54 protein-coding genes and 1 pseudogene (1 of these 55 only partly in view) are annotated in these 57,015 nt (G+C 55.2%); 35 read left to right on the top strand and 20 right to left on the bottom strand.

Annotated elements, in window-relative coordinates; genetic code table 11:
• The 3 genes in view from LBQ97_08870 to LBQ97_08860 are tightly spaced (at most 19 nt apart) and all read right to left on the bottom strand, a layout consistent with a single transcriptional unit that may run on beyond the window.
• A protein-coding gene (locus tag LBQ97_08870) for a carbon starvation protein A (protein MDR1832821.1) crosses the window boundary here: on the bottom strand, positions 1-1,699 show its 5' portion. 29 nt of this gene lie to the left of the window's left edge; 1,699 of the gene's 1,728 nt are visible here — the first part of the coding sequence; it begins with the start codon at positions 1,697-1,699; its stop codon lies beyond the left edge, outside the window.
• Between the two features lie 13 nt (positions 1,700-1,712).
• Positions 1,713-2,234, bottom strand: a complete 522-nt coding sequence (locus LBQ97_08865) for a hypothetical protein (GenBank protein ID MDR1832820.1) — start codon at positions 2,232-2,234, stop codon at positions 1,713-1,715.
• Between the two features lie 19 nt (positions 2,235-2,253).
• Positions 2,254-3,318 (bottom strand): branched-chain amino acid aminotransferase, encoded by a 1,065-nt coding sequence (locus tag LBQ97_08860; protein MDR1832819.1) that lies wholly within the window; start codon positions 3,316-3,318, stop codon positions 2,254-2,256.
• A gap of 451 nt (positions 3,319-3,769) precedes the next feature.
• Between LBQ97_08860 and LBQ97_08855 the strand changes: the two genes are divergently transcribed.
• Positions 3,770-4,588: a TSUP family transporter gene (locus LBQ97_08855; protein MDR1832818.1), complete on the top strand. Its 819-nt coding sequence runs from the start codon at positions 3,770-3,772 to the stop codon at positions 4,586-4,588.
• 28 nt (positions 4,589-4,616) lie between these two features.
• On the opposite strand, the gene LBQ97_08850 is transcribed toward LBQ97_08855, so the two are convergent.
• Genes LBQ97_08850 through LBQ97_08835 form a run of 4 tightly spaced genes read right to left on the bottom strand, consistent with a single transcriptional unit; the run spans position 4,617 to position 7,948 of the window.
• Positions 4,617-5,285, bottom strand: a complete 669-nt coding sequence (locus LBQ97_08850) for an alpha/beta hydrolase (GenBank protein ID MDR1832817.1) — start codon at positions 5,283-5,285, stop codon at positions 4,617-4,619.
• A gap of 16 nt (positions 5,286-5,301) precedes the next feature.
• A complete protein-coding gene (locus LBQ97_08845) occupies positions 5,302-6,120 on the bottom strand; it encodes a toxin-antitoxin system YwqK family antitoxin (protein MDR1832816.1) in 819 nt (272 codons plus the stop codon).
• Positions 6,121-6,150: 30 nt separating this feature from the next.
• Positions 6,151-7,074: a toxin-antitoxin system YwqK family antitoxin gene (locus LBQ97_08840; GenBank protein ID MDR1832815.1), complete on the bottom strand. Its 924-nt coding sequence runs from the start codon at positions 7,072-7,074 to the stop codon at positions 6,151-6,153.
• A gap of 37 nt (positions 7,075-7,111) precedes the next feature.
• The gene (locus LBQ97_08835) at positions 7,112-7,948 is read right to left on the bottom strand and encodes a toxin-antitoxin system YwqK family antitoxin (protein MDR1832814.1); all 837 of its coding nucleotides are present in this window, start codon (positions 7,946-7,948) and stop codon (positions 7,112-7,114) included.
• A gap of 465 nt (positions 7,949-8,413) precedes the next feature.
• Between LBQ97_08835 and LBQ97_08830 the strand changes: the two genes are divergently transcribed.
• The 10 genes from LBQ97_08830 to LBQ97_08785 all read left to right on the top strand — a co-directional run bounded on the left by LBQ97_08830 (position 8,414) and on the right by LBQ97_08785 (position 16,001).
• Positions 8,414-9,178 carry an SDR family oxidoreductase gene (locus LBQ97_08830; protein MDR1832813.1) on the top strand — a complete coding sequence of 255 codons (765 nt, stop codon included), beginning with the start codon at positions 8,414-8,416 and terminating at the stop codon, positions 9,176-9,178.
• 325 nt (positions 9,179-9,503) lie between these two features.
• Positions 9,504-9,701, top strand: a complete 198-nt coding sequence (locus tag LBQ97_08825; GenBank protein ID MDR1832812.1) for a cold-shock protein — start codon at positions 9,504-9,506, stop codon at positions 9,699-9,701.
• Between the two features lie 158 nt (positions 9,702-9,859).
• The gene (tyrS, locus tag LBQ97_08820) at positions 9,860-11,086 is read left to right on the top strand and encodes a tyrosine--tRNA ligase (GenBank protein MDR1832811.1); all 1,227 of its coding nucleotides are present in this window, start codon (positions 9,860-9,862) and stop codon (positions 11,084-11,086) included.
• 2 nt (positions 11,087-11,088) lie between these two features.
• Complete coding sequence (gene nth, locus LBQ97_08815; GenBank protein MDR1832810.1) at positions 11,089-11,763, top strand: endonuclease III; 675 nt, start codon at positions 11,089-11,091, stop codon at positions 11,761-11,763.
• Between the two features lie 20 nt (positions 11,764-11,783).
• Entirely contained in the window at positions 11,784-12,947 is a 1,164-nt protein-coding gene (locus LBQ97_08810; protein ID MDR1832809.1) for a M20/M25/M40 family metallo-hydrolase, read from the top strand.
• A gap of 37 nt (positions 12,948-12,984) precedes the next feature.
• Entirely contained in the window at positions 12,985-13,437 is a 453-nt protein-coding gene (gene dtd, locus LBQ97_08805; protein ID MDR1832808.1) for a D-tyrosyl-tRNA(Tyr) deacylase, read from the top strand.
• Between the two features lie 44 nt (positions 13,438-13,481).
• Entirely contained in the window at positions 13,482-14,534 is a 1,053-nt protein-coding gene (locus LBQ97_08800) for a galactose mutarotase (GenBank protein ID MDR1832807.1), read from the top strand.
• A gap of 77 nt (positions 14,535-14,611) precedes the next feature.
• Positions 14,612-14,863 (top strand): hypothetical protein, encoded by a 252-nt coding sequence (locus LBQ97_08795; GenBank protein MDR1832806.1) that lies wholly within the window; start codon positions 14,612-14,614, stop codon positions 14,861-14,863.
• A 12-nt stretch (positions 14,864-14,875) separates the two neighbouring features.
• Positions 14,876-15,424: a DJ-1/PfpI family protein gene (locus LBQ97_08790; protein ID MDR1832805.1), complete on the top strand. Its 549-nt coding sequence runs from the start codon at positions 14,876-14,878 to the stop codon at positions 15,422-15,424.
• 49 nt (positions 15,425-15,473) lie between these two features.
• Positions 15,474-16,001, top strand: a complete 528-nt coding sequence (locus LBQ97_08785; protein MDR1832804.1) for a TlpA family protein disulfide reductase — start codon at positions 15,474-15,476, stop codon at positions 15,999-16,001.
• Here the strand turns inward: LBQ97_08785 and LBQ97_08780 are convergent.
• Complete coding sequence (locus LBQ97_08780; GenBank protein ID MDR1832803.1) at positions 15,994-16,134, bottom strand: hypothetical protein; 141 nt, start codon at positions 16,132-16,134, stop codon at positions 15,994-15,996. The genes LBQ97_08785 and LBQ97_08780 overlap by 8 nt on opposite strands.
• Here LBQ97_08780 and LBQ97_08775 point away from each other — a divergent pair.
• The 19 genes from LBQ97_08775 (at position 16,133) to LBQ97_08685 (ending at position 33,962) form a co-directional block, all read left to right on the top strand.
• Positions 16,133-16,984, top strand: coding sequence for a 4Fe-4S binding protein (locus LBQ97_08775; GenBank protein MDR1832802.1), 852 nt, complete (start codon positions 16,133-16,135; stop codon positions 16,982-16,984). The genes LBQ97_08780 and LBQ97_08775 overlap by 2 nt on opposite strands.
• A 57-nt stretch (positions 16,985-17,041) precedes the next feature.
• Positions 17,042-18,505: a DNA polymerase III subunit gamma/tau gene (gene dnaX / locus LBQ97_08770; protein ID MDR1832801.1), complete on the top strand. Its 1,464-nt coding sequence runs from the start codon at positions 17,042-17,044 to the stop codon at positions 18,503-18,505.
• A 10-nt stretch (positions 18,506-18,515) separates the two neighbouring features.
• A complete protein-coding gene (locus LBQ97_08765; GenBank protein MDR1832800.1) occupies positions 18,516-19,325 on the top strand; it encodes a hypothetical protein in 810 nt (269 codons plus the stop codon).
• Between the two features lie 28 nt (positions 19,326-19,353).
• A complete protein-coding gene (rplI, locus tag LBQ97_08760) occupies positions 19,354-19,809 on the top strand; it encodes a 50S ribosomal protein L9 (GenBank protein ID MDR1832799.1) in 456 nt (151 codons plus the stop codon).
• Between the two features lie 13 nt (positions 19,810-19,822).
• Positions 19,823-21,166 carry a replicative DNA helicase gene (gene dnaB / locus LBQ97_08755; protein ID MDR1832798.1) on the top strand — a complete coding sequence of 448 codons (1,344 nt, stop codon included), beginning with the start codon at positions 19,823-19,825 and terminating at the stop codon, positions 21,164-21,166.
• A gap of 17 nt (positions 21,167-21,183) precedes the next feature.
• On the top strand, positions 21,184-22,404 hold the full coding sequence (locus tag LBQ97_08750) for a U32 family peptidase (GenBank protein ID MDR1832797.1): 1,221 nt from the start codon (positions 21,184-21,186) through the stop codon (positions 22,402-22,404).
• Between the two features lie 137 nt (positions 22,405-22,541).
• Positions 22,542-23,924: a tRNA (N6-isopentenyl adenosine(37)-C2)-methylthiotransferase MiaB gene (miaB, locus tag LBQ97_08745; protein MDR1832796.1), complete on the top strand. Its 1,383-nt coding sequence runs from the start codon at positions 22,542-22,544 to the stop codon at positions 23,922-23,924.
• 19 nt (positions 23,925-23,943) lie between these two features.
• Positions 23,944-25,191, top strand: a complete 1,248-nt coding sequence (gene rho, locus LBQ97_08740; GenBank protein MDR1832795.1) for a transcription termination factor Rho — start codon at positions 23,944-23,946, stop codon at positions 25,189-25,191.
• Positions 25,184-26,464, top strand: coding sequence for a peptidoglycan DD-metalloendopeptidase family protein (locus LBQ97_08735; GenBank protein ID MDR1832794.1), 1,281 nt, complete (start codon positions 25,184-25,186; stop codon positions 26,462-26,464). The genes rho and LBQ97_08735 overlap by 8 nt, the downstream gene beginning before the upstream one ends.
• A 64-nt stretch (positions 26,465-26,528) precedes the next feature.
• The gene (ispG, locus tag LBQ97_08730) at positions 26,529-27,572 is read left to right on the top strand and encodes a flavodoxin-dependent (E)-4-hydroxy-3-methylbut-2-enyl-diphosphate synthase (GenBank protein ID MDR1832793.1); all 1,044 of its coding nucleotides are present in this window, start codon (positions 26,529-26,531) and stop codon (positions 27,570-27,572) included.
• A 54-nt stretch (positions 27,573-27,626) separates the two neighbouring features.
• On the top strand, positions 27,627-28,076 hold the full coding sequence (locus LBQ97_08725; GenBank protein ID MDR1832792.1) for an RNA polymerase sigma factor: 450 nt from the start codon (positions 27,627-27,629) through the stop codon (positions 28,074-28,076).
• 2 nt (positions 28,077-28,078) lie between these two features.
• Entirely contained in the window at positions 28,079-28,495 is a 417-nt protein-coding gene (locus LBQ97_08720; GenBank protein MDR1832791.1) for a hypothetical protein, read from the top strand.
• A 54-nt stretch (positions 28,496-28,549) separates the two neighbouring features.
• Positions 28,550-28,972: a hypothetical protein gene (locus tag LBQ97_08715; GenBank protein MDR1832790.1), complete on the top strand. Its 423-nt coding sequence runs from the start codon at positions 28,550-28,552 to the stop codon at positions 28,970-28,972.
• A gap of 111 nt (positions 28,973-29,083) precedes the next feature.
• Positions 29,084-30,163: a peptide chain release factor 1 gene (gene prfA, locus LBQ97_08710; protein ID MDR1832789.1), complete on the top strand. Its 1,080-nt coding sequence runs from the start codon at positions 29,084-29,086 to the stop codon at positions 30,161-30,163.
• Entirely contained in the window at positions 30,160-31,269 is a 1,110-nt protein-coding gene (prmC, locus tag LBQ97_08705; protein MDR1832788.1) for a peptide chain release factor N(5)-glutamine methyltransferase, read from the top strand. Before prfA ends, prmC begins: the two co-directional genes overlap by 4 nt.
• A complete protein-coding gene (queA, locus tag LBQ97_08700; protein MDR1832787.1) occupies positions 31,254-32,285 on the top strand; it encodes a tRNA preQ1(34) S-adenosylmethionine ribosyltransferase-isomerase QueA in 1,032 nt (343 codons plus the stop codon). Before prmC ends, queA begins: the two co-directional genes overlap by 16 nt.
• A gap of 8 nt (positions 32,286-32,293) precedes the next feature.
• On the top strand, positions 32,294-32,866 hold the full coding sequence (gene rsmD / locus LBQ97_08695) for a 16S rRNA (guanine(966)-N(2))-methyltransferase RsmD (protein ID MDR1832786.1): 573 nt from the start codon (positions 32,294-32,296) through the stop codon (positions 32,864-32,866).
• Positions 32,847-33,062 (top strand): exodeoxyribonuclease VII small subunit, encoded by a 216-nt coding sequence (gene xseB / locus LBQ97_08690; protein MDR1832785.1) that lies wholly within the window; start codon positions 32,847-32,849, stop codon positions 33,060-33,062. Before rsmD ends, xseB begins: the two co-directional genes overlap by 20 nt.
• A gap of 9 nt (positions 33,063-33,071) precedes the next feature.
• Positions 33,072-33,962: a polyprenyl synthetase family protein gene (locus tag LBQ97_08685; protein MDR1832784.1), complete on the top strand. Its 891-nt coding sequence runs from the start codon at positions 33,072-33,074 to the stop codon at positions 33,960-33,962.
• A 65-nt stretch (positions 33,963-34,027) separates the two neighbouring features.
• Here the strand turns inward: LBQ97_08685 and nifJ (LBQ97_08680) are convergent, their stop codons facing one another.
• From nifJ (LBQ97_08680) to LBQ97_08625, 12 genes and pseudogenes are all read right to left on the bottom strand, one after another.
• Positions 34,028-37,618 carry a pyruvate:ferredoxin (flavodoxin) oxidoreductase gene (nifJ, locus tag LBQ97_08680; GenBank protein MDR1832783.1) on the bottom strand — a complete coding sequence of 1,197 codons (3,591 nt, stop codon included), beginning with the start codon at positions 37,616-37,618 and terminating at the stop codon, positions 34,028-34,030.
• 78 nt (positions 37,619-37,696) lie between these two features.
• Entirely contained in the window at positions 37,697-41,236 is a 3,540-nt protein-coding gene (gene nifJ / locus LBQ97_08675) for a pyruvate:ferredoxin (flavodoxin) oxidoreductase (protein ID MDR1832782.1), read from the bottom strand.
• Between the two features lie 30 nt (positions 41,237-41,266).
• Positions 41,267-42,469, bottom strand: coding sequence for an acetate kinase (locus tag LBQ97_08670; protein MDR1832781.1), 1,203 nt, complete (start codon positions 42,467-42,469; stop codon positions 41,267-41,269).
• A gap of 37 nt (positions 42,470-42,506) precedes the next feature.
• Entirely contained in the window at positions 42,507-43,496 is a 990-nt protein-coding gene (gene pta, locus LBQ97_08665; GenBank protein MDR1832780.1) for a phosphate acetyltransferase, read from the bottom strand.
• Between the two features lie 161 nt (positions 43,497-43,657).
• Entirely contained in the window at positions 43,658-44,524 is an 867-nt protein-coding gene (gene ftsY, locus LBQ97_08660; protein MDR1832779.1) for a signal recognition particle-docking protein FtsY, read from the bottom strand.
• A gap of 16 nt (positions 44,525-44,540) precedes the next feature.
• Positions 44,541-45,164, bottom strand: coding sequence for an orotate phosphoribosyltransferase (gene pyrE / locus LBQ97_08655; protein MDR1832778.1), 624 nt, complete (start codon positions 45,162-45,164; stop codon positions 44,541-44,543).
• A gap of 12 nt (positions 45,165-45,176) precedes the next feature.
• Positions 45,177-46,415 (bottom strand): dihydroorotase family protein, encoded by a 1,239-nt coding sequence (locus LBQ97_08650; GenBank protein MDR1832777.1) that lies wholly within the window; start codon positions 46,413-46,415, stop codon positions 45,177-45,179.
• Positions 46,416-46,419: 4 nt separating this feature from the next.
• Positions 46,420-47,136 (bottom strand): orotidine-5'-phosphate decarboxylase, encoded by a 717-nt coding sequence (pyrF, locus tag LBQ97_08645; protein ID MDR1832776.1) that lies wholly within the window; start codon positions 47,134-47,136, stop codon positions 46,420-46,422.
• Positions 47,133-48,065, bottom strand: a complete 933-nt coding sequence (locus tag LBQ97_08640; GenBank protein MDR1832775.1) for a dihydroorotate dehydrogenase — start codon at positions 48,063-48,065, stop codon at positions 47,133-47,135. Before LBQ97_08640 ends, pyrF begins: the two co-directional genes overlap by 4 nt.
• Positions 48,065-48,886, bottom strand: coding sequence for a dihydroorotate dehydrogenase electron transfer subunit (locus LBQ97_08635; GenBank protein ID MDR1832774.1), 822 nt, complete (start codon positions 48,884-48,886; stop codon positions 48,065-48,067). The genes LBQ97_08640 and LBQ97_08635 overlap by 1 nt, the downstream gene beginning before the upstream one ends.
• A 257-nt stretch (positions 48,887-49,143) precedes the next feature.
• Positions 49,144-50,013 (bottom strand): annotated as a pseudogene (gene pyrB, locus LBQ97_08630) (aspartate carbamoyltransferase).
• A 74-nt stretch (positions 50,014-50,087) separates the two neighbouring features.
• On the bottom strand, positions 50,088-52,436 hold the full coding sequence (locus tag LBQ97_08625) for an aminotransferase class I/II-fold pyridoxal phosphate-dependent enzyme (protein ID MDR1832773.1): 2,349 nt from the start codon (positions 52,434-52,436) through the stop codon (positions 50,088-50,090).
• A gap of 197 nt (positions 52,437-52,633) precedes the next feature.
• On the opposite strand from LBQ97_08625, the gene LBQ97_08620 reads away from it, so the two are divergent.
• From LBQ97_08620 to LBQ97_08600, 5 genes are read left to right on the top strand one after another with little or no spacing between them, the layout of a single operon-like run.
• Positions 52,634-53,617 (top strand): TRAP transporter substrate-binding protein, encoded by a 984-nt coding sequence (locus LBQ97_08620; protein MDR1832772.1) that lies wholly within the window; start codon positions 52,634-52,636, stop codon positions 53,615-53,617.
• A gap of 51 nt (positions 53,618-53,668) precedes the next feature.
• A complete protein-coding gene (locus LBQ97_08615) occupies positions 53,669-54,223 on the top strand; it encodes a TRAP transporter small permease (protein ID MDR1832771.1) in 555 nt (184 codons plus the stop codon).
• A complete protein-coding gene (locus LBQ97_08610; protein MDR1832770.1) occupies positions 54,217-55,500 on the top strand; it encodes a TRAP transporter large permease in 1,284 nt (427 codons plus the stop codon). The genes LBQ97_08615 and LBQ97_08610 overlap by 7 nt, the downstream gene beginning before the upstream one ends.
• A gap of 22 nt (positions 55,501-55,522) precedes the next feature.
• Positions 55,523-56,692 carry a Gfo/Idh/MocA family oxidoreductase gene (locus LBQ97_08605; protein ID MDR1832769.1) on the top strand — a complete coding sequence of 390 codons (1,170 nt, stop codon included), beginning with the start codon at positions 55,523-55,525 and terminating at the stop codon, positions 56,690-56,692.
• A 26-nt stretch (positions 56,693-56,718) separates the two neighbouring features.
• On the top strand, positions 56,719-56,856 hold the full coding sequence (locus LBQ97_08600) for a hypothetical protein (GenBank protein MDR1832768.1): 138 nt from the start codon (positions 56,719-56,721) through the stop codon (positions 56,854-56,856).
• Positions 56,857-57,015 lie beyond the last annotated feature (159 nt).

The following is a 57,015-nucleotide window of genomic DNA, read 5'->3' as shown; positions in this document are numbered from 1 at the left end:
TTGCCTTGCGGGGGTTCACGATGGTCTTCCAGCCTTCTACGAAGAGCAGAATGGCCAGTACGAAAATCGGTACGATCACAACGGTCTGCAGCCCCTGAACGAGAAGCTTTCCGTTTCCGGCGGCAAGGATTTTCACGTTGGCGATAAAGCTCATAAACAGGGATACCATACAAGCCGCCATCATGAAGATTGTCGGGAAATAGAACATCTTGTTGTTCCGGCCTCTGTTTCCGAGGTACGTGGCCGCCGCGAGGAACGCGGGAACGGCTACGAGCTGGTTGCAGGCGCCGAACAGCGGCCAGATGTTGAGATAGCCGCCCATACACAGGATTCCGCCGAAGAATACGGTAATGATCGTCGCGACGAACATGTTGTTCAGCGGGTTCTTGCTGTTGGCGTCTTTGGAAGCGAAGAGCTCCTGGAAAATATAGCGGCCCAGTCTTGTGGCTGTGTCAAGGGAAGTCAGCGCAAAGGCGGAAATGGCCAGCAGGATAACCGTAAAGGTGGCGTTTGCGGCCCAGGCGCCGAAGCCCAGGTTCACGAAGAAATTCTTGATGGCGGTCGCGAATACAACAGGCGGCGCCATTCCCTTGGCGCCTTCATAGCCCAGGGAAGCGATCGTCAGAAGGGAAATGACGGCGAGTACGCACTCGATCAACATGCCGCCGTATCCGATCATCTTCGCGTCTTTTTCATTGTCCAGCTGCTTGGAGGTCGTGCCCGATCCTACGATGCTGTGGAAACCGGAAATGGCGCCGCAGGCTACCGTAATAAACAGGAAGGGGAACATGGGCCATTTGGCGGCGTTATTGGCGAACCAGCCCGTGGAAGCGGGAATGCTCACGGCGGGGTTCGTCCCCACGATGCCCACAACGGCCGCGATCATCATGAAGTACAGCAGGAAGCTGTTCAGATAATCCCTGGGCTGCAACAGGATCCACACCGGCGTTACGGAAGCGACAACAATGTAGAGGAAGATCACGATGAGCCAGAAGTTCTTGCTCATGTGAATCGGGAACGCCAGTCCGCCGACTACGCAAAGGGCCAGCAACGCTACGCCCACAACGCTCGATACCAAAAGCGGGGCGTTCTTTCTGTAAACGAGGAAGCCGAAGAGGGCCGCCAGGGGAATGAAGAGCATGGACGCCGTCGCCACGGAGCCGTTGTTGTCATTGGCCACCTGCACGACTTTTTCCACGCCGTCCACAACTTCTTTTTTCAGGGCAAATCCGTTAAACGAAGAAGCCACGATATCCGCGAAGGCAGCTACGACCAGCAGAAGTACCAACCACGCGAATACGCTGAACAGGATCTTGCAGCGGTGGCTGATATTCTCCTCAATAACCTCGCCGAGGGAATGTCCCTTGTGGCGAATGGAAACGAAAATGGCCGAAAAGTCCTGTACCGCGCCGAAGAAAATGCCTCCGATCACGATCCACAAAAATACGGGTACCCATCCAAACACAGCCGCCTGGATCGGTCCGTTAATCGGGCCCGCGCCCGCGATCGAAGCGAAATGATGCCCCAGGAGTACAGGCGCCTTTGCCGGTACATAGTCCACGCCGCCGTCGTCTTCCGTGTGGGCGGGCGTCTCCTTGGTGGGATCAATTCCCCATGTTTTCGCGAGCCAGGAACCGTAAGTCAGATAAGCAATGATGAAAATCACGATGGATCCTAATAAGATTGCCAAGCTACTCATTTTGTTCCTCCTCCTAACTAAAAATTGTTTTAAAAAATTTTTCCATTTTTTTAGCGGCTCTGCTCAGTAGTATATCCTGATTTTCTACGTTTACCATGATTATTCTCCCTTCTGAATAACCACGGACAGTAAACATATAATTCTTAGTAAATTTATATTTGTTGACCTTTTCTCTTATGATACCCCCAAAAGTCAGATTTGTCAATATCACAACCGTTAAAAAACTGTACATATGGTCTTTTTCCGGGTATTTATTGCCGTTTCTGACATAGTTTTCCTCCATGTGGTTTTCGATCAAGTGGCGCGCTTCCGCGAAATCCGCCTCGAGATCCTCCCCGCCGGCCATGAACACCACGTGTTCGAAAGCCTCGGCGGTCCAGAGCGTGGCCCGCTTTACAAGCACATAGCGGGCGGATTTCCCGTAAAAATGCCCGTAGCCGAGATATTTTTTTCCGCCGATCTCCACGGGGGTGATCATGTCAAAATCGTGTCTGTAGACTTCCGTCAGTTTATCGAAATAGGTTTTGATTTCCACTGCCTTCGTCCTTTTTGATTTACTTTACCTCATGGATCCAGCCGTATTTGTCGGGCAGATCCCCGTACTGCATACCGGTCAAAAAATCATAGAGTTTTTTCGCGAGGGGGCCGGTCTTGAAGTCGTTGATGGTGACGATATCGCCCTTGTAGCGCAGAAGTCCGATGGGGGAAATCACGGCCGCCGTCCCGACGCCGAAGGCTTCTTCCAATTTTCCGGATTTGCCCGCGTCCATGAGAAAATCAATGGGAATCAGCTCTTCCCGCACCTTGACGCCCCAGTCCTTGAGAATCGCGATACAGGAGTCCCTGGTCACGCCGGGCAGGATACTCCCGTCCAGCGGCGCGGTCCAGACCTCGCCGTCGATCTTGAACATGACGTTCATGGTGCCCACTTCCTCGACGTATTTACGCTCGGCGCCGTCGAGCCACAGCACCTGGGCGTAGCCTTCCTTCATGACCTTTTCCTGGGCGATGATGCTGGCCGCGTAGTTGCCGCCGCATTTGCAGAAACCCGTGCCGCCCTTGGCCGCCCGGACATATTCCTCCTCCACGTGGATCTTGACGGGGTTGATGCCCTCGGCGTAATAGCTGCCCACGGGAGTCAGGATAATCACGAATTTGTAGGTCTTGCCGGGATGCACCCCGATCACGACGTCATCGGCATACATAAAGGGCCGAATGTAGAGCGTCGTCCCCGGAAGGGCCGGAACCCAGTCTTTCTGGGCCGATACAATGGCCTCGACCGCTTCCACGAACATTTCCTCGGGCAGTTGGGGCATCACAAGCCGGTCGCAGGAACGCATCATGCGCCGCGCGTTCATTTCGGGCCGGAAAATGAGAATTCTCCCGTCTTTGGCCTTATAGGCCTTCATACCTTCAAAAACTTCCTGGGCGTAATGGAGCACCATGGCGCCCGGATCGAGGGATACGGGTCCGTAGGGAACGATTTTGGCGTCGTGCCAGCCCGTTCCTTCCGTGTATTCCATCGTAAACATGTAGTCCGTAAAATACTTGCCGAATCCGAGATCGCTCCAATCCGGTTTCGCTTTCAGCGTTGCCGCCTTTACCTTTGTAATGTTCATTTGAACCCCCCTTTAATCAAAAAGACAACCTGATCTGGTTGTCAAATGAAATTCATTTTGCTGAATGTGAACATTTTCCATGTTTGGAAAATTCCTGCCCCTGTTCCGCAATACTTGACATCGGAATATTTATCCTTTGAAACCGATCTTTGATACGCTATATGAGATTGTAATAACTCCACGAAAGCAGTAGAATATAGACGATCAATCTCATGCTTGTTTCAAACATAGGGTCACCTTGATTTTTGTAATTTTTGTAAAATTGATGAAAATCCAAAAACTTTTTCCCTATTATAGCCTAATTCATCCATTTTTGCAAGCTTTTTTTGAAAAATGTTGTCACAAAGCGACAAAGCGAAGCGCGTAAGCGGAATTTTCAAATACCCGTTGCCATTTTTCGCGATTTGTGGTATTCTATACGGGTAATCCGGGAAACAAAGGAGATGTTACCTTGCCGACCTTATTCGGACTCAGACCCGCTTCGCTGATTTTCCTCGCCCTCGCCTGCTTTTGCGCGGCCTTTATCGACGCCATATCGGGCGGCGGCGGGCTCATCACGCTCCCGGCCTGGCTGGCCTCGGGCCTTCCGCCCCACATCGCCCTGGGAACGAACAAAATCGGGGCTTTCTTTTCCGCGACTTCGAGCTTCGCCAAATTCGCCCAGTCGGGCCTGGTCAACTGGCGGCTCGCCGGGAAAACAGTCCTCTGCTCTTTTATCGGGGCCGCCCTCGGCGTCTTCACGGTCGTCCGCTTTGTCCAGGCGGACTGGCTGTACCCCATTGCCATTGTGATGCTCCTGGGCGTACTTTGCTATACTTTGTACAATAAAAATATGGGAACGAAAAACGAGTTCCGCGGTCTCACGCGAAAAAACACGCTGCATTGGGGGCTCATGGCCTTCGTCATGGGCTTTTACGACGGGTTTTTCGGACCGGGCACAGGCTCCTTCCTGATCTTCGGGCTCGTCAAGATCCTGGGCTATGATTTTCCCAACGCCAGCGGCAACGCCAAGGTCTACAACCTCGCGAGCAACGTCGCCAGCGTGATCATGTTCTCGATTTTCGGCAAGGCCCACTATTTGCTGGCCGTCTCCATCGGCCTCGTCATGATGGTCGGGGGCTTCCTCGGCGCGCGCTTTGCCGTCAAGGGCGGCAGCCGCCTGATCAAGCCGGTGTTTCTTACGGTGACCGGGATCGTGCTCACGAAGATGATCCTTGAGTCCGTCTTCCACCTCAACGTGACGGAGCTTTTGGCCGGGCTTTTCCGATAAAAAAAGGGCGAAACCCTTTCGCCCCGCGTCATTCGCTCCGATGGAAGGTTTCCGTATAGACCCGGAACTTCCCCTTGGTGATGAATTCGCTGATGTATTTGGCCGTGCCCGGCTTTTTATGAATTTCCTTGTGTACAAGAGGCAGGACCAGCGTGTCCTTGGCCGTATCCAGCTCGCATTCCTTGCGGCTCAGGACGCCGTCGCTGTACTCGCCGAGCCATTTTTTGAAAAAGCCGCAGGGTTCGGTCCCGATGATGACCCCGATCTCCACCCGGGGATTGTCGATCGCGAACTTCCTGCCTTTTTTGAGGGCTTTGAGGGGCTTGAAGATCTTGTCCAGCAGGGGAAATATGCGCTTGATCCGCCGCCTGATCACCGAATCCCGCACGGGGGACGCGATCAGGAGGATCTTGTCGACGATATCCCGGACTTCCGGATCCGCCAGGGTCTTTTCGATCAGGACGCCGCCCAGGCCGTAGCCGATCAGAACGATTTCGTCCTCGTCGGAGAGCCCTCTTTCTTTGAGATCCAATAAAAATCCCCGGAGAATGCCCGCGGATTTTTCGATGGCCGGAAAGGTCAGCGGAAAATTCAAATTGTCCACCTCGTAGCCCAAGGCGGTCAGGTTTTTTTCGAGGGGCTCCATGTCCCGGTAGGATTTCCCGAAGCCGTGGGCCAGTATTACGCGATAACGCATCCCTTTTCACCTGTTTTCATTTTTTCGCGGCGGCCGCTTTCTTCGCCTTTGCCGCTTGGGCAGGCTTGGCCGGCGCTTTCTTCGCCTTTGCGGGCTTTTTCGCGGGCGGCTTTACCGCCTTTTTCTTTTGCTCGAAATCCTCTTCGGTAAAGGTCACGGTGTCTTCGAGTTTTCCCTTCTCGTCATAGACCTGGACGAGCTTGCCCAGCTTGTTCCGCTCCCAGGTCACCCTTGCCCTCACGTTCCCATTTTTGTGATAATAGGTGCCGGGTCCGTTCTTGACGTTATTTTCATAGCTGATCTCGCTTTTGGGTTTTCCGTTTTCGTCAAATTTCTTCGCGACGCCGTGAATCTTGTCGTCCCGGTAGGGGATCACGTCGCTGAGGGTCCCGTTCTTGCCGTAAATTCTGGCTTCGCCGTTTTTTTTGTCCGCGACGTAGGCGATTTCCGATTTTTTCGCGCCGCTCTCGTAATAATCGGTCACGACCCCTTCGAGCCGGTCATCTTTGTAAAGGGCCTCTTTTTTGAGTTTTCCGTTCCGGTAAAAGAGCCGCGAGGGACCTTCCTTTTTCCCCGCCGCGTAGGCGATTTCCTTTTCGGGCATGCCGTTGTCATAAAAACTCCGGAAGGGGCCGTCGGCGATCCCCTTGGCGAATGTCCCCTCAAATTCCGGGGATCCGTTTTCCCAGGTCCCTTTGACCACGCCGGTAAACGGCTTGTTGCGTTTGATCTCATACAGAAGGCCGTCTTTCTGGACGACTTTGCTTTTGTCGAGTGTGGCCGCGATCGTCAGCAGAGAAAATGTAAACGCGTATAAAATCAGTATTCGTTTCATCTGCAAATCACCTGCTTTCCTGCCGAATCCCTATTTGACCAGGGGTTCATTGTCCCTGAATTCGACTGTTGTAATCACATTACCCTTTTCGTCATATTCCTTGACGAATCCGTTCAGAAGGTCCTTGGAGAAGGCCGCTTCCGTCTTGACCTGTCCCGTGGGGAAATATTCCTTCATGAGGCCCTCTTTGAGATCGTCTTTGTAAGGCACTTCGAGGATCAGCTTCCCCGCCGCGTCGTACTGCTTCAAGAGGCCCTCCCTTTTGTCGCCGGCGAAATTTACCTCGCCCAGAAGGCCGCCGCCCTCGAAAAACTCCCGGTAAAGCCCGTCCTTCTTGTCATCCTTGTACTGCGCCTCGATCCTGAGCGCTCCGCCCGGGTAATATTCCGCCCCGCGGCCGGTAATGACGCCCTTGACCCAGGCGTATTCGGATTTTTTCGTGACGCCGTCTTCGTAATATTTTGTTTCGACGCCGTCCTGGAGGTCGTCGGTAAAATTGCATTCCCCCTGGGGCTTCCCGGTCTCATAGTACCATTTGAGGGGGCCGTTGAGCTTGCCGTCTTTGATGACCCGCTCCATGGAAAGGATTCCGCTTTCGTAATACTCGCGGACAACGCAGCTGTCGCCGCTGTATTCCTCCACGATCTGCACGTTCCCGTTTTCAAAATAGTGCTTCCAGACGCCGGTCTTTTTGTCTTGGGCAAAATTGCCCTCCGACCGCAGTTTACCGTCGGGGAAATAGCCTTTGGAGGGGCCTTCGGGGACGCCTTCCACAAAGCTCAGCTCCGTGCGCGTCTGCCCCCCTTCGTAAAAAGCCCTGGCCGTCCCGCTGAAGGGTTTCGTCTGTTTCGTCTCATACCAGAGTCCGTTCCTTTTTTCAAGGTCGCCGGAATTGACGACTTTGGCGCAGAGCGCCGCCGCGCACAACATGATCGCAATCAGTATTTTTTTCATCGTTCAACCCTCATCTTTATGACTTTTTTATGCTCGTTCACTTCTTTTTTGTTTCGGTCTTCTTTTCCACGGGCTTTTTTTCCGGCTTTTTCTTTGAAGCCGCCGGGGCGTCTTTCTCCTCGTCGGGAATATTTCCGTGGATTTTCAGTTCGGGCGCTTTACCGCCGTCCTTGAGCCCTTCCAGCTTGCCCTGCGGATTTCGTTCCTCGCCGCTTTCGCTGAACTGTCTGGCCTTTCCGCTGACCTTGCCGTCTTTGTAGGTCACTTCCGTCGCGGGTTTCCCGTTCCGGTAATAACGGCGGATCACGCCGTCATAGTTATCGTTCCGGTAATTGGCCTCCTCGATCAGGGTCCCGTCGGCGGACCAGCGTTTGGCCTCCCCGTTGCGCAGACCTCCGGCGTATTCCGTTTCCGAGAGCAGATTGCCGTCGACGTCGTAGATTTTTTCGACGCCGCTTTTCTTGTCGGCTGCAAAATTGGCGAAGGATTTGATTTTCCCGTTTTCGTAATAGGATTTGGTCATGCCGTTCCTGAGCCCGTCCCGGTAGAGCGTTTCCGTTTTCAAAAGGCCGCTCTCGTAATATTCCCGGACAATGCCGTCGGCGATCCCGTCCTTGTAGGAAATTTCCCCCTGCAAATTCCCGTTTTCGTGGTAGAGCTTCAGGATCCCGTGAATTTTCCCGTTCGCAAAGGGGATGTCCGCTTTTTTCCCGCCGCCTTCATAGTAATCGGCGGCCGTCCCCGTGTAGGGGGCGCCGCTCCCGGCGTCGTACGTCAGCCCGTCTTCGCCCCGGGCCAGTTCCGTAACGCCCGCCCCCGCGGCGCTAATATTCAACGCGGCCACAAAACACAGGGCCCATAGAATTCTTTTCATTTTGCGTCTCCCGCTCGTTTTGATTTCTTCGTGATCTACAATTTATTCTAACACAAAGCGGCTTCCTTTTCAAGTACTTCCTCAAAGGGAAAAATAAACGAAGACCCGTTCTATGTAAAACAGGTCTTCGTTTAATAGGACATCATGAGGATAGGTAAAACTTGTTTCGGGTATAAATACACGCACTATATTTACACCGCTGGCAATTTTTATCTTGTCGACAAGTTTACACTATCATATTTACCATATTTCAAGAGAAATGTCAAGAGCAAAATGGAAAATTCCCCGGAAAAAATTATGCATTTTTTTCATCAAATCCGGGATTCGTGGGCATAGATCCGGAAAGAGCGGCCGAATCCGGGATTTACGGTCCCTCTGACAGGAAAAATCGGGCTTTACGCCGAAGAAATTCCGTGGTACAATAGACGCAAGACCAACATCAAAGACCGAAGGGGGTAAGACGCAATGTATCTCGAAGAAATGTTCAGCTTGAAGGGAAAAGTGGCCCTGGTGACCGGCGGCGGCAGAGGCATAGGGCAGGTTGTCGCTCTGGGATTGGCCCGGGCCGGGGCGACCGTCGTGAATTTCGCGCGCTCCGGCGCCGACGAAACCGTGCGCTTGATTGAGGCCGAAGGCGGGAAATGTTATGATTACCGCGTGGACGTCACGAAGGAGCGGGACGTCGAAAAGGCGGTGGCGGACGTCTTTGAAACGCTTGGCGGCGTTCATGTGGTCTTCAATAACGCCGGCGTCTGCATACATCAGGACACACTTGACGCCACGGCGGCCCAGTGGCGCGAAGTCATTGAGATCAATCTGACCGGCGAATTCCTCATTTGCCAGGCCGTCGGCCGCAAAATGATCGCGGCGGGCATCCGGGGCAGCATCATCAACATGGCGTCCATGAGCGGCTCCATCGTCAATGTCCCTCAGTGGCAGGCGTCGTACAACGCCTCCAAGGCCGGCGTCATCCACATGACCCGTTCCCTGGCCGTGGAATGGGCCCCCTACGGGATCCGGGTCAATTCCATCAGCCCCGGGTATATCGCGACCCCCATGTCAGTGGATACCCCGCAGGAACTCAAAGACGCCTGGATGCCTTTGATTCCCCAGCATCGCATGGGAGATCCCGAAGAGCTGATTCCGGCGATTCTCTATCTCGCCTCCGGCGCGGCCGGATATACGACGGGTTCCGACGTGGTCGTCGACGGCGGATACAGCGTGCGGTAAAAGAGAAGGCCCCCCTGGCGGGAAAAAATATCAATTCGACAAAAACGCACAAAAACAGCATTACAGCCAAATAACGCACAACGAAAAGCCGAAGTATGCAAAAAAATCAAAAATATTTTGAAAAAATTTCATAAAAAGCTGTACTTTTTGCAAGAAATGTAGTATAATTTGGCGAAGTGATAGAAATTTCGTTTTATGAGATTTTAATAATTACAGAGATTTACCATTGTATCTTCCGTAAGTATTAAAGATCCAGCAGTCATAGGGACTGTCATAAAAACCTGAATTTTTGTATCATTCAAATCTTATTATTTATGGAGGAACAATGAAAGGAAAAGTAAAATGGTTCAACCCCGAAAAGGGCTTTGGTTTTATCACCGGTGAAGACGGAAAAGATGTATTCGCGCATTTTTCCCAGATTCAGAAAGACGGCTTCAAGACCCTCAACGAGAACGAAGAAGTGACCTTCGACGTTGTCGACGGGCAGAAGGGACCTCAGGCATCCAACATCAAAGTAGTCTGAAAAAAGCGGGACGCGCAGGCGTCCCTTTTTTTATCCCGGCGAAAATCCGGCGGAACGCCAAAATATCATTTCAAAAAACCGAAAAACTGTGATATAATTATCGCATAAAAAAGAAAACCGAAGGACAGGAAAGTATCGAAAACGGAGGAAACGGAAAAATGGCAAGTGTTGTTGACGTATTGCAGGAACGGGGATTTATCGCGCAATTCACCCACGAAGAAGAGATCCGGGAGTTGCTGGCGAAGGAAAAAATCACTTTTTATATCGGCTTTGACCCCACGGCGGACAGCCTCCACGTGGGCCACTTCATCGCCATGATGGCCATGGCCCATATGCAGCGCTTCGGCCACAGGCCCATCGCCCTCGTAGGCGGCGGCACCGTCATGGTCGGGGACCCCAGCGGACGGACGGACATGCGGCCCATGCTGACGCGGGAAATCATCGCCAAAAACGCCGATTGCATCCGCCGGCAAATGGAAAAATTCATTGATTTTTCCGACGGCAAAGCGATCATGGACAATAACGCCAACTGGCTCCTTGAGCTGAATTACGTGAATTTTCTGCGGGAAGTGGGAACCCATTTTTCCGTAAACCGGATGCTGGCCGCCGAATGTTTCAAAAGCCGCATGGAGCAGGGCCTGTCCTTTTTCGAATTCAACTACATGCTGATGCAGGGCTATGATTTTTACGTATTGAACGAAAAATACGGCTGCGTCATGCAAATGGGCGGCGACGACCAGTGGTCCAACATGATCGCGGGCGTGGAGCTGATCCGGAAGAAAGCGAAAAAACCGGCCTATTCCATGACCTTTCCGCTGCTGACAAACAGCGAGGGGAAGAAAATGGGAAAGACCGCCAAAGGCGCTCTGTGGCTCGATCCCGCCAAGACGACGCCCTACGACTTTTACCAGTACTGGCGGAACGTGGAAGACGGCGACGTCGGAAAATGCCTGGCGCTCCTGACATTTCTCCCCATGGACGAAGTCCGGCGGCTCGGAAGCCTCCGGGACGAAAAAATCAACGAGGCCAAGAAAGTCCTCGCCTTTGAGGTGACGCGTCTGATCCATGGAGAGGCCGAGGCGGAAAAAGCCCGCTCGGCCACGGAAGCTCTTTTTTCGGGCGGCGCAGACATGAGCCATGTCCCGGCCCTGACGCTTGCGCCGGCGGATCTGGGGATCGGCATCGTGGCCTTTCTCGCCAAAAGCGGCGCTCTCAAGACCACCAGCGACGGCAGACGACTGATCGATCAGGGCGGTATGAGCCTCAATGAGCAAAAAGTCACAAGCCATGACCTGCCGCTGACGGCGGAGCTCTTCAAACAAGGAGAGCCCCTCGTCCGTCTCGGAAAGAAAAAATACTACAAGCTCGTCCTGGCCGAGGGGTAATCATGCCGAAAAAAGGAAAAAAAGAAAAAAAGGCCGCGGAGATTCTCGCACGACTGCGGGAAAAATTCGGCGAACCCCAATGCGCCCTCAGTTACGGATCGCCCTTTGAGCTGCTGGTTTCCGTGATCCTCTCGGCCCAATGCACCGACGTCAGGGTCAATATGGTCACGGAAAAGCTGTTCCGGGAAGTCAACCGACCCGAAGACTTTGCGGCCATGCCGCTGTCAGATCTCGAAGCACGGATCCGCAGCACGGGTTTTTATCACAACAAAGCGAAAAACATCCAGGCCTGCGCCCGAAAGCTGCTTGAGGTTTACGGCGGGGAAATTCCGCGGGATATGGACCAGCTGACGGCACTGCCCGGCGTGGGGCGGAAGACCGCCAATGTCGTCAGGGGAGAGATCTGGGGGCTTGCCGACGGGATTACTGTCGATACCCATGTGAAGCGTCTCGCCAACCTGACCGGCCTCGTGTCGGACCTCGAGGATCCCGTCAAAATCGAGCGGGAACTGATGAAAATCATTCCCCGGGACCAATGGATCAACATTTCCCACTTTCTGATCCTGCAGGGGCGGGACAAATGCGTCGCGCGACGACCCCGCTGCGCGGAATGCGAGATCCGGGACTGCTGCGATTACGGCGCGAATACGGACAAAACAGAACCCGCCGCCAAATAAGCGCGGGAACAGGAGGAAACATGTCTTTTCAATTGAACGAAAAAATCCTTGCCGATGTGGCGGGGATGCACGAGGAACTGCTGGATTTGATCAAAGAACTCTGCGGCGTCACGGCCCCTTCCAACCACGAGGAGAAGCGGGCGGCCTTTTGCAAGGCCTGGTTTGACAAAAACGGCGTGCCGGGCGCCGCCATTGACGACGCGGACAATGTCGTCCTTCCCTGGAAAACCGAAGGGAAAAACGAACTGGCGGTGATTATGGCCCACACGGACACCGTATTTCCCGATACGGAACCCATGCCGCTCCGGGAAGAAAAGGGCCGGCTGTATTCTCCGGGGGTAGGCGACGACACGGCCAATCTCGCGCTTTTGATGCTGATCGCCCGCTATGTGGTGAAAAACAATTTCACGCCCGATTACGGGATCCTTTTTGTCTGCAACAGCGGCGAAGAAGGCCTGGGCAATCTCCGGGGCTCAAGAAAGATCTGTGAGACCTACGGCAAACAAATGAAATACTTTATTTCCTTTGACGGAACCTATGAGGGCTGCTACAATTATTCCGTGGGCTCCGCCCGCTACAAGGTGACGATCAAAACCGAAGGGGGCCATTCCTTCAGCAATTTTGGGAACCGCAACGCCATCGCCTGCATGTCTTCGCTGATCAACGCCCTCTACGGGCTTAAAGTCCCCGAAGGAGGCAAGACGACCTACAACGTGGGCTCGATTTCCGGCGGCACCTCGGTCAACACCATCGCCCAAAACGCGGAAATGCTCTTTGAATACCGCTCCGACGTTCGGGAGCACCTGGACGCCATGATGGGCCTTTTTGAGACGATGACCTCGGCCTACCGGCAAATGGGGATTACCGTAGATACTGAAATCATGGGCCTGCGGCCCTGCATGGGAGACGTCGACAAGGATCTCCAGTCGGCCTATGAGCGGAAAGTGGCCGACGCGGCGGCCCTCTATACGGGAAAAGCGCCGGAATTCCACTCGGGTTCCACCGACTGCAACATACCCTTTTCCATAGGCGTCCCCAGCGTTTCCATCGGCGGCTATGTGGGCGACGGCGCTCACACCCGGGAGGAATGGATCGATATCGAAAGCCTGAAAAAGGGCTTTCCGTTGCTGACGGCTCTTGTTCTTGAATTCTTCCGCCAAAGCGAGAAAGGGCTTTTTGTCTGAACGGACATTGAACAGGCGAAAAGCCGGGGAGGAAAAAATGCGCGCAGTCGTGCAAAGAGTCAAATACGCCAGCGTTGCCGCGGAAGGGAAGCTCCTCGGCAAAATCGGACAGGGCTTCCTGGTCCTCCTGGGGATCACCCACAGCGACGCGGAGGCCGACGCGGACTGGCTCGCGGCCAAAATCAACTCGCTTCGGGTCTTTGAGGACGCCGACGGGAAAATGAACCTCGGTCTTACGGAAATCGGCGGCGAAGTCCTTGTGATCTCACAGTTTACGCTCTACGGGGACTGCGTCAAGGGCAGACGGCCAGGCTTTACGGAGGCCGCGAGACCCGAGACCGCCATACCTCTCTACGAGCGGTATATCCGACGTTCCCGGGAAACGGGAGTCCATACGGAATGCGGGGAATTCGGCGCCGACATGAAGGTGGAGCTTTTGAACGACGGCCCCGTGACCTTGATCATCGATACGAAAGACATCAAAAAATAACATCGGGATTGCCCGCGACAAAACGGCACAAGGAGGAAAATATCATGGATATCATCAGTGAAGCCTTCGGCGTTACAAAGAAAAACGAAGCGGTAACGAAATATACCCTGAAAAACGACCAACTGGAGGTGGAAATCATCACCTACGGCGGGATTCTGAGGAAGATTACGACCCCAGACCGCAGCGGCAGGATGGAAAACGTGCTGATCGGTCTTCCGACCGTAACGGACTACGAGGAAAAGCCCGGGACCGTGGGCGCGCTCGTGGGACGCGTGGCGGGACGGATCGCCAAAGGGGAATTTGTCCTGGACGGCAAGACCTGGCCCCTTTCGATCAACCACAAAGATCGGAATACGCTGCACGGCGGCGCCGAGGGCTTTTCGCGGCGGGTGTGGACGGCGGAGGAACTCCGGGGCGACGACTATGTGGGCCTTTCGCTGACCTTGGAGAGTCCCGACGGCGATCAGGGCTTTCCAGGAAACGTCAAGGTCAAGGTCAACTATATTTTGAAGGACGCCGACCTCCTGATTGACTACGCGGGGGAAAGCGACCGCCCCACCTTTCTCAACCTCACAAACCACGCTTATTTCAACTTAAGCGGGGACTGCAAAAAAACCATTGGCGATCACTTGCTGAAATTAAACGCGTCCAAATACTCGGCGGTCGATGAGGACACGCTGCCCGTGGAGGCCCGGGACGTTGCGGAAACGCCCTTTGATTTCCGCTCATGGAAAAAAATCGGGAAGGCGCTTTCGGCCGATGATCCCCAGATCGCCATTGTGGGCGGCGGCATTGACCACGGCTTTGTGATCGACAAAAAAGAAAACAAATACGCCGGCGCGCTCAAAGACCCCGACAGCGGCAGAAAAATGGAGGTATACAGCGACCAGAACATCGTGGTCGTCTATACGGCCAATTACGGCGACGGCATCGGTCCCATGGAAAACGGAAAAATTTGTAAAAAACATCAAGCCATCTGCCTCGAAACCCAGAATTTTACGGATATATTCCGCTTCGCGCCGGAGAAACTCAAAATTACGGACAAAAATCATCCGTATAAGCAAAAGACCCTGTTCCGCTTTTCCGTGGAACGGTAGATCAGAGGAACACGACATTTCCGCTGAAACAGAAATACCTGTTGAACAGATCAAAACGTACAAAAGAAGGGAAGACCATGGATTTTTTTGACGATTGGGCCGAAGAGCTGTATGACAAGACCTTCGGCGAAATGTATGACGCGCTGGTGGCGCAGTACAAAGCCGGAGCGCTGAGCGTGGAACAACTGGAGCGAAACGTCTTCGAACACAGGCAGATCGTGATCAACAGCTGCCATGAGGGCGAACGCAAGCAGACCCACGATTCGGCCGTTTTGGACGCCCACGAGTTCGCCCTTTCCATGATCCGGAAAGGGAAGCTCGACGCGTAAAAGGGAGGAAATATGAAAAAAGCGTATATTCTGTTGGCCGAGGGCTTCGAGATCATCGAGGCCTTCGCGCCCCATGACATTCTGACCCGCTGCGGCGTCACGGTCAAGACCGTCGCCATCGGAGAAGGAAAAAGCGTCGCCTCATCCCACGGGGTGGCGGTAACGGCGGATCTGCCGCTGGCGGGAACAGACCTCGGCGACGGGGATCTCCTGATCCTGCCCGGGGGCTATCCCGGCTACGCCCGCCTGGGCGAGTCCAAAGCCGTGGGGGACGTCCTCAAGGCCTACTACAACGGCGGGAAACTGGTCGGCGTCATTTGCGGCGCGCCGACGGTCCTCGTGAAAAACGGCCTCGCGGCGGACCGGAAGCTGACCTGTCACAGCGGCGTCCGGGATCAGATGGGCGCCTATCAGGTGACCGGAAACATCGTCGAAAAGGACGGCAATCTCATTACGGGCGTCGGCGCCGGACGGGCTCTGGAATTCGGTTTTCTGCTGGCGGAGACGCTGACGGACGTCGAAACGGTCAAAAAGGCAAAACAAGGGATGCAGATCCTGTAAGGACGAAAAAACCGATTTTTATTTGCAAAAGGAAACAAGGAGTGGCAATATGAACCATCTGAAAGCGAAAATAGTGATATTTCTGGGCCTATTAGCGCTGTCGGCGCAGCTTTTTTGCGCGGGGGAGAAATTCCCCGAATTTACCGCCAAGACCCTTGACGGGGGGACCTTCACCCGGGCGGATTTCGCCAAACACAAAGTCACGCTGCTCAATGTCTGGGGGACGTTCTGCCCGCCCTGTCTTGAGGAAATGCCGCATCTCGGCGAGATCAGCCGGGAATATGCCGACAGGGATTTTGCCGTTGTGGGGCTCGTGATCGATACGCTCAAGGAAAACGGCGATCTGGACGAGGCGCAGGTACAAAAGGCCCGGGAGATCGTCGGAAAAACCAAGGCGGACTACACGCATATGCTGCCCGCGACGGAGCTTTTCCCCTGGCTGGGCAATATCCAGTTTATCCCCGATACGGTCTTTGTAGACAGCGAAGGGAAGGTTATCGGCAAGCATCTCATCGGATCGGCGAGCAAAGCGGATTGGAAGGCCAAAATTGAAGAAGTTCTGCAAGCGGTCAAGTAACCGAATAACGATCATTTTGTTCTTTTTCGGTGCACTTTTTCTCTGGATAGGCTTCCATGACGGGGAAGTCCGGCTTATCCTGCAGCGGGCCGTCCGGGTCTGCCTTGAATGCGTCGGGATCGGGTGATCCCATGCGCGAGCGATTTCAGGCCGTCTTTTTTCTGCTCAGCAATTTTTATCTCAAGGGCTTTCTCCGGGGAACGATTTATCAGGGGCGGCTGAAATCCCTCTGTCTGCCGGGACTCAATTGCTGGTCCTGCCCGGGAGCGCTGGGTTCCTGCCCCATGGGAGCGTTGCAGGGGCTTCTGGCCGCGGGGCGCTTTCCCTTTTACGCCCTGGGGTTTTTGTTTGTCTTCGGGGCCGCCCTGGGCCGTTTTGTCTGCGGCTGGCTCTGTCCCTTCGGCTTTTTTCAGGATCTGCTGTGGAAAATTCCCTTCTTTCGGAAGATCGGAACCTTTCCCGGGGATCGCCCCCTCCGGCGCTTGAAATATGGAATTTTAGTGGTTTTTGTGATCTTACTGCCCCTTTTGGCGCTGGATGTCTTCGGCCTCGGCCTGCCTTGGTTTTGCAAGTGGATCTGCCCCGGCGGGACGCTCTTCGCGGGGCTTCCTCTGGCAGTCGCCAACGGCGGGATCCGGAATCTGCTGGGCTTTCTCTTTTTCTTCAAATTGGGGATCCTGCTTTTTTTGATTGCGCTGGGAATTATGATTTACCGCCCATTTTGCAAGTATCTCTGCCCCCTGGGGGCCCTTTACGCCGGCTTCAACGGCCTGTCGCTGTACCGCTACGGGATCGCCCGGGACAAATGCACGGGCTGCGGGCATTGCGCGGGGACCTGCCCCATGAATGTGGACGTTCTCAAAAACATCAACGGCCCCGAGTGCATCCGCTGCGGCCGCTGCCGGAAATCCTGCCCGGCGTCCGCCATCGGCGCCGGTTTCGGGAAAGAAAAGAATCGGCTTTCACTTTTTCCAAAAATATGATAGAATATATAATGAAGTTTTACAAAATTGCTTTCGTCCCGAAACGGAGTGGATATCATGCAGCATATTACGTTATACCGGAAATACAGACCCAAAGATTTTGAGGAGATCGCGGGGCAGAAAGAAATCGTACGCACCTTGAAGGCCTCGCTCAGAAGCGGCAAAATTTCTCACGCATATCTCTTTACGGGTCCCCGCGGCCTCGGTAAGACCACGATTGCCCGGCTCATCGCCAAGGGCGTCAACTGTCTCGCCCATGAGGGCTTTACCGACGAACCCTGTAATACCTGCGACAACTGCGTCGCCATAAACGAGGGGAATTTCATCGACCTCGTGGAAATCGACGCCGCCTCCAACCGGGGGATCGACGAGATCCGGCAGATCAAGGAAAAAATCAACTACCAGCCCTCCAGCGGCCGGAAGAAGATCTATATCATCGACGAGGCCCATATGCTGACGAAGGAGGCCTTCAACGCGCTCCTGAAGACGCTGGAGGAACCCCCCGATCACGTGATTTTCATTTTGGCGACGACGGAGCCCGACAAGGTCCTCCCGACCATCATTTCCCGCTGCCAGCGCTACGACTTCAAGACCGTGGTCTTTGCGGAAATGCGCCAACGCCTCGAATATATCGCGAAGGAAGAAGCCATCGACCTCGACGAGGACGTCTACGCCATGATCTACGAGAGCGCGGGCGGAGGCATGCGGGACGCCATTTCCATCCTCGAGCGCCTGATGATCACCTGCTACGGCGAAAAGATCACCGTGGAGCGCTGCGAGCAGACCCTCGGGGTCACGCCCGCAAAGAAAATGAAAGATTTTCTCGACATCGTCCTCGGGGGAAACCTCCGGGACGCCACGCTGAAACTTGATGAATACTGGCTCGAATCCCTTGAGGTTGAGCTCTTTTTCAAGGATTTCGCCAAATACTGCAAGAATCTCATGAGCAAAAACGAGCTCCCCGCCGAAGACGGACTGCACATTATCGGCGCCGTTTATGACGGGCTGAACAAATTCAAATACGAGGAAGACAAAAGACTCGTGGGCTATGTGATCGCGGACCGGATCATGAACAGCGTCAAAGAAGTGGAGATCCGGGAAAAGATCATCGAGCGGGTCGAAGAGAAAGTCGTCGCCGCGGGCGGCGGACAGGGCGGCGTCGATCCCGACATTTCCCTTTCCCTCGAGGAAATCCGTACGAAATGGAACGATATTTTAAATGCGGCCAAAAAGGAAAAGCCCACGTACCGCGCGATCCTGCGCTCGGCGCGGCCCTATCGGGTCGACCGGAATGTGCTCTACATAAGCTTTTCAAAGGATGACGCCTATTCCAAGGGCCTCATGGAGCAAAGGAGCTATGGAGAACCCTTTTTACAGATCGTCCGGAACCGGATCCATCCGGGAATTCTGCTACACTATGTGGTGGCGGAACCCGAGGCGGCCGGGAAGAAAAAGCCGGAAAAAAACATGGGCGACCAACTGGCGGACTTTTTCGAGAATGGGGATATCCTCATCGAGTGACGGAGGCTGAATGAGTATACTAAGCGGGATTGTCATTATCCTTTTGTTGTTTGGGCTGTCGCTCCTCTTCCCTTTTCTCTCTTTCCTGATTCCGGTGTACAAATTCCGGAAAGTCTGGGGATTGAGCCTTCGGGAAAAGGTCGTGATCAACGCGGCGCCCGTCATTGTCATCGGCGTATTTATGCCGCAACTGTTGTTTTTTTACATCGGGCTTTTCTGCGTCGTGGAGTTTCTCTACGCGAAGCTCCGGGATCGGAACTGGAAGACCTTCGACAAGATCGTCGTCGTTTCCCTGGCCGCGAGTATCGGGCTTGTCCTGGGGTCAAGCTTCGCGGTCCGCTATGTGACGGGCAATGAGGAACTGCTCAAGACCATCAGCGCCCTCTTGAAAGTAGATCCTGAAAAATTCGCGATCCTCATCGGGGAAGGGACAAAGAGCCTGATTTCGGCCATGTTTCTCTCGGCCATGTTTTGCACGTTTTTGAGCTATCTGTTTATGGAACACGCCTCTTATTTGGACTGGGACATTTCCTACTGGTGGCTGATCCTCTATATCGCGCCTTTTTTCCTGGACCGCTTCTGGCTGCCCGGCAATTATTACATCATCAATATCAAGGAAATGGGGCTGGTGATCTTCGCCTTCTACGGCATGAAGAGCATCTATGAGGCGCTTTGCTACAATTTTCCCAATTTTCGCTACCGTTATCTCTTTCATTTCCTTTCGTGTTATGTGACGATCGCGATTCCGGTCTTTTCCTTTATCGTGGGGGGCGTCGCCGCCTTTGACCGGAGGGTCCTGCATTTCCGGAAGAAATCATAAAATCTCATTCGCAAAGGGGTTGATACCTATGGCAAAACTCAAGGTAATTTTGCTGGAAGACGTGGCCGGTCAGGGTAGAAAGGGCGATATTGTCCTTGTTTCCGACGGTTACGCCCACAATTTTCTGATCAAGAATAAAAAGGGGATTCTCGCCACGGCCGACGAGCTCAAAAAGATCGAAAATCTGAAGAAAAAAGAAGACCAAAAAAACGAGGCCGAAAAGGAAAAAGCCCGGCAGCTGAAGACGCTGCTTGAGTCCAAGGCCGTGCGACTCGCCGTAAAAACCGGCGAAAACGGAAAGCTTTTCGGTTCCGTGACCGGAAAGGAAATCGCCCAGGCCATTGAGGAGACCTTCGGCGTTCTTGTGGACAAGAAAAAAATCGGCGACAGCGCCGTCAAATCCCTCGGCGAGCATACGGTGGCCGTAAAGCTCTTTACGGACGTCAAGGCGGAAGTCAAGCTGCTCGTGGAAGAATCCCTCTGAAGCGGAGAATACTATGGAAAACGATAACCTGAAAAAACTGCCTTCGAGCGTGGAAGTGGAGCGGGCTTTACTTTGCGCGCTTTTTCTCGCGCCCCAGCGCATCGACGACGTCATGGAAATCGTGGAAACCGAGGATTTTACGACCCGGGCCCACAAGAGCATCTACGACGCCATGTTGCAACTGTTTGAGAAAAACGAGAAGATCGACGTGGCCCTTGTGGCCGAAATGCTTCGAAAAAGCGGAAATTTCAAAGACAGCGCCGGAGAGGAAATCCTGTCGGAAATCCTCGACAGCGTCCCCACGGCGGCCAATATTCTCTCTTACGCCCAGACCGTTCAAGACAAGGCGCGGCTTCGCCGCTTGGGAGAAATCGGCACGAAGATCGTCGAAGACGCCATCAACGAAAACGACGACGTACAAAATATCATTGACCGGGCCGAACGCAACATCTTCAAAATCACCGAAAGCAAGCGGGCCAAAAATATCATTCCTCTGGCCGAGGCCCTGCAGGGGGAGATCGACCGCATCGACAAAGTCTTCAAGACAAAGGGCCTGACCGGCGTATCTTCAGGCTACGCGGGGCTGGATCAACTGACCGGCGGCTTTCAAAATTCCGACCTCATCATTATCGCGGCCCGACCTTCCATGGGAAAGACGGCCTTTGCCCTCAATATCGCCCTGAACGCGGCCAAATCGGAGGAAAAGCATTCGGTCCTCGTGTTCAGCCTCGAAATGTCCGAGTCCCAGCTGACCCAGCGTCTTTTGGCCGTGGACGCGAAAATCGAACTCGAAAAGATCAAAAACGGCTTCCTCTCGGAAAGTGATTTCGGCGCGCTGGGCGTCTCCCTCGGACGGCTGGCCAAGACAAACGTCTATATCGCCGACATGCCCGTAATCAACGAACTGGAGATCCGCACGATCGCCCGCCGCATGAAATCCACGGGCAAGCTCGACCTCATCGTGATCGACTACTTGCAGCTGATCCACGGCAGGAGCGGCGGCCGCGGCGATTTCAACCGGCAGCAGGAGATTTCCGAAATCTCCCGGGCGCTGAAGGGCGTGGCCCGTGAGCTCGATATTCCGATAATAGCCCTTTCCCAACTCTCCCGGGCCGTGGAAGCGCGAAACCCGAAAATCCCCTTGTTGTCGGATTTACGGGAATCCGGTTCCATTGAGCAGGACGCCGACATCGTCATGTTCCTCTACCGGGACGACTATTACAACGAGGACAGCGAGGAAAAGGGCCTCGTGGACGTGATCATCGCCAAGCACAGAAACGGCCCCACCGACAAGGTAAAACTGCGCTTCTTCCGTGAATTTACCCGCTTTGACAATTATACCCCCCACATGGAATAAACGGAAACGGAGGATTTATGAAAACCGTGGAACTGCTGGCGCCGGCCGGAAATCTGGAAAAATTGAAGACCGCCCTTCACTACGGCGCCGACGCCGTCTATCTCGGGGGGAGGCTCTGCCATCTCCGGGCGGGCAGCGGCAATTTTTCCGACGAAGAACTCAGCGGGGCCATCGCCTGGGCCCACGCCCGGGGAAAGAAAGTCTATATCACCTTGAATACGATACCGCACAACGGGGAGTTGGATCAGCTCCCCGCTTATGTTCGTTTTTTGGAAAGCGTCGGCGCCGACGGCGTGATCGTGGCGGACCTCGGAGTTTTCGCCGTCGTCCGGGAGGAAAGCGGGCTCCCGATCAGCGTCAGCACCCAGGCCAGCAACACAAACTGGCGTTCCGTCAGGGCCTGGCGGGACATGGGCGCGTCCCGGGTCGTTCTGGCCCGGGAAATGACCCTCGACGAGATTAAAGAAATCCGGGACCGAGTCCCCGACATGGAGCTGGAAGTCTTCGTTCACGGGGCCATGTGCATGGCCGTATCGGGCCGCTGCGTCCTCTCCAATCATCTGACGGGAAGGGACGCCAACCGGGGCGACTGCGCCCAATCCTGCCGCTGGCGCTACGCCGTCGTCGAGGAAAAGCGTCCGGGTCAGTATATGCCCGTCATCGAAGATGAGCGCGGCAGTTATATCTTCAGCGCCAAGGACCTGTGCGCCGTGGAGTTTCTGGACCGAATTTTGGACGCGGGCGTCGACTCCCTGAAAATCGAGGGCCGCATGAAGGGGATTTATTACGTGGGCAATTGTGTCAAAGTCTACCGGGAGGCCATAGACCGCTGGAAAGCCGGAAAATTCGCGCCGGATCCCCGCTGGCTCGAAGAACTGGCCGCCACGTCCAACAGGCTGTTCAGCCCGGGCTTTTATTTCGGCCGACCAGGCAAGGAAGGGCAGAACGACGAGGAGACCCAGTCGTATTTTCAGACGAAGCTCTTTGTGGCGAAAGTCGAAAAAAAACTGCCTGACGGCCGTTATTTGCTGGCGATCCGAAACCGCGTCGTGAGCGGACAGGAACTGGAGGTCGTAAGCCCCCGGGGCGAAAACCGGACGTTTACGCTTCCCGCCATGACTCTCGTCGCGGCGGATGGCGATACGGTCACCGAAGCGGCCAACCCCAATTCCTTCGTCAAGATCGCGTGTGAAGTCGTTCTGGAAGAATGGGACATGTTACGCAGAAAACTGAAATAGCGGAAAAACCGTTTTTTGGCGCTAACGTCGCGCAAAAACCGAGCAAAATAGAAAAAAATACTTGCGCAAATAAGGAAATGATGATATAATATGAAAAATGTTTTTTGTAAACGCGCAACGGAATATGGGGGCAAAAAATGAAGTATGCGGCAATTTTGACATACGGCTGCCAGATGAACGTGAACGAAAGCGCGAAAATCAAAAAAATTCTCGAAACCATGGGATACGGGATGACGGACCGTATCCAAAAGGCGGACCTTGTGCTCCTCAACACCTGCACGGTGCGGGAAGGGGCCGCCACACAAATTTTCGGGAAAATCGGCGAATTGAGCGCCATAAAAAAACAAAGGGGTACGATTATTGGCGTAACAGGCTGTTTTGCCCAGGAGCAGGGACGGGCGCTTATCGAGCGCTTCCCCTATGTGGACCTTGTTCTGGGAAATCAGAATATCGGCTTGATTCCACAAATGTTGCGGGAACTGGCGGCCGACGGGAAAAATCCCCTTGTGGCCACAGGCGACGCGAACAAATTGCCGGAGGAGCTTCCGGCGGATTTCGGCGAAGACAAAAGCGCATCGGTAGTCATCAGCTACGGTTGCGACAATTTCTGCACTTATTGCATTGTGCCCTATGTGCGGGGCCGGGAGCGTTCCGTCCCCAGGGAGCATATCCTGCGGGAAGTCCGGGCCTGTCTCGAAAAAGGACATCGGGAGATCCTGCTCCTGGGTCAGAACGTCAATTCCTGGGGCGGGGATTTGGGCGAAAGCGACGGGTTCGCGGGCCTGCTGAGCGATATCTGCGCGATTCCCGGCGAATTCCGGATCCGCTTTGTATCCCCCCATCCGCGGGATTTTACAAAGGCGCTCATCGAGGTCATGGGCGCAAATGAAAAAATCGCCCGTTCCGTCCATCTGCCCATGCAGTCGGGAGCAACGGAAATCCTCAAACGCATGAACCGCGGCTATACCAAAGAAGATTATCTGGCCCTGGCGGCCCGGATCCGGGAGCGGATCCCCGACATGGCCCTGACGACCGATATCATTGTGGGCTTTCCCGGCGAAAGCGAGGCGGACTTCCGCCATACGCTGGACGTCGTGGAAACCGTGCGCTTCGACAACGCCTTTACCTTTCTGTATTCGCCCCGGACGGGGACCGTCGCGGCGGAATTGCCCGGGCAAATCCCGGAAGCGGTCAAAAAAGACAGGCTGAACCGGCTCATGGCCGTCCAGGACAGGATTTCCCGGGAAATCAACGAGACCTATTACGACAAGGTCCTCCGGGTCCTCGTGGAGGGACCGAGCAAAAAGAACCCGCGAATCCTGAGCGGACGCTCCTCCACAAACAAAATCGTCCTCTTTGAGGGCGACGGCGCCCTCAAGGGAAACTTTGCCGACGTCCGCGTGCACACCTGCCGCACATGGACGCTATATGGAAATTTGATCAATTTTTCAACTTTATTGAACAATACTGCGTCTAATTCAAATATGGATGTCCTCAAAAACTGTAAAGAGAACAAATGACGCTCCCAACGGAGAAAACATGAGCAAATACGACAAGTTCTTATACAAGGAACTGACGGAAATCGCAAAAGGCGTGGGGCTTTCTCTCAAAAGCGGCGTCAAAAAACCGGAACTGATCCAGCTTTTGGAGGAATACACCGAGGGGAAACCCGGCGAGGATATCGCCTGGGGGACGCTGGACGTTCTGCCCGAAGGCTACGGATTTTTGCGGGCCACTTCAGTGGAAAAGGATATCTACGTTTCCGTGACGCAAATCCGGCGCTTCAAGCTCCGGACTGAAGACATCATTGTCGGCGAGGTCCGGGAACCCAGCGAAAACGAAAAAAATTACGCCTTGAAAAAGGTCGTTATGGTCAACGGCGGAAGTCCCGAGGAAGCCGAAGCGCGCAAGCCCTTCGAGGATCTCGTGCCTTCGTATCCCACGGAGATGTATCAGTTGGAGACCGGGAAAAAAGACATTTCCGGTCGCATTATCGACCTGATCGCGCCTATCGGCAAGGGGCAGCGGGCCCTGATCATCGCCCCGCCCAAGGCCGGAAAGACCATGCTGATCACGAGCATGGCCAATTCCCTGATCAAAAACAACAAAGACCTCGAAGTCTGGATCCTCCTCATCGACGAACGTCCCGAGGAAGTGACGGACATAACGGAAAATGTGGACGGCGCCCAGGTATTTGCCTCGACATTTGACGATAACCCGGAAAACCACATCAAAGTGACCCAGAGCATTCTGGAAAAGGCCAAACGGAAAGTCGAAAACGGAGAGGACGTCGTGATCCTCATGGATTCCCTGACGCGGCTCTCCCGGGCCTACAACATCGTGATGCCGTCGAGCGGCAAGCTCCTCTCGGGGGGAATCGACCCCACGGCGCTCTATTATCCGAAGAACTTCTTCGGGACTGCCCGAAACATCAAGGGCGGCGGTTCGCTGACCGTCGTCGCCAGCGTCCTCATCGATACGGGCAGCAAGATGGACGACATCATTTACGAGGAATTCAAATCCACCGGCAATTGTGACATTCAGCTGGACAGGAATTTAGCGGAGCTGCGGGTATTTCCCGCCATTGACATCCAGCGGTCGGGGACCCGGAAAGAGGAACTCCTGATCGGTAAGGAGGAATTGGAGAGCATTTGGAGTATCAGGCGCTACCTGGCGCAATTTGACAGGGCAACAGCAGCGAGGAAGCTGATTGATGCGATACAGATGACAGAGAGCAACAAAGAGCTGTTAAAATATTACGAGAGAGGGGATCGAAAAGATGGCTGAGGGCATACACAGAAATTCTCCATCAGTTAACCGGATCGTATACGGCGTTGCCAATTTCAAACCTGGCAAAATCGCTACGGTTACTTTTTTTACCCTGTTGTTCTTTACGGTAATCAGTATATTTGTGGAGATGCACTCCGGTTCTCCGGAAATCGTCGATCTGGCACAATTTACAGAGTATTACGAAAAAAGCGACGTGGATAACGGCGGACTGGAACTGGTTGATGACATTTACTACACATTCGAGCGGAAATATAATCTTTCCAACGATCTTAAGACAGCGGAGACCACAACCGCGCAGGAGACAGGCGCTCCCGAGGCTGTGGCGGCCGACACGGCCGGAGCGGAATCCCAGGTGACGGAAGTCGCCCTTACGGAGGAAGCGAAAAAGGTCATCCCCGAGGCGATCGAATATGAGATCAAAAAGGGCGATACGCTGGACAGCATAGCCAAGGCGCACAACGTGACCCGGGAAGCCCTCGTGGCCAACAACCCGGTCCTTGGCAAAAAGGCGCTTAAAATCGGTGACAAGATTCATATTTTGCCGGAAAACGGCATGATGTACAAAATCGTCAAGGGCGATTCCCTGTACAAAATCGCGCAGAAGTTCAAGATCAAAGTGGACGACATCCTGGCCTACAACGACGTCAACGCGAAAAACCTCAAGATCGGGCAGTCCATCTTCATCAAGAATCCTGATTTTGACGCGGTAGCCAAAGTTGACGCCGACAAGAAGAAAGACGTCAGGGACATGAAGCTCCCCAAGGGCGACAAGAACATCAATATCGCCAAAACCGCAGGCAAGGCCCCCGTGGCTGAAACCCCCGAGGAAAAGGCCGCGGCGAAGAAAAGCGCCATTATCGACAAGGCCGTGGCGGGGGCGGGCGTCTTCCGCTATCCCGTAACCTTCGCGGGCGTGGCGAGTCCCTTCGGGAACCGCTTCCATCCGGTATTGCGCAGGTACATGCTCCATACGGGCGTGGATCTCGTGGCCAAATACGTACCGCTGAAGGCCTCCCGGAGCGGCAAAGTCTCCTATACGGGCTATATGGGCGGTTACGGCAAGGTCATTGTCGTTAAGCATCCCGACGGCTATGAAACCCGCTACGCGCATCTGAGCGCCATCAACACCAAAGTCGGCGCGGAGGTCAGAGCAGGGCAGCTGATCGGGAAAACGGGTCAGACCGGACGGGTGACGGGACCTCACCTGCACTTTGAGATCAGAAAAGACGGGCAGGTCAGAAACCCGATGAAGTATTTGAAAAAAATCTGATTGAACATAGTAAGAAAATGGGCGTTCGCTGGAGCGCTCATTTTTACAAACAGACGGAGGAAAAATGACGCGGATTGTGCATATCCGGGAGATTGCCCTGGGGGGCGGACGCCCCGTGGTAATCCAATCCATGACGAATACCGATACGGCCGACGCGGCGGCGACGTTGACGCAGATCAGAGCCCTGGCCGCAGCCGGTTGTGAACTGGTCCGGGTGACGGTCAATACGCCGGAGGCGGCGGAGACCGTGAAGATCCTCGCGGCGGAAAGTCCCCTGCCCCTTGTGGCGGACATCCATTTCGATCACAGGCTCGCCCTGGCGGCCATCAAAAACGGTATTCACAAATTGCGGATAAACCCCGGCAACATAGGCGCCGACGAAAAAGTCCGGGAAGTGGCCCGGGCGGCCAAAGACGCGGGGATTCCAATCCGGATCGGCGTCAACGGCGGTTCTCTCGAAAAGCACATTCTTGAGCGCCACGGCGGCGTGACGCCGGAAGCCATGGTCGAGAGCGCCCGTTATCACGCGGATCTGCTGGAAAAATTCGGCTTTTCCGATATTGTCGTATCGCTGAAGTCAAGCCATATCACGACGATGATAGCCGCTTACCGGCAAATGGCAAAGGTCTGCGACTACCCGCTGCACCTGGGCGTGACCGAGGCCGGAACCATGTTTCAAGGGAGCATCAAATCGGCCATAGGGATAGGCGCCCTTCTGGCCGACGGGATCGGCGACACGATCCGGGTTTCCCTGACCGAGGATCCCGTGGAGGAAATCAAAGTGGCCCGGGAGATCCTCAAAACGCTGGGCCTGCGACAAGACGGACCGGAAATCGTTTCCTGCCCCACGTGCGGGCGGACGGAGATCGATCTGATCGGCCTCGCCAAGGCCGTTGAAAAAGAATTTGCCCACGAGAAAAAACCTGTGCGGATCGCCGTCATGGGCTGCGTCGTCAACGGACCCGGGGAAGCCCGGGAGGCCGATTACGGCGTTGCGGGCGGCAAGGGGGTCGGCGTGCTCTTCCGGAAGGGGGAGATCGTAAAAAAAGTAGACGAAAAAGATATTCTGCCCGAACTCAAAAAATTGATCGCGGAGCACAATTGTTAAACTTTTTCCGTGTTCCGTTCGTCTAATACTAAGAGAAATGGTGAGGAATAGCAGATGGACTTTGATGAAATATTTGAGCAGTATTTTGACAGAATATACTACAAGGTCCTGGGCATCGTCAAAAATACGGAAGACGCTGAGGATATTTCCCAGGAAGTATTTATGAGCGTGTTCCGGAATCTCAGCAAATTCCGGGAAGAAAGCAACATTTACACCTGGATCTACAAAATCGCGATCAACAAGACTTATGATTTCTTCCGCAAGCGAAAGGAAAATCTGGATCTCAACGAGGAAATCCTCATGATCGCCGACGAGAACAACGCGGACACGCCGCTGATTCTCGAAGAAAAGCTGCACATGCTCTCACCGCCCGAAAGGGAGATCGTAATGCTCAAAGACATTTACGGTTACAAGCTCAAAGAAATCGCGGAAATGAAAAACATGAATATCTCGACGGTAAAATCCGTCTACTATAAAGCCATTAAGGACATGGGAGGGAATTGAAAATGTCTGAATTATCCGAAAAGACTTCACCGAAAAGCCGTGTGTTGACGAATATCTACAAAAATTTGTTTTTCGCTGAAAAGAGAAAGAATAAAAAACTGGCCGTGGCTTCGGTCGGGCTGTTCCTATTCGGCATCGTCGGCGGATCGACGTTCCAGTCCATGAAGCAGATGGAAAAACCCACGGTGATGGCCTCATTGACCTCCAGTTGGGAAAAAATGCGTAACTCCCGCCATACGGACATCGGCAAGATGCAGCTCCCCGAGATCAAAATCGACAAAGTCAGCTTTATCAACGCGCGGGATCTGGGCGGCGACCTCACTCTGGATCATATCCTGAACGGGGAAATCTTCGAAGCCAATGAAAAAGCGCCGGAAATCAACACCGACAACTTATTCGATCTGGAAGACGTGCTCTAAGGCGAACCCATCCAGTTTTCAGATCACAACAAGTACACGCCGGAGGACTTACAGATGAAAAAAAACTATCTATTGGCTGTGGCAATGCTGCTCTCATTGACGGTATTCGCCGCCAATAGCGGGCTCGGTATCGTAACCGACGCGGATTTGCTCAAAGTCGGCGTTACCCGCGAAAACATAGAACTGGCCAAAAAAACCATCGAGACGGTCAGCGTAAAATACAAAATGACCCTGCTGGACAAGAAACAAGCCGAGTTGGAGATCAACAAATATGTCCTGGAAGGTTCGGAGAAGAACCGGGACAAGATCTTCGCGCTTTTTGATAAAATGGGCGCCATCGAGGCGCAGATCTTGAAAGACCGGCTGGACAGCCAGATCGAGATCCGCCGCTACATTACCCAGGACCAGTACATGGCGGCCCGGGAAGAGGCTCTGGAACGGCTCGGCAGCGGGGAGGAACAGCAACCGAAGCAATAGGTCGAAGAAAAAAAGGACTTTCGGGTCCTTTCTTTTATTGCTTTTTGGCCTTTTTCTATGATATAATTTTTTTGCGTAAAGAGTTGCGGATAAAGTAAGGAGTTGAAGAACTTGTTCGGAAAATTGGAAGAAGTAGTGGAAAAATATCAGGAATTGCAGCGGACGCTGAGTTCGCCGGAGATCGTGGACAATCCCGGTCTCATGATCGAGTGCAACAAAAATCTGCGAGAATTGGAGCCCGTCGTCGGGAAATACCAGGAGTACAAGGCGAAAAACGCCGATTTCGAATACATCAAGGAAGCCCTGAAAAATGAGAAGGACGCCGACATGCGGGACATGATGCATGAAGAGCTCAAATCCCTCGAGGAGGCTCTGCCGGTCCTGGAGCAGGAGCTGAAAATTCTGCTGCTCCCCAGGGACAAAAACGACGACAAAAACGTCATCGTGGAGATCCGAGGGGGCGCGGGCGGCGACGAGGCGGCCCTCTTCGCTGGGGACCTCTTCCGGATGTACAGCCGCTACGCGGAGAGACGGCGCTGGAAGATAGAAGTCATGGAAAAGCAGGAGCTGGGCATCGGCGGCTTCAAGGAGGTCGTCTTCAACATCAACGGACTCGGCGCCTGGTCCCGGCTGAAATTCGAGTCGGGCGTACACCGGGTGCAGCGGGTGCCCGAGACGGAATCCCAGGGCCGCGTCCACACGTCGACGGCGACGGTGGCCGTGCTACCGGAGATCGAGGACATCGCCGAGATCAAGGTGGATCCCAAAGACCTGAAAATTGATACGTACCGCTCGGGCGGCGCGGGCGGACAGCACGTGAATATGACCGATTCCGCGGTCAGGATCACCCATCTGCCCACGGGCATCGTCGTCCAGTGCCAGGACGAGCGCTCCCAGCTCAAAAACCGCGAAAAAGCCATGCGGCATCTGCTTTCAAAGCTCTACGACATGGAGAGCGAAAAACAGCGTTCGGCCGTGGAGAGCCAGCGCAGGCTGCAAGTGGGGACCGGCGACCGCTCGGAAAAAATCCGGACTTATAATTTCCCCCAGGGGAGGATCACGGATCATCGGATCAAGTTTACGGTCTACCGACTCGAGGCCTTCCTCGACGGAGACCTTGACGAAATGATCGACGCCCTGATCACCTTCCACCAGGCGGAGCTCCTCTCGGGCGAGACGGAGCAGTCATGAACCTGTTGGAGATCCTGAAATTTTCCGCCCGGTATCTGGAGGAACGAAATATTCCCAAGGCGCGGCTCGCCGGTGAAAAAATCATCGCCCGCGTGCTGTGCTGCGACAAGATTTACCTCTACGCGAATTTTGACCGGGAACTGTCCTCAACCGAGAAAGAGCAGATCAAAGCCTGTCTGCGCAAAGTGGCCGAAAACGGCGGCGACGTCGACGGGATCCTCGCCGCGGAAAGCGCCGGGAAGGTCGATTGGCTTGCGGAAAACCGGGAGTTGCTGCGAAAATCCGCCGAATACCTTGAAAAATACGGCGTCCCCAACGCCGGGACAGACGCGGAACATCTCTTTGCCCACGCGCTCAAGGTCCGGCGCTCCCTTTTGACCGCCCGGCTCCGGGGAGAGATCGCGGATCCGGAAAAGGATCTGATCCGGGAGTTGCTCGTCCGGCGAGGAAAATACAGAAAACCGCTTCAGTATATTATCGGCGAATGGGAATTTTACGGGTATCCTTTTCTGATGGCGGAGGGCGTCCTGATCCCGCGGCCCGACACCGAAGTTGTCGCGGAGCAGGCGAAACATCTCTTGAGCGGCATGGAAAAGCCCAAAGTCCTTGACCTCGGCTGCGGCTGCGGCGCCATCGGCATCGCGCTTGCCATGGAACTGCCGGAGGCGGACGTGACCGGCGTCGACATCAATCCCGCGGCCCTTTCCCTTTCGGAAAAAAACAAGCTCAAAAACAATACAAATAATATCAAATTTATAAAATCGGACTTGTTCTCGGCCCTCAAAGGAGAGCGCTATCAGCTGATCGTGTCCAATCCGCCCTACATTTCCCAAAAAGAATATGAGGAACTCATGCCCGAAGTATTGCGCTACGAGGCAAAATCAGCCCTGACCGACGGGGCTGACGGTCTGCGCTTTTATGAGGCCATCGCCCGGGAAGCCGGCGATTACCTCACGGAAGGGGGCTGGCTCGTATTTGAGATCGGCAGGGCCCAGGCGGCGGCCGTTGGCGATATTCTCGAAAAGCATCGTTTCGATGTCGCGCTGACCGGAAAGGATTACGGCGGCAACGACCGCGTCGTGGTGGGAAAATGTCGACAAAGCTGATTGATTATGATTACCCGCTCCCCAAAGAACTGATCGGGCAGCAGCCCCGGGAACCCAGGGACCATTCCCGCCTGATGATCGTGGACCGGCGGACCGGGGCCATCAAGGAAACACTTTTTTACGGGATTTTGGATGAACTCCGGCCCGGCGACGTCCTCGTCCGGAACGCGACCCGGGTCATTCCCGCGAGGCTCTACGGGCATAAGGAAACGGGGGGCGTCGTTGAAATCCTGCTCCTGAAGCGGATCGACAGAGACAACTGGGAATGTCTCTTGAAGCCCGCCAAGCGCCTGAAAACCGGACAAAGCCTCATCGTCGGAGAAAACCGCGAGCTCCGGGGCCAGCTGTCGGGGGTCGGCGAAGACGGAAAACGCCTGATCCGCTTTACCTATGAGGGCGTCTTTGAGGAGATTCTCGACCGTCTCGGCAATATGCCCCTGCCGCCCTATATCGTCGAAGAACTGCGACAGAAGGACCGCTACCAGACCGTCTACGCCGAGCGCGGGGAATCGGTGGCCGCGCCGACGGCGGGACTTCATTTTACGAAAGAGCTCTTGGGAAAGATCAAAGAAAAAGGGATAAAAATAGTAGATATTTTTCTCGACGTGGGCTTGGGAACGTTCCGGCCGGTTAAAGCGGACGACGCCAGAGACCACAAAATGCACGAGGAGACCTTCGAGGCAAGTCCGGAGGCTTGCGCCCTCATCAACGAGGCCAAGGCCCAAGGAAGACGTATCGTGGCCGTTGGTACGACGACGGTGCGGACGCTGGAAACCATTGCCGACGGAAAAGGCGTTGTGGCCCCGGGGAAGGGGAGCACCGACATTTTCATCTATCCGGGCTTTCAATTCCGGGTCGTGGACGCCCTGATCACGAATTTTCACCTGCCCAAATCGACGCTGCTGATGCTCGTCTCGGCCTTTGCCACGCGGGAGATCATGCTTACGGCCTACGATCGGGCGGTTCGTGAAAAATACCATTTTTTCAGTTTCGGAGACGCCATGTTTATCCGATAGGAGGCATTATGCGCATTATCGCGGGAACGCGTAAGGGAAGGACCCTCAAAAGCAAAAAAGGAACGGAAACCCGGCCGACGCTGGGCGTCTTGCGGGAAGCGCTTTTTTCGATTCTGGCGGCCCGGATTCCCGGGAGCGTTTTCCTGGACCTCTTCAGCGGCAGCGGCGCCATGGCCCTCGAAGCCCTGAGTCGAGGCGCGGCCCGGGCGGTCATGATCGAGTCCGATCCCGAGGCCCTTTCGATCATTATCGAAAATACCAATACGCTCGGATTCGCCGAAAGCTGCCGGGCCTACAAAAATGACGTGTTCCGGGCGCTCAGCATCCTCGGGCGCAAGGGGGAAAAATTCGATCTGATCTTTATGGATCCGCCCTACACGGAGGAATTGTGCAAACGGGTCGTCGAAAATATCGCCCGGCACAAGGTATTGGCCCCGGGCGGACTCATTGTCTGCGAGCATCACAAGGGGGAAAAATTGCCCCCGAATATCAAGAATTTTCATCAAACAAGCGAGCGGGAATACCGGAACAAGGTGTTTACGTTTTATGAGGAGGCGGCGGATGAGCGCGAAAACATTTGAGGAACATCTGGCAACGATAGACGCCATCATCGGCAAACTGGAAAACGGGGAACTGAGTCTCGACGAATCCGTCAAGGCCTACGGAGAAGCCATGGACCTGATCAAGGAGGCTTCGGATATGCTGAAGGAAGCGGAAGGAAAGATCTTCAAAGTCGGCGCCGACGGGACCACGGAAGAAATCAAGACGGAATCTTGAGGAGGGAGCATGGAATTAAAACACTACTTGGCGGAAAACAATGAAATCCTGGAAAGAGAGCTCGACCTGACGCTGGCCGCAATCCCGTACGAAAACGTGATCAAGGAAGGGATGCGCTACGCCATACTGAACGGCGGGAAAAGGATACGGCCCAACCTGCTGTTCCTGACGTTGCGCTTGCTGGGAAAACCAATGGAAGCGGGGATTCCCACGGCCATGGGCATCGAGATGATCCACGGCTATTCCCTCGTCCACGACGACCTGCCCGCCATCGACAACGACGATTACCGCAGAGGAAAGCTGACGACCCATAAAAAATTCGGCGAAGCCCAGGGGATCCTCGTGGGGGACGCGCTCCTGACCTTTGCCTTTCAAGTGCTCTCCGAGCGAAACAAAGACCTGCTGACGCCGGAGCAGACGGTTCGGATTATCGCAAAAACAGCCGATTACGCCGGGATCGGCGGCATGCTCTCGGGGCAGATTGTCGATATCGAAGGGGAAGGCCGTAAAATAGATCTTTCGGAATTGCAGTTTATGCACGCCTACAAGACCGGACGGCTTTTGAAGCTGCCCGTGGAATGCGGCGCAATCATCGGAGACGCTTCGGGGCGGGAGTATGAAGCTCTCGAACAATACGCCGAAGCGCTGGGGCTCGCCTTTCAGATCAAGGACGACATCCTCGACGTGGAAGGCGATTTCGAAAAATTGGGCAAACCCATCGGCAGCGACGCCGGGCTCGGAAAATCCACCTATCCGTCCATCATCGGCATGGACGAGAGCAAACGCCTGCTGCGGGAGACCGTAGAGCGGGCAAAGGCCGCCCTCGCCGACGAATTCGGCGGGCCGGAAGCTGAGCTTATGCTGGAGCTGGCGGATTTTGTGGGGAGCAGAGAAAAATAAAAGGAGAGGGAATCATAAAAAACCCGCCGGTTGTTCGGCGGGTTTTTTTATGCAAATTTCCTCTTTTACTGCGCCTTTTCCGCGGAGAAATCCAGGGAGGCCAGTCTCTGGTATTGTCTCCAGCGCCGCTGGGCCTCGGCCTTGTTCCGGGCGAAGAGTTCTTTCGCTTCGGCGGGCTTGGACGCCATCAGCGTCGCGTATCTCGTCTCGCCAAGCAAGTACTCGTCGTATTTTTCCCAAACAGGTTCCTTGCAGTCGAGAACAAGGGGATTCTTCCCTTCGGCTTCGAGGGCCGGATTGTAGCGGAAAATCGGCCAGTAACCGCATTCTGTGGCGAGCTTCATTTCCGTCTGGACCTTGTTCATGCCCTTTCTTACGCCGTGATTGATACAGGGCGCGTAGGCGATGATCAGCGAGGGTCCCTTGTAGGCTTCCGCTTCCTTGACGGCCTTCAGGAACTGGGCCTGATTGGCGCCCATGGAAACCTGGGCCACATAGATATGTCCGTAAGACATGGCGATAGCGGCCATATCCTTTTTCTTGACGGGTTTTCCGGCGGCGGCGAATTTGGCCACAGCCCCCGTGGGCGTCGACTTGGACGCCTGTCCGCCCGTGTTGGAGTAGACTTCCGTATCGAGGATAACCACATTGACGTCTTCCTTGGACGCCAGCACATGATCCAGTCCGCCGTAGCCGATGTCATAGCCCCAACCGTCTCCGCCGAAGATCCACTGGGATTTCTTGGCGAAATATTGCTTGAGCGACAGCAGCTCTTTGGCGATGGGGCAGCCCTCGGCGGCTCTGGCGGCAAGGTAGGGCACGAGCTTCGCGACGCATTCGGCACTCTTTGCGCCGTCGTCCCGGGTCGCGATCCATTCCTTGTACATGAGCTGGGTCTCGGGGGAAACTTTGTCCATATTCGTTTCCATAATGGACTGAATCCGGTTCCGGAGGGTTTCCACGGCCACGTGCATACCCATGCCATACTCGGCGTTGTCCTCAAAGAGGGAGGAACCCCAGGAGGGTCCTTTGCCGTCTTTGTTCTTGGCATAGGGCGTCGCGGGCGCCGATCCGCTGTAAATGGAGGAGCAGCCTGTGGCGTTGGCGACCATCATCCGGTCTCCAAACAGCTGGGTGATCAGCTTCAGATAAGGCGTCTCGCCGCAACCGGGGCAGGCGCCCGAGTACTCGAAGAGCGGCTGGGCAAACTGAGATCCCTTTACGGTGTCGGACGTCATAAATTCGGTCTTATAGCTTACCTGGTTGAAGACATAGTCGGCTTTCTGCACTTCGCCGGCCGCCACGGAATCGGCGATGGGTTTCATGACCAGCGCTTTTCCCTTGGGCGCGGGACAGACATTGGCGCAGGAGCCGCAGCCCGTGCAATCGAGGGGCGAAATCTGGATTTTGAATTCGTGATTCTCGAGCCCTTTGCCCACGGCCTTCAGCGTCGCAAGTTCTACGGGCGCCTTTTCCTTTTCTTCCTTCGTCAACAGGAAGGGGCGTACGACCGCGTGGGGACAGACATAAGCGCATTGGTTGCACTGGATACAGTTCTCGGGTACCCAAACCGGTACGTCTACGGCGATGCCTCTCTTTTCATGGGCGGCGGTGCCGTTTTCAAAGGTTCCGTCCTCATAGCCGTTGAAGGTCGATACGGGCAGCCCGTAACCCTGCATGGCGTTTACGGGTTCCACGATCTTCTTGACGAAATTGATGGTCGCGTCGTCTCCGCCGTTGCAGAGCGCGCCGCAAGTGGCGCATTCCGCCGCCGCGGACTCGTCTTTGAGATTGGCCCAGGCCGGATCCACGGGGATTTCCACGAGGCCGTCGGCGCCGACGTCAATGGCCGCGTAATTCATCTTGACGATTTCCTCGCCTTTTTTCTGATAGGTCTTCTTCGTGTATTCCTTCATGTAGGTCAGGGCTTCCTCATAGGGGATGATGTCCGCCAGTTTGAAGAAGGCCGACTGCATGATCGTATTCGTCCGCTGTCCGAGCCCGATATCCTCGGCCAGTTTCGTCGCGTTGATGATGTATAATTTCGCGCCTTTTTTCGCGAGATCCCGTTTAACTTTGTTGGGGATGTTGGCCACGGCCTCTTCCTTGCTCCAGATGCAGTTCAACAGGAAGCTCCCGCCCTTGCGGATGCCCGAGGTCATGTCGTATTTGTCCAGATAAGCCGGTACGGAACAGGCCACAAAATGCGGCTGAGTTACGAGATAGCTGGACTTGATGGGATTTTTCCCGAAGCGCAGATGGGAGCGGGTCACGCCGCCGGACTTCTTGGAGTCATAGGCGAAATAGGCCTGGGCGTACTGCTCCGTGTGATCGCCGATAATCTTGATAGAGTTTTTGTTGGCGCCCACGGTGCCGTCGGCGCCGAGTCCGAAGAACAGACATTCTCGGGTTCCCGGCAGGTCGAGGTCCACTTCTTCGGGAAGGGGAATGTTCGTGCCGGTCACGTCGTCGATGATGCCCACGGTAAATTTGTCCTTGGGTTCGGCCTTGGCGAGGTTCTCATAGACAGCCGCCACATGGGTCGGGTTCGTATCCCGGGACGAGAGTCCGTAGCGTCCGCCGATGATCAGGGGCGCGTTGGCTTTCCCGAAGAACAGCGACTTTACGTCCAGGAGCAGCGGCTCTCCGAGGGATCCGGGCTCTTTGGTCCGGTCGAGGACCGCGATTTTCTTGACGGTCTTCGGCAGTACGTCAAAGAAGTATTTTTCCGAGAAGGGCCGATACAGATGAACTTCGAGAATGCCGACCTTCTGTCCTTTTTTGTTCAGATAGTCGACGGTTTCCTCGGCCACCGGACACACGGAACCCATGGCCACAAGAATGTTTTCGGCGTCAGGGGCCCCGTAATAGGTAAAGGGCTTGTATTCGCGGCCCACGGCCTTGGAGATGTCGGCCATGTAGCCCGCCACGACGTCGGGTACCGCGTCAAAGAACTTGTTCTGGGCTTCCCGGGTCTGGAAATAGATGTCCTCGTTCTGGGCCGTTCCCCTGGTTACGGGATGTTCGGGATTGAGGGCCCGGGCCCGGAATTCCTCCACGGCCTTCATGTCGATCAGTTTTTTGAAGACTTCGAAATCGATCACTTCGACTTTCTGTATTTCATGGGATGTTCTGAACCCGTCGAAAAAGTGTAAAAACGGTACACGTGTCTTGATGGCGGCCAGATGCGCGACGCCGCCCAGATCCATAACTTCCTGCACGGAATTGGACGCCAGCATGGCGAATCCCGTCTGCCGGGCCGCGTAAACGTCCTGATGATCCCCGAAGATCGAAAGGGCCTGAGCCGACAACGATCTCGCCGATACGTGGATCACGCCGGGCAGCAATTCGCCGGCAATTTTGTACATGTTGGGCACTTTGAGCAGCAGTCCCTGGGAAGCGGTATAGGTCGTCGTCAGGGCCCCCGCTTGCAGCGAACCGTGAACGGTGCCGGCGGCGCCTCCTTCCGATTGCATTTCCACTACTTTTACGGGGACCCCGAAGATGTTCTTCATCCCTTTGGCAGCCCATTCGTCCACATACTCGGCCATGGGGGACGACGGCGTGATGGGATAGATCCCCGCTACTTCCGTAAAGGCGTAAGAAGCGTATGCCGCAGCCTGATTTCCGTCCATTGTTTGCATGATTTTACTCATAAGACAATATTCCTCCTTCTAAACAATTAATTTTATATAACAGGTAGTTTGTCGCTTGGGTTGATTTGCTCCCGGGTCTTATTTTTCCTCAGCGAGGCGCTTGTAGACCTCGTAGCGCTCGAGGGCGTCTTTTTTCGCCTTGGCGTAGAGGTAATCGGCCCTGTCGGGATAGGCCAGCGCCAGGGAGCCGAAGCGGTTCTCGGAATCGAGAAAGGCCTGCAGGTCGCCTGTGGGCGCTTTGGAATCGAGGATAAAGGGATTTTTTCCCTCGTCCTTCCGTCGGGGATCGTAGCGGTAGCACTGCCAGTACCCGGCCTCCACGGCCCGCTTGATTTCTTCCTGGCTGTGTCCCATGCCGATCTTAGGCCCGTGCTCGATACAGGGGCAATAGGCGATGACGAGGGAAGGTCCCGGATAGGCTTCCGCTTCCCTGAGGGCGGTCAGCGTCTGGTTCAAGTCGTAGCCCATGGCCACCTGGGCCACATAGACGTAGCCGTAGCTCATGGCCATGCGTCCGAGGTCCTTTTTCTTGACTTCCTTCCCCGCCGCGGCGAATTTGGCCACAGCCGCGGTCCCCGTGGATTTGGAGGACTGGCCGCCTGTGTTGGAGTAGACTTCCGTGTCGAGGACGAGGACGTTGATGTCCTTCCCCGCCGCCAGCACGTGATCAAGACCGCCATAGCCGATATCATAGGCCCAGCCGTCTCCGCCGAAGGCCCAGAAGGATTTTTTCGTCAGGTACTCGCTGTTTTTGAGAATGTATCGGGCCGCTTCCGCGACGTCGCCCGTCAGTTTCCCGGCGGGAAGGGCCGCAAGAGCCGCCGTGAGTTTTTCCGCGGCGAGATCCGAGGCTTCGAAATCGTTCCGTTTGGCAAGGTACTCTTCCGCTTCCGCGACGGCGACGCCGGCGTTTTTGAGATCCAATACCCGCTGGCAGAGCTCGAGGCTCACGGCCTCATGGCCCACAAGAAAACCGTAGGCGTATTCGGCGTTGTCCTCAAAGAGCGACATGGCCCAGGCGGGACCGATCCCCCTCTCATCGGCCGTGTAAGGCGTCGAGGGCATGGAAGCGCCGTAGGCCGTCGAACAGCCCGAGGCGTTGGTGATGACCATTTTGCGCCCGAAAAGCTGCGTCGCCAGTTTGATGTAAGGCGTTTCCGCGCAGCCCGCGCAGGCGCCTGAAAATTCGAAATAGGGTTTGGCGAACTGGGAATTTTTCACGGTCCTGCTATTGACGGCGTCGGTCTTGACCGAGACCTTGTCGTAGAAGTAGTCCCAGTTTGCCCCCTGGGCCGCTTGGGTGGCAAAGGGCTTCATGACGAGAGCCTTTTCTTTGGCGGGGCAGAGATTGGCGCAGCTGCCGCAGCCCGTGCAATCGTAGGGCGAGACCTGCACGCGGTAGGCGTATTTGTCGAGGCCGGGCCCTGTGGCTTTCAGTGTCTCAAAGGAGGCGGGAGCGGCTTTCTTCTCATTTTCGTCCAGAAGCGCCGGCCGGATGGCCGCGTGGGGGCAAACGAAGGCGCAGCGGTTGCACTGGATACAGTTTTCCGGCGACCATTGGGGCACATCGACGGCGACGCCTCGCTTCTCGTATTTTGAGGTGCCGTGGGGCCAACTGCCGTCTTCGCAGCCGTATTTTTTCAAGAGAGACACGGGAATGGCGTCTCCTTCCTGTCTGTTCATGGGGATGACGATCTCCCGGATGAATTCCGGCAGGGCGCTGTAATCGGCGCTCTCGGGCGTGAGCCCCTTCCAGCTTTCGGGGATCGCGATCCGGGTAATTTCGGTGAGGCCCCTGTCCACGGAGGCGTAGTTTTGATCGACGACGTCCTGTCCGCGCTTGGTGTAATAAGTCTTGTAAATGGCTTCTTTCATTTCTTTGACGGCCAACTCCAGCGGGATGATGTCGGTCAGCTTGAAAAAGGCCGCCTGCAGAATGCTGTTGGTCCGGTTGCCGAGACCCAGCTCCCGCGCGATGCCGATGGCGTCGATCACATAGAGCTTCGCGTCTTTTTCGGCGAGGGCTTTTTTCATGGACGGGGGAAGGGCCGTCTCAAGCTCCGCGACGGTCTTCCAGGGACAGTTGAGCAGAAATACGCCGCCCGCCTTCAGTTCCCGGACGAGGTCGTATTTGTCGACGTAAGTGGGGTTGTGGCAGGCGACAAAATCCGCCGCGCCCACCAGGTAAGTCGAGCGGATGGGATTTTTCCCGACCCGCAGATGGGACTGGGTCAGACCGCCGGATTTTTTGGAATCGTAGACGAAATAGGCCTGGGTGTAAAAATCCGTCGTTTCTCCGATAATTTTGATGGAGTTTTTGTTCGCGCCCACTGTGCCGTCGGATCCGAGGCCCCAGATCTTGTACGCGCTGGCGTCTTTGTCCTCTACGGTAAATCCGGCCACGGAGGGGAGCGACGAGCCGTAGACGTCGTCGGTGATCCCGATCGTAAAGCTGTTTTTGGGTTCGTCCTTGGCCAGTTCGACGTAGACGGCGGCGATCTGATCCGGCGTCGTGTCCTTGGAGGCAAGGCCGTAGCGGCCGCCGGTCACGGCGATCTGGACGCCCTTTTGCTGAAAGGCCGTGCAAACGTCCTGGTAAAGCGGTTCGCCCATACAGCCCGGTTCCTTGGTCCGGTCGAGGGTCGCGACTTTTTTGACGCTTTTCGGCAGCGCCGCGATCAAATGCTTCGGCGAGAAGGGCCTGTAGAGCCGGACGGCAATCATGCCGACCTTCTCCCCGCCGGCGTTTAATTTATCGACGACTTCCCGGACCGTCTCCGCCACGGAACACATGGCGATCACGACCCGGTCGGCGTCCGGCGCGCCGTAATATTCGAAGAGTTCGTAGTTTCTTCCCGTGAGTTTATTGATTTCTTTCATGTAATTTTCGACGATGTCGGGTAATTTTTGGATGTATTCGTCGCCCGCTTCCCTCGACTGGAAGAAGATGTCGGGATTGACCGTCGTTCCCCGGGTGCAGGGGTGTTCGGGATTCAGCGCCCGCTTGCGGAAGGCGTCGACTTCGGCCCAATCCACCAGGGGACGCAGGTCCTCGTAATCCAGCACGTCAATTTTCTGCACTTCGTGGGACGTCCGGAAGCCGTCAAAGAAATGCAGGAAGGGGATCCTGCCCCTGATGGCCGAAAGATGCGCCACGGCGCCCAAATCCATGACTTCCTGCGGCGAGGCCGACGACAACATGGCGAAGCCTGTCATCCGGCAGCCCATGACGTCGGAATGGTCGCCGAAAATCGAGAGGGCGTGAACCGAGAGGGTTCTTGCCGACACGTGAAATACGCCCGGCAGAAATTCCCCGGCGATTTTGTACATATTGGGGATCATGAGAAGCAGTCCCTGGGAGGCCGTATAGGTCGTCGTCAAAGCGCCGGCCTGCAACGATCCGTGGACTGTCCCCGAAGCGCCTCCTTCCGATTGCATTTCCACGACTTTTACGGTCTGTCCGAAAAGATTTTTCTTTCCTTTGGCGGCCCATTCATCGACGAGCTCGGCCATGGGCGACGAGGGCGTGATCGGAAAGATCCCCGCCACCTCCGTGAACGCGTAAGAAATATACGCGGCGGCTGTGTTGCCATCCATTGCGTCTTTCCATTTACTCATGCTATATTCTCTCCCTGAATCTGACGTGCGTTACTTTTTTCCTACGATGGCGTAGGTATCCCGGGCGATAACCAATTCCTCGTTTGTCGCGATCTTATACACAAGGGTTTTCGAATCGGCGGCCGACAGCTTGACATTTCCCTTCTGTCGTTTGCCGTTGACTTCTTTGTCGAGCTTGACGCCGAGGAATTCGAGGCCTTCGAGAATTTTAGCCCGGATGCCCGCGGCGTTTTCCCCGATGCCGCCCGCGAAGCAGATGGCGTCGACGCCTCCCATAACGGCCGCGTAAGCGCCGATATAGGATTTGATCCGGTAACAGAACATATCCTCGGCCAGTTTTGCCCGCTCATTGCCGGCGTTTACGCCGTCTTCCATATCCCGGCAGTCCGAAGAGGTCCCGAATATGCCTAAAATGCCGGATTTTTTATTCATTCTGTCGTCCATTTGAGCGTCGGTCAGGTTTCGTTTATTTTTGATGAACAGAACGGCGGCGGGATCGATGTCTCCGCAGCGGGTGCCCATCATAAGCCCCTGCAGCGGCGTGAGTCCCATGGACGTGTCGACGGATTTTCCGTCTTTGACCGCGGACATGGACGCGCCGTTCCCCAGATGACAGACGATGATCTTCGAGTGTTGGGGATTCCCCATGATTTCCCTCATGGTCGAGGAAACAAAGAGGTGGGATGTCCCGTGGAAGCCGTATTTCCGCACTTTTAATTCTTTGTAATCCTCATAGGGGAGCGCGTACATATAGGCGTCGGGGGGCATCGTCTGGTGAAAGGCCGTGTCAAATACGGCGACGTTGGGCTTTCCGGGCATGAGTTCCATACAGGTCGTGATACCCAGAAGATTGGCCGGATTGTGCAGGGGCGCGAGATCGTTGTTCTTCTCGATGGCGGCCAGCACATCTTTGTTCACAAGGACGGAGCCGGAGAAATCTTCTCCGCCGTGCACGACCCGGTGGCCGATGGCGTCGATTTCGTCCCGGCTCTTGATGACGCCGTTCACGGAATCCGTAATGGCGGCCATGACGAACTCCAGCGCCTCTTTGTGGGTCGGCATGGGTTTTTCCGCCTTCAATTCAAAATCTTTGGCGGGGACTTCGTATTCCATTTTGGATCCGGCGATTCCGATCCTTTCACAAAGTCCCTTGGCAAACACTTCGCCCTGCTCGGGATTGATCAGCTGATACTTGAGCGAGGAGCTGCCGCAATTGATTACCAATACTTTCATGTTTTCCTCCTGATATGGTTTTCTTTTTCTTTTGTCCTTACTGGATCGCGGTCATGGCCACGAGGTCGACGATGTCCTCGGCGGAACAGCCCCGGGACAAGTCGTTGATGGGGTTGTTGAGCCCCTGGATAATGGGACCGTAGGCGTTTGCCCCGGCCAGCCGCTGGACGAGCTTGTAGCCGATATTGCCGGCGGCGAGATTCGGGAACACCAGAATGTTGGCGTGACCGGCCACGGGAGATTCGGGGGCTTTCTTGGCCGCCACGGACTTGACGAGGGCCGCGTCGGCCTGAAGTTCGTCGTCAAAGGGGAAGTCCACCTCGCGCTCCCGCAGGATTTTCCCCGCTTCTTTGACGATATCGATATCGGGATGATCCGCGGACCCCTTGGTGGAAAAGGTCATGAGGGCCACTTTGCCCTCGATGCCCACGATGCTTCGGCCCGTGGCTACCGTGGAAACGGCGATGTCCGCCAGCTGTTCGGCCGTCGGCACGGGAATTACCGCGCAGTCGGCGAAAAGCAATACTTCTCCGTAGGTTTCCTGCCGTTCGGTCAGCTCCATGAGGAAGCAGGAGGAAACGGTCTTGATGCCGGGCTTCGTCCCAATGATCTGAAGTCCCGCCCGGATGACCTGAGCCGTCGGCGAGGTCGCCCCCGATACGACGCCGTGGGCTTCGCCCTGCCGCACCATCATGGCCGCGTAGAATACCGGCTCTTTGATCAGGGTTTCTTTGGCCTTTTCAAAGGTCAGGCCCTTTTTCTCCCGCATTTTCGCAAATTCTGTAGCATATTCGTCGAGATTCGTCACTTTGTCCAGCTCGACGATTTCCACACCCGCCATGGAAATATCCAGGTCCCCCGCCATGCGTTCAATGGATTCTTTGACGCCGATGACGACCGGTATGGCAACGCCCAGTTCCACGACTCTGGCCGCGGCCCGTATGATGCGTTCGTCCTGTCCTTCCGGCAGGATGATTTTTTTCAGATCTTTTCGCGCTTTTTCTCTGATGTTCACCAGAATGCTCACAGCGATTCCTCCTTGGAAAATAAAAAATCTTGGATTGCTTCGCAATCTCTTGTTGTTTGATATGAATAATTTAATGTTACCACATTTTCATTCCTTTTGCAAGTATTTTTCACGATACAAAACGCTTTGAAAATGTACAATTGTTCGGTTTTTGACGCATTTCATCCAAATATTGCCGCAATGAACTCCGCGGGGTCAAAAACCCGCAGGTCGTCGATTTTCTCCCCCATACCGACAAATTTGACCGGCTTTCCCGTCAGGTCCGAAACGCTGAAGACGACGCCGCCCTTGGAGGCCCCGTCGAGCTTCGTGATCACAAAGCCCGTCAAGTCCGTCGCCTCGTTGAAGGTCCTGGCCTGGGCGATGGCGTTCTGCCCTGTTGTCCCGTCGATAACCAGAAGGGATTCATAGGGCCGCCCGCCCAGCTTTTTTTTGATGACGCCGTTGATTTTTTCCAGCTCCTTCATCAGGTTGTTCTTGTTGTGAAGCCGGCCCGCCGTATCGATGATAGCGATGTCAAAGCCCTTTCGCAGGGCGTAATCCAGCGTATCGTAACAGACCGCCCCGGGGTCGTCTCCGGCTTTCCCTTTGACAAAGTCCGCGCCGGCCCGTTTCGCCCATTCCTCCAGCTGCTCCACGGCGGCCGCCCGGAACGTGTCCGCCGCGCCCAGCACGACCCGCTTTCCCTGCGCCGCGTATCGGGCGGCGAGCTTTCCGATGGTGGTCGTCTTGCCGACGCCGTTTACGCCGGTCACGAGGATCACATTGAGTTCTCCCTCCGTGAGGGGAATTTCAAGATTTTCCCGGATCAGAAAACCCGACAGGATGTCCCGCAGCGTCCCGTATACCCCTTCGGTATCGGCGACGCCCCGGGCCTTGACTTCTTTTTCGAGGGCCTTGATGATCCGGCCCGTCATCTCATAGCCGATATCGGACTGGATCAGGACGTCTTCCAATTCCTCGTAGAGCGTGTCGTCGAGGGGTCGGCGTCCCGTAAAAAATGATTTCAATTTCATGAAAAAGCCCATGTTTGCTCCCCCTTTTCTATCTTCCCCAGCTGTCGGGGGCCTTGTTCCACGCCGAGGCCGCGTCGGCCTCCTCCTTCGTGAGGTAGTTCTTTTCACAGGCGATGGCAATGAGGGCCGGGAAATTCGATATGGTCTCCCATTTGACGCCCTTTTCCGCGAAGGCTTTTTCGGCCTTGGGAAATTCATAGGAAAAGACGGCCAAAACCGATACGTTTGCCGCGCCCGCGTCAAAAGCGGCCTCCACGGTCTTCAGGGAACTCCCTCCCGTGGAGATCAGATCTTCGATGATGATGACGTTTTTCCCCGCAAGATCGGCCCCTTCGACCTGTTTTCCCGCGCCGTGGTCCTTCTTCTCGGCCCGGATGTAGCTCATGGGCTTGCCGGTCTCCCAAGCGAGGAAGGCGGCCCAGGGAATGCCCGCCGTGGCCGTGCCCGCGAGGATATCGTAGTCCTTTCCCTTCAGTTTTTCCAGAAAGGCCTCCACAAAGAGCCTGCGCTCGGCGGGATGGGCGATCATCTGTCTGTTATCGCAGTAAATCGGGCTTTTGATGCCCGATACAAACGTGAAGGGCGTCTTCACATTGAGTTTGACGGCGCCGGTTTTTAACAAAGCCTCGGCAATTGCGCTTTCTTTATTCATTTTTTCCTCCGTTTATTCGTCGCTTGAGTTGTTGTAGGTGACTTCCCGGCCCCAGGGCCCGGAAAAATTTCCCCGGTCATAGACGACCCGGCCGCGAAGGACCGTCGTCAACACCCGCCCGCCCCGCTTGAATCCGGCGTAGGGCGTCCAGCCGCATTTGGAAATGATTTTGTCCTCTCCGATCAGACTGTGGTCCCTCGTATCCACGATGACAAGATCCCCGTGGTTCCCTGGCTTTATGCCGCCCTTCCCCGCGATGCCGAAGATTTCGGCGGGTTTTGCCGACATCAGTTCCGTCAGCCTCGCGAGGGTGATTTTTCCTTCCTCCACGGCCCGCAGGACCATCTCGAGACTGTGCTCGACGCCCGGAACGCCCGAGGTCAGCTTCGCGGTTTTTTCTTCCAGGGTATGTGGCGCGTGGTCCGTCCCGATCGTATCGATGACGCCCTCCTGTATGGCCCGCCAGAGACAGTCGACGTCGCTTTTTTCCTTGAGCTCGGGCTTCATCCGCAGGAATTGCCGCGTATATCCGTCTTTTTCCCGGTCTTCCCCGGTGAGAAAGAGGTGATGGGGCGTCGCTTCGCCGTAGACCGGAAGGCCCTTGGCCTTGGCGGCGGCGAGCGCCTGCACTTCCGAGGCCAGGGACAGGTGGCAGAGATAGAGGGGAACGCCGGTTTTTTCGCAAAGATCAATGGCTCTGTGGACCATGTCGCCTTCGGCGTGGACGGCCACCAATTTCGAGTTCCGGAAGATCCGCTCGAGGACCGCCACATCCTCCACGAGCATATCGCCGGTGGAGACGTTTAAAAATACCTTTGTGGCCGCCACTTTTCCCCAGGTCTTGGGAATTTCGGCGCTGTTGTCGGATTTTGAGCCGCCGAAATAAAAGCCGTAGTCCACCCAGGCGCGTCCGACAGCCTGTTTCTTTTTCTCTTCGAGAATCTCCGGGGTGATTGTGGCCGGAGAAGTATTCGGCATATCGAGAAATACAGTCACGCCCCCTCTCGCGGCGGCAAGGCTCCCGGTCGAAAAATCCTCCTTGTGGGTGAGACCGGGGTCCCGCATATGGGTGTGGGGGTCTACAAGGCCCGGAAGGACGAGCTTTCCGCCTGCGTCAAGGACCTCCCCGTCCCGGGCTTCCGTTTCGGGTATCGACGCTTCGATTTTTGTGATAAGCCCCGCGGTGATCAGAATATCCCGCAGGATTTCTTTGTTTTCGGCTGTGATGAGTCTGGCGTTTTTGACGAGCATGGCCTCACGCCTCCAGAGCCCGTTCGATGTCCCGGGCGATGGTATCGGCGGCTGTCAGCGGATCTTCGGCCTTTGTCACCGGGCGTCCGATCACAAGGTAGTCGCAGCCGCTTTTGATGGCGTCCCAAGGCGTCATGATCCGCTCCTGATCATCGGTAGCGTTGTCCTTGAGCCGGATGCCGGGGCAGACCGTCACAAAGTCCCGCCCGATTTCCTTCTTGATTTCGGCCGCTTCCCAGGGCGAGCAGACGACGCCGTTCAAACCCGCTTCTTTTGTGAGCCGGGCGAGATTGACGGCCAGGGCTTTGATGTCCAGGGTCGAATGAAAGGTCTCCCGAGCTTCCGCTTCGGAAATGCTGGTCAATACGGTCACCGCGATCAAGAGCGTCTTCGGGTTCACTTTCCTCACTTCCTCCGCGACGGTTTTCATCATTTTCTTGCCGCCCCCCGCATGGACATTGAACATAAAGACGTCCTGATTCGCCGCGAATACCGCGGCCTGGGCCGTCGTATTGGGGATGTCGTGAAATTTCAGATCGAGAAAGATCCGCTTTTTCTTTTCCTTCAAAAATTCGACGATTTTGCCCCGGGAATTGAGAAAAAGCTCAAGCCCCACTTTGTAAAACCCCACGTGATCCCCCAATTTTTCGATAAAATCATGGGCCTTTTCATAGGATGGAAAATCCAGCGCCACGATCATGCGTTCCCTGCCGTCCGTCATACCTTCACCTCTCCTTTATGCGCCGCTCCGACGAGCTCGCTTATATTGGCAATCCCGTTGTCCGCGCAGTATTTTTCAAGCCCCTCGATGATCTCCACGGGCAGGAGCGGATTCTTGAATATTCCCGTCCCGATGGACACAAGCGTCGCCCCCGCGAAGATAAACTCCAGGGCGTCCTCCGTCGACGAAATGCCGCCCATGCCCACGATGGGGATTCCGACGGCTTTGTATACCTGGTATACGATTCGCAGGGCGACCGGTTTTACCGCGGGTCCCGAGAGTCCGCCAAAGATATTGCCGAGGACGGGCTTTCTCGTCCGCACGTCGATGGCCATGCCCAAAAGCGTGTTGATCACAGAAATCCCGTCCGCCCCCGCTTCTTCGACGATTTTGGCAATGGCGGCCACGTCGGTCACGTTGGGCGTGAGCTTCACCACAAGGGGTTTTTTCGTCTGTCTGCGGACCGCCGCCGTCACGTCCCCCGCCGCGCAAGGGTTGGCGCCGAAGGCCATGCCGCCGTCCTTCACGTTGGGACAGGAGATATTGAGCTCCACAATGGCCACGTCGGCTATGGTATCGACGATTTTGGCCATTTCCACATACTCGTCCAAGGTACTGCCGCTCATGTTGAAAATCAACGGCGCTTTGACGCCCGCCGCCCGGATTTCCGGAATCGTCGCGTCTTTGACATAGTGAACGCCGGGATTTTCCAGACCCACGGTGTTGAGCATACCGGCGGGGGTTTCCGTAACCCGGGTCCCCATATTTCCCGTACGGGCGCTCAGGGTCGTCCCCTTGAGGCCGATGCCGCCCAGGAGGTCGGGATCAAAATAGTCCCTGTATTCGAGGCCGAAACCGAAGCAGCCCGATGACGTAACGACCGGGTTTTTCATCGTTACGCCCAAAAATTCCGTCCGTAATGCCGACATCACTTCACCTCCCCCGCGCATCCGCAGGTCCCGCAATTTTTTTGTTCGGTATTGTTGATCTCCCGAATCAGCGTCCCGTCGAAGACCGGGCCGTCGGCGCAGACCTTCTTCATGCCCTCGTTGGTCAGGAAGGAACAGCCCACACAGGCCTTGACGCCGCAGGCCATCCGCGATTCCATGGAAATCTCGCAGGGGACGCGCTCGGCCAGGGCCAGCTGACCCACGAGGATCATCATGGGCGCGGGGCCGCAGACATAGATCCGGTCGTATTTTTTTTCGCTCAAAAGCTCGGAAACCTTGGGAATCACGGTCCCCTTTGCGCCCACGGCGCCGTCGTCCGTAGTGACGAAGACCGATATCCCCGTGAGATCGAAATTGCTTAAGATCCGCAGGGCCTCCGCGTCTCTGCCGCCGGCGACCAGCGTCACGTTATTGTCCCGCTTGAGGATCTCCGTCAGGTATTTCATCGGGGCAAGCCCCATTCCGCCGCCTACCACCAGAAGCTCCCGGCCTTTTTCCGCGGTCGTGAAGCCTTTTCCCAGCGGGCCCTGGATTTCTATGCCGTCGGCGGGCGCAAATCCGGCCAAATCCCGGGTTCCCGCCCCCTTTACTTCATAGTAGAATTCGAGAACGTTGGTAAGCGCGTCGGCGCCGTGGACGCTGACCGGCCTTCGCAGCGTAAAATAATCGTCTTTGCAGCGGAGCATGTAAAATTGCCCGGGCTTCGCCGCTCCGACCGTCTTCGGAGAGACGACTTTCATCAGGTATTTATTCTCCGCGACCCTGGCGTTTGCCAGTACCGCGGCGTTTTCTAAAAACATGGGGCCTCCTTTTATCATAAACTATATTTGTTTTCTTTTTTATATGCTCATCCCGGGATTTCCTTGCCGCAGTAATAGCAAAAATCGCCGTAGGAGGTTCTCAGAATCTTGTTTTTCGTCTGCTCGTAGTGGGTGACGCACATGATGTTTTGACACTTGGAACGCTCGCAGGCAATGACGCTCTGATTTTCTTCCTCTTTCGCTTCTTTGGCGGGGCCGATGGGCTTGATTTCCAGCGCCGCCACAAAGAGGGCCGAGCGGATCGGAATACCGTTTGCCGCCTGCTGGAAGTAGCGGGCGTGCTTCGTGTCGTCAAGGTCGATGGCGATCTCGTCCACCCGGGGCAGCGGATGGAGAATGATCATCTCATCTTTGCATTTTCCGAGAATCCGCTCCCGGTCGATCTGGTAGACGCCGCTGACCTGCTGATATTCGTCGGGATTGTCGAAACGCTCCCGCTGGATCCGCGTCATGTAGAGGATGTCGATTTCGGGCAGGATATCCTCGTAATTGCGCAAAAGCGTATAGCGAACGCCCCTGCTTTTCAGTTCCTGCGTGATGTGGGAGGGGATCTGGATCAGTTCCGGCGCGACGAAATAAAACTCGCAGCCGAAATTGGCGAGGGCTTTGGCGAGGGAATGGACGGTACGGCCGTACTTCATGTCGCCCACAAAGGCCACTTTGAGATTTTCCAGGGTCCCCAGTTCCTCTTTGATCGTGTAAAGGTCGAGAAGCGTCTGACTGGGGTGTTCATTGGCCCCGTCGCCGGCGTTCAATATGGGGACCTTTGAGATCTCCGCGGCGAATTTGGCGGCCCCCTCGATGGAGTGGCGCATCACGATGGCGTCGGTATAGGCCTCGACCATCTTGATCGTATCCCGCAGGGATTCCCCTTTTTTGATGGAACTGGCGTCGGGGGAATCAAAACCGAGGACCTGGGCCCCGACCCGGTAGGCGGCAGAGATGAAGGAAAGCCGCGTCCTCGTGGAGGGCTCAAAAAACAGGCTCCCGATGATCCGACCGGCGAGGATGTCGGGCATCGTATGCAGGGCGAGCTGCTTGGCAAGATCGAGAATTCCGTAAATTTCCGACGTCGTAAGGTCTTTGATCGATAAAAAACTTCTCATTTTCCCTCCCTTGTCTGCGTTGTTTTCATAAAAAAGATGTATTTGCCGCGGATCCGGCAAACACATCCTGTTCCCTAATCGGGATTGACCACATAGTTCGTAAGCTCGTTGACAAAGCCCAGCGTCATGTCGTTTTTGTCGTTAACGGGGTTGAATTCCACGATATCGATGGAAGTCACGAAATAGGTCTTGAACAAAAACTTGAAGAGCTGAAAGACGTCGTCGGCCCCGAAGCCCTTGCGGACCGGAACGCTGACGCCCGGCGCGTATTCCGGCGACAACGCGTCCAGATCGAAGCTCACATGGACATTTTCGGTCTTCAGATAGTCCCTGACTTCCTCCAGGGAGGCTTCCAGCCCTTTCTGGGCAATTTCGTCGTACCAGAACACCTTGACGCCCACCTGCTCGATGATCTCCCTTTCCTTGAAATCGAGGTCCCTGACGCCAAAGATCACCACATTCCGGCTGTCGACCTTGGCCCCGTCGTAAAAGCAGTTGACGAGGTCCCTGTCGCCGATTCCCTGCAGGAGCGCCAGCGACATGCCGTTGATATTGCCGGTAATCGTGGATTTGTCCGTATTCATGTCGCCGTGGGCGCCGATCCAGACGAGACCGATGTCCTTTTCCAGGGAGACGCCGGAGACTGTGCCCAGCGAGACCGAATGGTCGCCGCCGATGGTAATGGGGCGGTAGCCGTCCTTGACGGCCTGATAGACCGTGCCCGCGATTTTCTCACAGGTATTGAGGACCGTGTTTTTATATTTGAGGTTCCACTCGTTGAAGTTTTCCCGCTGTTTTTCCACATCGATAAACTGCATTTCGTCAAAGGTCTCAGGATAGGTGTTGACGAGGGTTTCGGGCCCGAACTCGATGCCGGAGCGGTTGGCGCCCAGATTCATGGGGACGCCGAAGAGGACGCTCTTCATCTTTTCCGCGTAGATGTAGACGGCGTCGTCTTCCTCGATGACGTTGAGATATTCCAGCTCGGGATCCTCGGGACCCTGGACGTTGAGGCGGGCTTCTTTCAAGTCGTGGACATAGTCGAGGATGTCCTTGGTGATCCGCTCGCCGGGCGTGATGACCGGAATGCCGGGCGGATAGGCCATGATGAGCTCCCCGCAGATCTTGCCCTCGCTTTCGGCGAATTTGATCTTGTTTTTCGCGCTGTAGAAGGCTTCCCGGGGGTTCAAAATCTCCTCGGGGATCGGCGGCATCTTGATGAATTCCCGCTTCAGGATGTCCTCTTTGCCGTAAAAGCGGCGGCTGATATCCCTGAAGGCCCCGATGAGCCGGTCGACGCTTTCGTCGTCGTCGCCAATCGTAATGAGGCCGAGGACGTTATAAAAATCGGATAATTCCATCTGGATATTGTAGTCTTCCGTGAGGATGTGCTCCAAATCCGCGCCGGTCAGGCCCAAGTCTCTGGCGGTTACGGTAATTTTCGTGGGATCCAGGGCAAAAAAGCCGGGTTTGCCGATCAGTTCCTCGCCGAAGCAGTAAATCCCGGGAATCCGGTTGACTTCCCCCCGGAAGCGTCTGGCCAGTTTGATGGCCCGGTCGAGGAGCTCCCGCCCTTCCGTCGCGATCTGCCGTCTGGCGCAGTCGAGACTGGCCATCAGCGGATAGGAGGGCGAGGTGGTGCTCAACAAATTCAGCGTCTGCTGCACCCGGTTGATGTCTATGCGGTCGGAATTGACGTGCAGCATGGACATTTGGGTCATGGCGCCGATGATTTTATGCGTGCTCTGTGTGCAGATGTCGGCCCCCGCGTCGACGGCGGAGGTGGGCAGATCGTCGTGAAAATGGAGATGGGGGCCGTGGGCTTCGTCCACCAACAGCGGAATATCGTATTCATGCACGATGCCCGCGATTTTTTTGATGTCCGTGGCCACGCCGTAATAAGTGGGATTGATGATCAGGACCGCTTTGATGTCGGGATGTTGCTTCAAAGCGGTTTCTATGGACTTGGGGGAAATGCCGTTGGCGATTCCCAGATTTTCGTCGATTTCGGGGTTGACGTAGACGGGCTCCGCGCCGGAGAGGATAATGCCCGCGGTTACGGATTTATGCACATTTCTTGGGACAAGGATCTGGTCCCCGGAGTTCATGACCGACATGATCATAACCTGAATGGCTCCGGAGGTTCCGTTTACCGCGAAAAAGCTCTTTTTCACGTTGTAGGCGTCGGCGGCCAGTTCCAGCGCTTCTTTGATGCAGGTCGTCGGATGGTGCAGGCCGTCCACCATCTCAAAGATCGTCACGTCCATGGTCAGGGGCCCCATGCCCACAAAATCTCTGAATTCCGGATCCGCGCCTTTGCCCCGCTTATGCCCGGGCACGTGGAAGGGCAGGATATCCCTTTTGACATAAACGTCTTTGAGTACCGTAAACAAAGGTGTTTTGCTCTGATCCAGCTTGGACATGGACGCCTCCCGGGTGTTTTTCATCTCGTTCCCCTTTACATTCCAATGTATTTTACGTTTTTTTTGACTGCTTGTCAATCGTTTTTTTAGTGATTTTTCGTTGCTTTTTTTGAAAAAATATAGTATAACCGGATTGGAGGAAAAAACCGGATTCTTTACGGGATCCGGCAAAAAATTGAACGCACAGGAGGCAACACATGAAGAAAACGCTTGCAGCAGTATTGACCCTTGTATTCCTCATTTCCGGCGCTCTGTTCGCCGCGGAAAAAGTGTACACGCTCCGCACGTCCACAAACCTTGCCGAAGGTTCCACGGTGGGCAAAGGCCTGAAGTATTTTGTGGAGCAGATCAACGCGCAATCCAAGGGCAGAATCAAAGCGACGGCCAACTACGGCGCCGAGCTCGGGAATCAGGCCGAACAGGTGGCCATGACGCTCACGAAGGACCTGGAGATGGTCGTAGCCGCCCCCGGAACGGGACCGGGCGCTTATAAAGGCCTCGAACCCCTGATGATGTTTGAGTTCCCCTTTATGTTCAAAGACAACAATCATTACCGCAGAGTCCTGAAGGCCGCGGAACCCAAAGTCAATGAATTTGTCAAAGCAAAAGGCTTTACGGCCATGGCCGGACAATCCCAGGGCTCCCGGGACATCCTGACCTCAAAACCCGTGACAAAGCTGGCGGACATGCAAAAGCTGGTTATGCGGGGACCCAACGCCATTTACATCAGCATGTTCGAACACCTTGGCGCGTCCGGCGTCACCATGGATTGGAACGAAATCTACACGGCCCTCTCGCAGAAAGTTGTGGACGGCGCCGAAGGTTCCCCCAGTTCCCTCAACGCGTCCAAGTTCCAGGACAACGCCAAGAATCTCGCGATCACAAACCACATCATCGCCTGTATTTATTATTTCTTCAATACGGAATGGTTTGAATCCCTTCCCGACGACCTGCAGCAGCTTGTCCGGAAAGTAGCCGCCGAGGCAACGGCCTATCAGGAAAAACTGGACGACGACGATCAGGGCAAGGCCCTTGAACAAATGAAAAAAGACGGCGTCATCGTGACGGAAATCAAAGATATCGACGAATGGAAGAAGGCCTGCGCCCCCATGCTGGACGAATACCGGAAAAAGGGACAGAACTGGAGCGACTTCATCGATTATTTGAGTAAAATCGACTGAATTTAAGCATCCTCATCACAGCGGAATGAAATCAACAGGAGGAACCGTATCATGGGTTTTTTGAAAAAACTGGACGCCTTTCTGAACGGACTCCGCCTGACGGCCCTGGTGCTGATCACGGCGGTCGCGGTGGGCATCGCGGCAACGAATATCGTCCTGCGCTATTTCATTCGCAGTTTCTCATCCCTCCGGCCTTTCGCCTGGGGGGATGAGTTGCTGAGGATGTGCGCGATCTGGCTGGCCTTTCTGGCGGCAAGTCTCGGCGTCAAGGAAAATTCCCACATCAGCATCCAGTTTCTCGTGGAAAAATTCGTCCCCAAGCGCTTCAAAAGCGCTCTCGACAAGGTTGCCCAGCTCACGGTTCTGGCGGTCCTGGCCGTCCTTGTAGGCTACGGAATCAAAGTCACGCTCTCCATGCGGGACAATTATTTGCAGAATATCGCCCTCTCCACGGTCTGGTTCTACGCCGCCATCCCCATCGGCTGCGCGTTTTTGTTTTACGATTATCTGCTGATCTTTCTCTTCGGCGAGCATCCCTTCTCCAGAAGGAAAAGCGCCGGACGGAGCGAAAAGCCGAAACCGGCCGGGGAGGATGAACCATGCTGACGACGCTGTTTATTTTTATTGTTTTACTCGCTTTTATTTTCCTCGGTTTCCCGATTTTCCTGTCTCTTTTGATGGCGGGCATTATTTTTTTGAAGGCCGGCAACATTTCCCTCAACCTCACGATCATCAAGATGTTCGGCAGCATCAACAGCCTTTCGCTTCTGGCCATCCCCTATTTCATCATCGCGGGAAATATCATCACGAAGGCCAAAATCACCGATAAACTGGTGGATTTCGCCAACGCGGCGGTGGGCTCGTTCAAAGGGGGACTGGGCCACGTGAATGTCGTGACGAGTATGCTCTTCGGCGGCATCCAGGGTTCCGGCGCGGCGGACGCGGCGGCCATCGGCGGCATGCTGATCCCCGCCATGGAGGAACAGGGCTATGACACAGACTACGCCGTGGCCGTAACGGCAGGATCTTCCATGCTCTCACCGATTATCCCGCCCAGCATAGCCTTTATTTTATACTCTTTTTATACGGAAATTCCCATCGGCAGGCTCTTTATGGGAGGCGTGGGGCCCGGGATCCTCATCGGCCTCATGCAAATGCTTGTGGTGTATCTCGTGTATATCAAACGGGGATATCACATCGCTACGACAAAGTTTTCCCTGAAAAACTTTTTTCTCACGGCCTTCAGATCCTTCGGGGCGCTCCTGATGCCGCTGATCATCCTCTCGGGCATTGTGTTCGGCTTTGTGACGCCGACGGAATCCGGCGTTCTCGCGATCCTCTACGGGCTCTTTTACGGCTTTGTGATTTCCAAAACGCTCAAAATTTCCGATCTCCTCGATATCGTCAGGGATTCCGCCGTGACGACGTCCGTGGTCTACATGACCATCGCGGCGGCGGGCGTTTTGTCCAACGTGCTCGTCCGGCTCCATTTTCAAAAGGAAGTGCAGGATTTCGCCGTGAAGACGCTGGGAAACCCCGTTTACGCCGTGCTCTTCCTCTTTGTGGTCTTTATCGTCCTCGGCATGTTCCTGGACCCCACGGTGATCATTGCCATGTTCGCGACGACAGTACTCGCCATCGGCAACGCCTTCGGCTTCAACCCGATCCATTTCGGCGTCGTCATGGTGATCCTCATGCAATTGGGGGCCATCACGCCGCCCGTGGGGACATTTTTGTTCATTTCCTGCGGTATCGGAAAAATACCGATGGAAAAAGTCGTCAAACCGCTTTTCCCCTATATTGTGACCATCTTGCTGACCCTGGCGCTGGCCTTGATTTTCCCGAAAATCGTGACCTGGCTGCCGGATCTGATTTACGGATAAAATGTTTTTGAGGAGAGATTTTATGAATAAAAAACCGATCGGCGTTATGATCGCGGGCGCGGGCGCCATCGCCGCCGTCCATGCCGACGCCTACGCGCAGTTTGGAAATCTTTGCACAATCGTCGCCGTTTGCGACGTCTTTGAGGAAAAGGCGAAGGAACTGGTTGCCGCCAAGGGGCTGAAAGCGAAGACCTTTTCCGATTACCGGGAGGCCCTGAAGCTCCCCGAAGTGGACGCTGTCTCCGTCTGCCTGCCCCCTTCCCTCCACGCCGAGGTCGCCGTGGCGGCCCTGTCCTCAGGAAAGCACGTCCTGTGCGAAAAGCCCATGGCGGGCTCCCTCGAAGAATGCGACGCCATGGTCAAGGCCGCCGACATCAGCGGCAAGATCCTTTCCGCCGTCGCCCAGAACCGCTTCAAGACGCCCAATCAAAAAGTTCAGCGGCTGCTCCGGGACAAAATCGCCGGAGAGGTGCTTTTGGCCGTCGTCAATTCCCTCTGGTGGCGCGGAGAAAATTATTACGATCTTTCCTGGCGCGGAACCTGGGAAAAAGAAGGGGGCGGCTGCGTCCTCAACCACGCGGTTCACCATATCGACCTCCTGCTCTGGATGCTGGGAAAGCCCCAAAGCGTTTCGGCCGTTATCGGAAACGTCGGCCACGACAACTCCCAATGCGAAGACTTCGCGTCGGCGGTCCTCAGCTATCCCGGCGCCGTGGCCCAACTGAACGCCAACCTCCTGACCCACGACGAGGAGCAGGAACTGGTTTTCCAATGCAAAAAAGCCCGGCTCTCCGTTCCCTGGAAGCCCTTCGCCTCCAAAGCCCTCGAAAACGGTTTTCCGGCGATTGACGACGGAACCCGGGCCTCTGTGGACGCCGCCTATCAGGCCCTGCCGAGCCTTACGACCGAAGGCCATCCGGCCCAGATCGGGAATTTCCTCGCCGCCATCCGGGGAGAAGAGGATCTGCTGATTGACGGACGTCAGGGCAGGGATACGATCGAACTCATTACGGCCATCTACAAATCCGCCTGCACGAAAAGCGCCGTGAAGCTCCCCATCGCGTCCGACGATCCTTTTTACAAAAAGGGCGGACTGGCGGCTCTCATGCCCCATTTTCACGAAAAGACACGGAATGTGGATCATCTCAAGATGTCCGCGCCCATTTCCCTGGGCAGGGATGTAGGGAGATAAGCGCCGAAACGGCGAAAGGAGGCTTTATGACCGAAAAGGAAATCGAGGAAGGAATGACAAAATCCCTCGGGAAAATCCCGTGGGAGATCCGGAAGATCAAATTTGTGTTGTTTTTCGTGGGACTCTGGCGGGAATTGAGAAGACGGACATTGCGCACAAAATAATTGACAAATTTTCATATTTATGCTATAATGTTGGTACGCACATCACATTAAGTAATATTTTTTTGTCACAATACATCTGAGGAATACAACGAAAGCTGGGAACAATGAACATGATAGTGCATTTACGCGACCGGTCGCTTGTATCTGGTCGCTTTTCTT

The organism is Fusobacteriaceae bacterium, assembly GCA_031272775.1.
GTDB lineage: Bacteria > Fusobacteriota > Fusobacteriia > Fusobacteriales > Fusobacteriaceae > JAISST01.
The sequence above is the reverse complement of the archived record's forward strand: the minus strand, read 5'-3'. Positions and strand labels throughout refer to the sequence as shown.

Bases quoted from the DNA above. Each gene is read 5' to 3' on its own strand.
- LBQ97_08860 (MDR1832819.1), bottom strand. From the start codon at position 3,318: ATGAACATTACAAAGGTAAAGGCGGCAACGCTGAAAGCGAAACCGGAT.
- LBQ97_08850 (MDR1832817.1), bottom strand. From the start codon at position 5,285: ATGCGTTATCGCGTAATACTGGCCCACGGCTTCGGGAAATCCTACCGG.
- LBQ97_08845 (MDR1832816.1), bottom strand. From the start codon at position 6,120: ATGAAACGAATACTGATTTTATACGCGTTTACATTTTCTCTGCTGACG.
- LBQ97_08840 (MDR1832815.1), bottom strand. From the start codon at position 7,074: ATGAAAAAAATACTGATTGCGATCATGTTGTGCGCGGCGGCGCTCTGC.
- LBQ97_08835 (MDR1832814.1), bottom strand. From the start codon at position 7,948: ATGAAAAGAATTCTATGGGCCCTGTGTTTTGTGGCCGCGTTGAATATT.
- LBQ97_08830 (MDR1832813.1), top strand. From the start codon at position 8,414: ATGTATCTCGAAGAAATGTTCAGCTTGAAGGGAAAAGTGGCCCTGGTG.
- LBQ97_08825 (MDR1832812.1), top strand. From the start codon at position 9,504: ATGAAAGGAAAAGTAAAATGGTTCAACCCCGAAAAGGGCTTTGGTTTT.
- tyrS (MDR1832811.1), top strand. From the start codon at position 9,860: ATGGCAAGTGTTGTTGACGTATTGCAGGAACGGGGATTTATCGCGCAA.
- nth (MDR1832810.1), top strand. From the start codon at position 11,089: ATGCCGAAAAAAGGAAAAAAAGAAAAAAAGGCCGCGGAGATTCTCGCA.
- LBQ97_08810 (MDR1832809.1), top strand. From the start codon at position 11,784: ATGTCTTTTCAATTGAACGAAAAAATCCTTGCCGATGTGGCGGGGATG.
- dtd (MDR1832808.1), top strand. From the start codon at position 12,985: ATGCGCGCAGTCGTGCAAAGAGTCAAATACGCCAGCGTTGCCGCGGAA.
- LBQ97_08800 (MDR1832807.1), top strand. From the start codon at position 13,482: ATGGATATCATCAGTGAAGCCTTCGGCGTTACAAAGAAAAACGAAGCG.
- LBQ97_08795 (MDR1832806.1), top strand. From the start codon at position 14,612: ATGGATTTTTTTGACGATTGGGCCGAAGAGCTGTATGACAAGACCTTC.
- LBQ97_08790 (MDR1832805.1), top strand. From the start codon at position 14,876: ATGAAAAAAGCGTATATTCTGTTGGCCGAGGGCTTCGAGATCATCGAG.
- LBQ97_08785 (MDR1832804.1), top strand. From the start codon at position 15,474: ATGAACCATCTGAAAGCGAAAATAGTGATATTTCTGGGCCTATTAGCG.
- LBQ97_08775 (MDR1832802.1), top strand. From the start codon at position 16,133: ATGCGCGAGCGATTTCAGGCCGTCTTTTTTCTGCTCAGCAATTTTTAT.
- LBQ97_08780 (MDR1832803.1), bottom strand. From the start codon at position 16,134: ATGGGATCACCCGATCCCGACGCATTCAAGGCAGACCCGGACGGCCCG.
- dnaX (MDR1832801.1), top strand. From the start codon at position 17,042: ATGCAGCATATTACGTTATACCGGAAATACAGACCCAAAGATTTTGAG.
- LBQ97_08765 (MDR1832800.1), top strand. From the start codon at position 18,516: ATGAGTATACTAAGCGGGATTGTCATTATCCTTTTGTTGTTTGGGCTG.
- rplI (MDR1832799.1), top strand. From the start codon at position 19,354: ATGGCAAAACTCAAGGTAATTTTGCTGGAAGACGTGGCCGGTCAGGGT.
- dnaB (MDR1832798.1), top strand. From the start codon at position 19,823: ATGGAAAACGATAACCTGAAAAAACTGCCTTCGAGCGTGGAAGTGGAG.
- LBQ97_08750 (MDR1832797.1), top strand. From the start codon at position 21,184: ATGAAAACCGTGGAACTGCTGGCGCCGGCCGGAAATCTGGAAAAATTG.
- miaB (MDR1832796.1), top strand. From the start codon at position 22,542: ATGAAGTATGCGGCAATTTTGACATACGGCTGCCAGATGAACGTGAAC.
- rho (MDR1832795.1), top strand. From the start codon at position 23,944: ATGAGCAAATACGACAAGTTCTTATACAAGGAACTGACGGAAATCGCA.
- LBQ97_08735 (MDR1832794.1), top strand. From the start codon at position 25,184: ATGGCTGAGGGCATACACAGAAATTCTCCATCAGTTAACCGGATCGTA.
- ispG (MDR1832793.1), top strand. From the start codon at position 26,529: ATGACGCGGATTGTGCATATCCGGGAGATTGCCCTGGGGGGCGGACGC.
- LBQ97_08725 (MDR1832792.1), top strand. From the start codon at position 27,627: ATGGACTTTGATGAAATATTTGAGCAGTATTTTGACAGAATATACTAC.
- LBQ97_08720 (MDR1832791.1), top strand. From the start codon at position 28,079: ATGTCTGAATTATCCGAAAAGACTTCACCGAAAAGCCGTGTGTTGACG.
- LBQ97_08715 (MDR1832790.1), top strand. From the start codon at position 28,550: ATGAAAAAAAACTATCTATTGGCTGTGGCAATGCTGCTCTCATTGACG.
- prmC (MDR1832788.1), top strand. From the start codon at position 30,160: ATGAACCTGTTGGAGATCCTGAAATTTTCCGCCCGGTATCTGGAGGAA.
- queA (MDR1832787.1), top strand. From the start codon at position 31,254: ATGTCGACAAAGCTGATTGATTATGATTACCCGCTCCCCAAAGAACTG.
- rsmD (MDR1832786.1), top strand. From the start codon at position 32,294: ATGCGCATTATCGCGGGAACGCGTAAGGGAAGGACCCTCAAAAGCAAA.
- xseB (MDR1832785.1), top strand. From the start codon at position 32,847: ATGAGCGCGAAAACATTTGAGGAACATCTGGCAACGATAGACGCCATC.
- LBQ97_08685 (MDR1832784.1), top strand. From the start codon at position 33,072: ATGGAATTAAAACACTACTTGGCGGAAAACAATGAAATCCTGGAAAGA.
- nifJ (MDR1832783.1), bottom strand. From the start codon at position 37,618: ATGAGTAAAATCATGCAAACAATGGACGGAAATCAGGCTGCGGCATAC.
- nifJ (MDR1832782.1), bottom strand. From the start codon at position 41,236: ATGAGTAAATGGAAAGACGCAATGGATGGCAACACAGCCGCCGCGTAT.
- LBQ97_08670 (MDR1832781.1), bottom strand. From the start codon at position 42,469: ATGAAAGTATTGGTAATCAATTGCGGCAGCTCCTCGCTCAAGTATCAG.
- ftsY (MDR1832779.1), bottom strand. From the start codon at position 44,524: ATGGGCTTTTTCATGAAATTGAAATCATTTTTTACGGGACGCCGACCC.
- pyrE (MDR1832778.1), bottom strand. From the start codon at position 45,164: ATGAATAAAGAAAGCGCAATTGCCGAGGCTTTGTTAAAAACCGGCGCC.
- LBQ97_08650 (MDR1832777.1), bottom strand. From the start codon at position 46,415: ATGCTCGTCAAAAACGCCAGACTCATCACAGCCGAAAACAAAGAAATC.
- pyrF (MDR1832776.1), bottom strand. From the start codon at position 47,136: ATGACGGACGGCAGGGAACGCATGATCGTGGCGCTGGATTTTCCATCC.
- LBQ97_08640 (MDR1832775.1), bottom strand. From the start codon at position 48,065: ATGTCGGCATTACGGACGGAATTTTTGGGCGTAACGATGAAAAACCCG.
- LBQ97_08635 (MDR1832774.1), bottom strand. From the start codon at position 48,886: ATGTTTTTAGAAAACGCCGCGGTACTGGCAAACGCCAGGGTCGCGGAG.
- LBQ97_08625 (MDR1832773.1), bottom strand. From the start codon at position 52,436: ATGTCCAAGCTGGATCAGAGCAAAACACCTTTGTTTACGGTACTCAAA.
- LBQ97_08620 (MDR1832772.1), top strand. From the start codon at position 52,634: ATGAAGAAAACGCTTGCAGCAGTATTGACCCTTGTATTCCTCATTTCC.
- LBQ97_08615 (MDR1832771.1), top strand. From the start codon at position 53,669: ATGGGTTTTTTGAAAAAACTGGACGCCTTTCTGAACGGACTCCGCCTG.
- LBQ97_08610 (MDR1832770.1), top strand. From the start codon at position 54,217: ATGCTGACGACGCTGTTTATTTTTATTGTTTTACTCGCTTTTATTTTC.
- LBQ97_08605 (MDR1832769.1), top strand. From the start codon at position 55,523: ATGAATAAAAAACCGATCGGCGTTATGATCGCGGGCGCGGGCGCCATC.
- LBQ97_08600 (MDR1832768.1), top strand. From the start codon at position 56,719: ATGACCGAAAAGGAAATCGAGGAAGGAATGACAAAATCCCTCGGGAAA.